55 protein-coding genes, 1 tRNA gene, 2 pseudogenes and 1 riboswitch (1 of these 59 cut by a window edge) are annotated in these 55,473 nt (G+C 69.2%); of the genes and pseudogenes, 28 read left to right on the top strand and 30 right to left on the bottom strand.

Annotated features, from left to right (window positions below; translation table 11 throughout):
• Position 1 precedes the first annotated feature (1 nt).
• A complete protein-coding gene (locus ACFWJW_RS20905; protein WP_018089727.1) occupies positions 2-280 on the bottom strand; it encodes a MoaD/ThiS family protein in 279 nt (92 codons plus the stop codon).
• 82 nt (positions 281-362) lie between these two features.
• Positions 363-1,646: a threonine synthase gene (gene thrC / locus ACFWJW_RS20900; RefSeq protein WP_387243248.1), complete on the bottom strand. Its 1,284-nt coding sequence runs from the start codon at positions 1,644-1,646 to the stop codon at positions 363-365.
• A 17-nt stretch (positions 1,647-1,663) separates the two neighbouring features.
• A riboswitch (SAM riboswitch) is annotated at positions 1,664-1,824 on the bottom strand.
• A 172-nt stretch (positions 1,825-1,996) separates the two neighbouring features.
• On the opposite strand from thrC, the gene ACFWJW_RS20895 reads away from it, so the two are divergent.
• Positions 1,997-2,959, top strand: coding sequence for a glucosyl-3-phosphoglycerate synthase (locus ACFWJW_RS20895; RefSeq protein ID WP_387243245.1), 963 nt, complete (start codon positions 1,997-1,999; stop codon positions 2,957-2,959).
• A 40-nt stretch (positions 2,960-2,999) separates the two neighbouring features.
• Here ACFWJW_RS20895 and ACFWJW_RS20890 read toward each other — a convergent pair whose 3' ends face one another.
• Positions 3,000-3,755, bottom strand: a complete 756-nt coding sequence (locus tag ACFWJW_RS20890) for a GntR family transcriptional regulator (protein ID WP_387243242.1) — start codon at positions 3,753-3,755, stop codon at positions 3,000-3,002.
• Between the two features lie 582 nt (positions 3,756-4,337).
• Here ACFWJW_RS20890 and ACFWJW_RS20885 point away from each other — a divergent pair.
• The gene (locus tag ACFWJW_RS20885) at positions 4,338-5,855 is read left to right on the top strand and encodes a trehalose-6-phosphate synthase (protein WP_387243239.1); all 1,518 of its coding nucleotides are present in this window, start codon (positions 4,338-4,340) and stop codon (positions 5,853-5,855) included.
• 42 nt (positions 5,856-5,897) lie between these two features.
• Here ACFWJW_RS20885 and ACFWJW_RS20880 read toward each other — a convergent pair whose 3' ends face one another.
• From ACFWJW_RS20880 to ACFWJW_RS20865, 4 genes are all read right to left on the bottom strand, one after another.
• The gene (locus tag ACFWJW_RS20880; RefSeq protein ID WP_387243236.1) at positions 5,898-6,434 is read right to left on the bottom strand and encodes a hypothetical protein; all 537 of its coding nucleotides are present in this window, start codon (positions 6,432-6,434) and stop codon (positions 5,898-5,900) included.
• Between the two features lie 308 nt (positions 6,435-6,742).
• Positions 6,743-7,654 carry a trehalose-phosphatase gene (gene otsB / locus ACFWJW_RS20875; protein ID WP_387243233.1) on the bottom strand — a complete coding sequence of 304 codons (912 nt, stop codon included), beginning with the start codon at positions 7,652-7,654 and terminating at the stop codon, positions 6,743-6,745.
• Between the two features lie 97 nt (positions 7,655-7,751).
• A complete protein-coding gene (locus ACFWJW_RS20870; RefSeq protein ID WP_387243279.1) occupies positions 7,752-8,039 on the bottom strand; it encodes a DUF3263 domain-containing protein in 288 nt (95 codons plus the stop codon).
• Positions 8,040-8,139: 100 nt separating this feature from the next.
• The gene (locus tag ACFWJW_RS20865) at positions 8,140-9,360 is read right to left on the bottom strand and encodes an ABC transporter substrate-binding protein (RefSeq protein ID WP_387243230.1); all 1,221 of its coding nucleotides are present in this window, start codon (positions 9,358-9,360) and stop codon (positions 8,140-8,142) included.
• Between the two features lie 268 nt (positions 9,361-9,628).
• Between ACFWJW_RS20865 and ACFWJW_RS20860 the strand changes: the two genes are divergently transcribed.
• The 3 genes from ACFWJW_RS20860 to ACFWJW_RS20850 all read left to right on the top strand — a co-directional run bounded on the left by ACFWJW_RS20860 (position 9,629) and on the right by ACFWJW_RS20850 (position 12,925).
• Positions 9,629-10,585 (top strand): ROK family protein, encoded by a 957-nt coding sequence (locus ACFWJW_RS20860; protein ID WP_387243228.1) that lies wholly within the window; start codon positions 9,629-9,631, stop codon positions 10,583-10,585.
• Positions 10,585-11,796, top strand: a complete 1,212-nt coding sequence (gene nagA, locus ACFWJW_RS20855; RefSeq protein WP_387243225.1) for an N-acetylglucosamine-6-phosphate deacetylase — start codon at positions 10,585-10,587, stop codon at positions 11,794-11,796. Before ACFWJW_RS20860 ends, nagA begins: the two co-directional genes overlap by 1 nt.
• A 193-nt stretch (positions 11,797-11,989) precedes the next feature.
• Positions 11,990-12,925 carry a 1-phosphofructokinase family hexose kinase gene (locus ACFWJW_RS20850; RefSeq protein ID WP_387243222.1) on the top strand — a complete coding sequence of 312 codons (936 nt, stop codon included), beginning with the start codon at positions 11,990-11,992 and terminating at the stop codon, positions 12,923-12,925.
• A 108-nt stretch (positions 12,926-13,033) separates the two neighbouring features.
• Here ACFWJW_RS20850 and ACFWJW_RS20845 read toward each other — a convergent pair whose 3' ends face one another.
• Positions 13,034-13,939: a CBM35 domain-containing protein gene (locus tag ACFWJW_RS20845; protein ID WP_387243219.1), complete on the bottom strand. Its 906-nt coding sequence runs from the start codon at positions 13,937-13,939 to the stop codon at positions 13,034-13,036.
• Positions 13,940-14,179: 240 nt separating this feature from the next.
• Positions 14,180-15,856 carry a diguanylate cyclase CdgB gene (gene cdgB, locus ACFWJW_RS20840; protein ID WP_387243216.1) on the bottom strand — a complete coding sequence of 559 codons (1,677 nt, stop codon included), beginning with the start codon at positions 15,854-15,856 and terminating at the stop codon, positions 14,180-14,182.
• A gap of 313 nt (positions 15,857-16,169) precedes the next feature.
• Here cdgB and ACFWJW_RS20835 point away from each other — a divergent pair, with 313 nt between their 5' ends.
• Positions 16,170-16,784: a flavin reductase family protein gene (locus ACFWJW_RS20835; protein ID WP_387243213.1), complete on the top strand. Its 615-nt coding sequence runs from the start codon at positions 16,170-16,172 to the stop codon at positions 16,782-16,784.
• A 130-nt stretch (positions 16,785-16,914) separates the two neighbouring features.
• Here ACFWJW_RS20835 and arfB read toward each other — a convergent pair whose 3' ends face one another.
• Complete coding sequence (arfB, locus tag ACFWJW_RS20830; protein WP_387243210.1) at positions 16,915-17,343, bottom strand: alternative ribosome rescue aminoacyl-tRNA hydrolase ArfB; 429 nt, start codon at positions 17,341-17,343, stop codon at positions 16,915-16,917.
• Positions 17,344-17,545: 202 nt separating this feature from the next.
• Here arfB and ACFWJW_RS20825 point away from each other — a divergent pair, with 202 nt between their 5' ends.
• A complete protein-coding gene (locus ACFWJW_RS20825; RefSeq protein WP_018089744.1) occupies positions 17,546-18,121 on the top strand; it encodes a TerD family protein in 576 nt (191 codons plus the stop codon).
• 228 nt (positions 18,122-18,349) lie between these two features.
• On the opposite strand, the gene ACFWJW_RS20820 is transcribed toward ACFWJW_RS20825, so the two are convergent.
• Positions 18,350-18,619, bottom strand: coding sequence for a helix-turn-helix domain-containing protein (locus ACFWJW_RS20820; protein ID WP_387243206.1), 270 nt, complete (start codon positions 18,617-18,619; stop codon positions 18,350-18,352).
• 102 nt (positions 18,620-18,721) lie between these two features.
• On the opposite strand from ACFWJW_RS20820, the gene map reads away from it, so the two are divergent.
• From map to ACFWJW_RS20805, 3 genes are all read left to right on the top strand, one after another.
• On the top strand, positions 18,722-19,489 hold the full coding sequence (map, locus tag ACFWJW_RS20815) for a type I methionyl aminopeptidase (protein ID WP_387243203.1): 768 nt from the start codon (positions 18,722-18,724) through the stop codon (positions 19,487-19,489).
• A 355-nt stretch (positions 19,490-19,844) separates the two neighbouring features.
• Complete coding sequence (locus tag ACFWJW_RS20810) at positions 19,845-20,507, top strand: response regulator transcription factor (RefSeq protein WP_387243201.1); 663 nt, start codon at positions 19,845-19,847, stop codon at positions 20,505-20,507.
• 48 nt (positions 20,508-20,555) lie between these two features.
• On the top strand, positions 20,556-21,053 hold the full coding sequence (locus ACFWJW_RS20805) for a hypothetical protein (protein WP_042147111.1): 498 nt from the start codon (positions 20,556-20,558) through the stop codon (positions 21,051-21,053).
• A 161-nt stretch (positions 21,054-21,214) separates the two neighbouring features.
• On the opposite strand, the gene ACFWJW_RS20800 is transcribed toward ACFWJW_RS20805, so the two are convergent.
• The 6 genes from ACFWJW_RS20800 to ACFWJW_RS20775 all read right to left on the bottom strand — a co-directional run bounded on the left by ACFWJW_RS20800 (position 21,215) and on the right by ACFWJW_RS20775 (position 26,962).
• On the bottom strand, positions 21,215-21,859 hold the full coding sequence (locus ACFWJW_RS20800) for a pentapeptide repeat-containing protein (protein ID WP_387243276.1): 645 nt from the start codon (positions 21,857-21,859) through the stop codon (positions 21,215-21,217).
• Between the two features lie 407 nt (positions 21,860-22,266).
• The gene (locus tag ACFWJW_RS20795; RefSeq protein ID WP_387243273.1) at positions 22,267-23,370 is read right to left on the bottom strand and encodes an aminopeptidase P family protein; all 1,104 of its coding nucleotides are present in this window, start codon (positions 23,368-23,370) and stop codon (positions 22,267-22,269) included.
• A gap of 208 nt (positions 23,371-23,578) precedes the next feature.
• Positions 23,579-24,778: an NAD(P)/FAD-dependent oxidoreductase gene (locus tag ACFWJW_RS20790; RefSeq protein ID WP_387243270.1), complete on the bottom strand. Its 1,200-nt coding sequence runs from the start codon at positions 24,776-24,778 to the stop codon at positions 23,579-23,581.
• Between the two features lie 8 nt (positions 24,779-24,786).
• The gene (locus ACFWJW_RS20785) at positions 24,787-24,981 is read right to left on the bottom strand and encodes a ferredoxin (RefSeq protein WP_042147102.1); all 195 of its coding nucleotides are present in this window, start codon (positions 24,979-24,981) and stop codon (positions 24,787-24,789) included.
• Positions 24,982-25,031: 50 nt separating this feature from the next.
• Positions 25,032-26,282 (bottom strand): cytochrome P450, encoded by a 1,251-nt coding sequence (locus ACFWJW_RS20780; RefSeq protein ID WP_387243196.1) that lies wholly within the window; start codon positions 26,280-26,282, stop codon positions 25,032-25,034.
• Positions 26,279-26,962: a DUF3159 domain-containing protein gene (locus ACFWJW_RS20775; protein ID WP_387243193.1), complete on the bottom strand. Its 684-nt coding sequence runs from the start codon at positions 26,960-26,962 to the stop codon at positions 26,279-26,281. The genes ACFWJW_RS20780 and ACFWJW_RS20775 overlap by 4 nt, the downstream gene beginning before the upstream one ends.
• Positions 26,963-27,167: 205 nt before the next feature.
• Here ACFWJW_RS20775 and ACFWJW_RS20770 point away from each other — a divergent pair, with 205 nt between their 5' ends.
• A complete protein-coding gene (locus ACFWJW_RS20770; protein ID WP_387243267.1) occupies positions 27,168-27,896 on the top strand; it encodes a response regulator transcription factor in 729 nt (242 codons plus the stop codon).
• Between the two features lies 1 nt (position 27,897).
• Positions 27,898-29,331, top strand: coding sequence for a sensor histidine kinase (locus ACFWJW_RS20765; protein ID WP_387243190.1), 1,434 nt, complete (start codon positions 27,898-27,900; stop codon positions 29,329-29,331).
• Here ACFWJW_RS20765 and ACFWJW_RS20760 read toward each other — a convergent pair.
• A complete protein-coding gene (locus ACFWJW_RS20760) occupies positions 29,309-30,469 on the bottom strand; it encodes a hypothetical protein (protein ID WP_387243264.1) in 1,161 nt (386 codons plus the stop codon). The genes ACFWJW_RS20765 and ACFWJW_RS20760 overlap by 23 nt on opposite strands.
• A gap of 62 nt (positions 30,470-30,531) precedes the next feature.
• Positions 30,532-31,095 carry a hypothetical protein gene (locus ACFWJW_RS20755; RefSeq protein ID WP_387243187.1) on the bottom strand — a complete coding sequence of 188 codons (564 nt, stop codon included), beginning with the start codon at positions 31,093-31,095 and terminating at the stop codon, positions 30,532-30,534.
• A gap of 735 nt (positions 31,096-31,830) precedes the next feature.
• Between ACFWJW_RS20755 and ACFWJW_RS20750 the strand changes: the two are divergent.
• Positions 31,831-32,049, top strand: a pseudogene (locus tag ACFWJW_RS20750) (MFS transporter); the annotation flags it as partial.
• Between the two features lie 121 nt (positions 32,050-32,170).
• On the opposite strand, the gene ACFWJW_RS20745 reads toward ACFWJW_RS20750, so the two are convergent.
• Positions 32,171-32,647, bottom strand: coding sequence for an ArsI/CadI family heavy metal resistance metalloenzyme (locus ACFWJW_RS20745; protein WP_387243184.1), 477 nt, complete (start codon positions 32,645-32,647; stop codon positions 32,171-32,173).
• A gap of 78 nt (positions 32,648-32,725) precedes the next feature.
• Here ACFWJW_RS20745 and ACFWJW_RS20740 point away from each other — a divergent pair, with 78 nt between their 5' ends.
• From ACFWJW_RS20740 to ACFWJW_RS20730, 3 genes are read left to right on the top strand one after another with little or no spacing between them, the layout of a single operon-like run.
• The gene (locus ACFWJW_RS20740; RefSeq protein ID WP_387243181.1) at positions 32,726-33,133 is read left to right on the top strand and encodes an ArsR/SmtB family transcription factor; all 408 of its coding nucleotides are present in this window, start codon (positions 32,726-32,728) and stop codon (positions 33,131-33,133) included.
• Positions 33,130-34,260 (top strand): ACR3 family arsenite efflux transporter, encoded by a 1,131-nt coding sequence (gene arsB, locus ACFWJW_RS20735; RefSeq protein WP_387243178.1) that lies wholly within the window; start codon positions 33,130-33,132, stop codon positions 34,258-34,260. Before ACFWJW_RS20740 ends, arsB begins: the two co-directional genes overlap by 4 nt.
• The gene (locus ACFWJW_RS20730) at positions 34,253-34,672 is read left to right on the top strand and encodes an arsenate reductase ArsC (protein WP_387243175.1); all 420 of its coding nucleotides are present in this window, start codon (positions 34,253-34,255) and stop codon (positions 34,670-34,672) included. Before arsB ends, ACFWJW_RS20730 begins: the two co-directional genes overlap by 8 nt.
• A gap of 192 nt (positions 34,673-34,864) precedes the next feature.
• Here ACFWJW_RS20730 and ACFWJW_RS20725 read toward each other — a convergent pair whose 3' ends face one another.
• Entirely contained in the window at positions 34,865-36,157 is a 1,293-nt protein-coding gene (locus ACFWJW_RS20725) for a serine/threonine-protein kinase (protein WP_387243172.1), read from the bottom strand.
• Positions 36,158-36,383: 226 nt separating this feature from the next.
• A complete protein-coding gene (locus tag ACFWJW_RS20720) occupies positions 36,384-36,719 on the bottom strand; it encodes a DUF6221 family protein (protein WP_387243169.1) in 336 nt (111 codons plus the stop codon).
• A gap of 1,474 nt (positions 36,720-38,193) precedes the next feature.
• On the opposite strand from ACFWJW_RS20720, the gene ACFWJW_RS20715 reads away from it, so the two are divergent.
• From ACFWJW_RS20715 to ACFWJW_RS20700, 4 genes are all read left to right on the top strand, one after another.
• On the top strand, positions 38,194-38,850 hold the full coding sequence (locus ACFWJW_RS20715; RefSeq protein ID WP_387243166.1) for a YeeE/YedE family protein: 657 nt from the start codon (positions 38,194-38,196) through the stop codon (positions 38,848-38,850).
• The gene (locus ACFWJW_RS20710) at positions 38,850-39,266 is read left to right on the top strand and encodes a YeeE/YedE thiosulfate transporter family protein (protein WP_387243163.1); all 417 of its coding nucleotides are present in this window, start codon (positions 38,850-38,852) and stop codon (positions 39,264-39,266) included. The genes ACFWJW_RS20715 and ACFWJW_RS20710 overlap by 1 nt, the downstream gene beginning before the upstream one ends.
• Positions 39,267-39,449: 183 nt before the next feature.
• Positions 39,450-39,662, top strand: a complete 213-nt coding sequence (locus tag ACFWJW_RS20705) for a hypothetical protein (protein ID WP_387243160.1) — start codon at positions 39,450-39,452, stop codon at positions 39,660-39,662.
• 142 nt (positions 39,663-39,804) lie between these two features.
• A complete protein-coding gene (locus ACFWJW_RS20700; RefSeq protein WP_387243157.1) occupies positions 39,805-40,578 on the top strand; it encodes a DUF5707 domain-containing protein in 774 nt (257 codons plus the stop codon).
• An 893-nt stretch (positions 40,579-41,471) separates the two neighbouring features.
• Here ACFWJW_RS20700 and ACFWJW_RS20695 read toward each other — a convergent pair.
• The 6 genes from ACFWJW_RS20695 to ACFWJW_RS20670 form a co-directional block, all read right to left on the bottom strand.
• Positions 41,472-43,157: a penicillin-binding transpeptidase domain-containing protein gene (locus tag ACFWJW_RS20695; protein WP_387243155.1), complete on the bottom strand. Its 1,686-nt coding sequence runs from the start codon at positions 43,155-43,157 to the stop codon at positions 41,472-41,474.
• Positions 43,158-44,052: 895 nt separating this feature from the next.
• On the bottom strand, positions 44,053-44,250 hold the full coding sequence (locus tag ACFWJW_RS20690) for a hypothetical protein (RefSeq protein WP_387243152.1): 198 nt from the start codon (positions 44,248-44,250) through the stop codon (positions 44,053-44,055).
• A gap of 82 nt (positions 44,251-44,332) precedes the next feature.
• Positions 44,333-44,409: transfer RNA gene (locus tag ACFWJW_RS20685), tRNA-Tyr, on the bottom strand.
• A gap of 333 nt (positions 44,410-44,742) precedes the next feature.
• On the bottom strand, positions 44,743-44,937 hold the full coding sequence (locus tag ACFWJW_RS20680; protein WP_387243149.1) for a hypothetical protein: 195 nt from the start codon (positions 44,935-44,937) through the stop codon (positions 44,743-44,745).
• Between the two features lie 103 nt (positions 44,938-45,040).
• A complete protein-coding gene (locus ACFWJW_RS20675; RefSeq protein ID WP_387243146.1) occupies positions 45,041-45,229 on the bottom strand; it encodes a hypothetical protein in 189 nt (62 codons plus the stop codon).
• 235 nt (positions 45,230-45,464) lie between these two features.
• Positions 45,465-46,220 carry a GntR family transcriptional regulator gene (locus ACFWJW_RS20670; RefSeq protein ID WP_387243143.1) on the bottom strand — a complete coding sequence of 252 codons (756 nt, stop codon included), beginning with the start codon at positions 46,218-46,220 and terminating at the stop codon, positions 45,465-45,467.
• Between the two features lie 78 nt (positions 46,221-46,298).
• On the opposite strand from ACFWJW_RS20670, the gene ACFWJW_RS20665 reads away from it, so the two are divergent.
• From ACFWJW_RS20665 to ACFWJW_RS20645, 5 genes and pseudogenes are all read left to right on the top strand, one after another.
• Positions 46,299-46,577 carry a hypothetical protein gene (locus ACFWJW_RS20665; protein ID WP_387243140.1) on the top strand — a complete coding sequence of 93 codons (279 nt, stop codon included), beginning with the start codon at positions 46,299-46,301 and terminating at the stop codon, positions 46,575-46,577.
• Between the two features lie 597 nt (positions 46,578-47,174).
• A complete protein-coding gene (locus ACFWJW_RS20660) occupies positions 47,175-47,906 on the top strand; it encodes a GntR family transcriptional regulator (protein ID WP_387243261.1) in 732 nt (243 codons plus the stop codon).
• On the top strand, positions 47,903-48,250 hold the full coding sequence (locus ACFWJW_RS20655) for a hypothetical protein (RefSeq protein WP_387243137.1): 348 nt from the start codon (positions 47,903-47,905) through the stop codon (positions 48,248-48,250). The genes ACFWJW_RS20660 and ACFWJW_RS20655 overlap by 4 nt, the downstream gene beginning before the upstream one ends.
• A gap of 1,230 nt (positions 48,251-49,480) precedes the next feature.
• Positions 49,481-49,604, top strand: a pseudogene (locus ACFWJW_RS20650) (IS5/IS1182 family transposase); the annotation flags it as partial.
• Between the two features lie 101 nt (positions 49,605-49,705).
• On the top strand, positions 49,706-50,452 hold the full coding sequence (locus tag ACFWJW_RS20645; protein ID WP_387243134.1) for a hypothetical protein: 747 nt from the start codon (positions 49,706-49,708) through the stop codon (positions 50,450-50,452).
• 844 nt (positions 50,453-51,296) lie between these two features.
• Here ACFWJW_RS20645 and ACFWJW_RS20640 read toward each other — a convergent pair.
• Both ACFWJW_RS20640 and ACFWJW_RS20635 read right to left on the bottom strand, forming a co-directional pair.
• A complete protein-coding gene (locus ACFWJW_RS20640) occupies positions 51,297-53,081 on the bottom strand; it encodes an AIPR family protein (RefSeq protein WP_387243131.1) in 1,785 nt (594 codons plus the stop codon).
• Positions 53,082-53,658: 577 nt separating this feature from the next.
• Positions 53,659-54,126, bottom strand: coding sequence for an NUDIX hydrolase (locus tag ACFWJW_RS20635; RefSeq protein ID WP_387243128.1), 468 nt, complete (start codon positions 54,124-54,126; stop codon positions 53,659-53,661).
• Positions 54,127-54,144: 18 nt separating this feature from the next.
• Between ACFWJW_RS20635 and ACFWJW_RS20630 the strand changes: the two genes are divergently transcribed.
• The 3 genes from ACFWJW_RS20630 to ACFWJW_RS20620 form a co-directional block, all read left to right on the top strand.
• On the top strand, positions 54,145-54,924 hold the full coding sequence (locus ACFWJW_RS20630; protein WP_387243125.1) for a GntR family transcriptional regulator: 780 nt from the start codon (positions 54,145-54,147) through the stop codon (positions 54,922-54,924).
• Positions 54,925-55,063: 139 nt separating this feature from the next.
• Positions 55,064-55,420 carry a hypothetical protein gene (locus tag ACFWJW_RS20625; RefSeq protein WP_030988949.1) on the top strand — a complete coding sequence of 119 codons (357 nt, stop codon included), beginning with the start codon at positions 55,064-55,066 and terminating at the stop codon, positions 55,418-55,420.
• 2 nt (positions 55,421-55,422) lie between these two features.
• Positions 55,423-55,473 carry the beginning of an FtsK/SpoIIIE domain-containing protein gene (locus ACFWJW_RS20620; protein ID WP_387243121.1) on the top strand. 1,305 nt of this gene lie beyond the right edge of the window, so the window shows 51 of its 1,356 coding nt (coding positions 1-51); its start codon is at positions 55,423-55,425; its stop codon lies off the right edge, out of view.

Here is a 55,473-nt window from a genome sequence, read left to right as displayed (position 1 = left end):
ATCAGCAGCCGCCGGCCACCGCCGGGATGATCGAGATACCCGCGCCGTCCGGGGTGGGCGTCTCCAGGCCCTGCTCGAAGCGCACATCGTCGTCGTTGACGTACACGTTCACGAAACGGCGCAGCTTGCCGGCGTCGTCCAGCACACGGGCCGCGATGCCCTGGTGGTTCTGCTCCAGGTCGGCGATCACCTCGGAGAGGGTCGCGCCCTCGGCGGGGACCTCGGCCTGGCCACCGGTGTACGTGCGGAGGATGGTGGGGATGCGGACCTTGACGCTCATGGTTCTGCCTTCCAGGGGTACGGAGTACGAGTTCGGGGGCCGGTCGCGGCCTCGTCCGCCGGATGCCGGACGGGCCGGCGGCTCAGCGGGCCAGGCCGGCCGCGCGGAACGCGTCCAGGTTCGGACGGATCGTGGCCGTGGGCCCGGAGGTGGGGGCGACCGCGTCGAGTGTCTTGAGGCCGTCACCGGTGTTCAGGACGACGGTGGTCAGGGACGGGTCGAGCACGCCGTCCTCGATCAGCTTCTTGGTCACGCCGACGGTCACGCCGCCCGCGGTCTCCGCGAAGATGCCTTCCGTCCTGGCCAGCAGCTTGATCGCGTCCACGACCTGCTCGTCGTTGACATCCTCCACGGCACCGCCCGTACGGCGCGCGATGTCGAGCACATACGGCCCGTCGGCCGGGTTGCCGATCGCCAGCGACTTGGCGATGGTGTTCGGCTTCTGGGGCCGGACCACGTCGTGCCCGGCCTTGAAGGCCGCCGACACCGGCGAGCAGCCCTCCGCCTGGGCGCCGAAGATCTTGTACGGCTTGTCCTCGACCAGGCCGAGGGCGATCAGCTCCTTGAGCCCCTTGTCGATCTTGGTGAGCTGCGAGCCGGACGCGATCGGGATGACGATCTGGTCCGGGAGCTGCCAGCCCAGCTGCTCGCAGATCTCGTACGCGAGGGTCTTGGAGCCCTCGCCGTAGTACGGCCGCAGATTGACGTTGACGAAGCCCCAGCCCTCGCCCAGCGGGTCGCCGATGAGCTCGGAGCAGAAGCGGTTGACGTCGTCGTAGTTGCCCTCGATGCCGACCAGGTCGCCGCCGTAGACCGCGGCCATGACGACCTTGCCGGCCTCCAGGTCGTGCGGGATGAACACGCAGGACTCGAATCCGGCGCGGCGCGCCGCGGCGCCGACCGCACCGGCGAGGTTGCCGGTGGAGGAGCAGGAGAGGGTGGTGAAGCCGAAGGCGCGGGCGGCCTCGACGGCGATCGCCACGACGCGGTCCTTGAAGGAGTGCGTCGGGTTGCCGGAGTCGTCCTTGACGTACAGACCACCGGTGACGCCCAGCTCACGGGCGAGGTTGTCGGCCTTGACGAGCTTGGTGAAGCCCGGGTTGAGATTGGGCTTGTCGGCCACGTCGGTGGGGACGGGCAGCAGCGGGGCGTAGCGCCAGATGTTGTCCGGACCGGCCTCGATCTGCTTCCGCAGGCCCTCGGGATCGCCGCTCGGCAGGTCGTAGGCGACTTCGAGCGGCCCGAAACATTCCTGGCACGCGAAGATCGGGCCGAGCGGGAAGCGCTGTCCGCACTCGCGGCAGGACAGGGCTGCGGCGGGGCCCAGAGCGACGGTGGGGGTGTTTTCGGTGACTTGCACAGCCATGGAGGCGAGGCCCTTTCTCCTCATCTTCCTCGCGGCGAATCTCGCCACGAGACGGATTTGGCACCTTCCCTAGCCGGGAGCCTCACGCGCGCGGGACGTCAGCGTCCTGGCGGCAAGACCGGCTGGAGGGTTGCCGGGGCTTCAACGGGCCGTATCCCTCTGCCCCTCTGGATGAGCGGTATGGCGCTGGGCCGAAACCCAGGCGTTTGTGGCGCGGCGACCCCGACATGCGACGGTCATCCGCGTTGTTCAAGACTGTAACCGAAGGCACTGACAGTTGAGATAGTCGTCCGAACCGCGAGATGGATCACACAGGCCGCCGTTCGGGCGGTGACCGAGGAGTCGTAGACGTGCTGGAAGAGGTCGAGAGCTGGCTGACCAGCCACTCCTGGTCCGCCGCTGACCGCCCGCTGGGGCAGCTGCTGGAGGCGAAGCGCCAGACGGGCCGTACGGTCAGTGTCGTACTGCCCGCGCTCGACGAGGAGGCCACGGTCGGGGCGATCGTGGCGGTGATCCGGGCCGAGCTGATGACCGAGGCCGTGCCCCTCGTCGACGAGCTGGTGGTGCTGGACTCCGGCTCCAGTGACCGCACCGCCGAGGTCGCGGCGGCGGCCGGCGCGCGGGTGGTGCCCCGCGACAGCATCCTGCCCCGGCTGCCCGCGCTGCCCGGCAAGGGCGAGGTGCTCTGGCGCTCCCTCCTGGCCACCACCGGCGACATCATCTGCTTCATCGACGCCGACCTGCGCGAATTCTCCGCCGCCTTCGTCTCCGGGATCGTCGGCCCGCTGCTGACGGACCCGGACATCCAGTTCGTGAAGGCGATGTACGACCGACCCCTGGAGACCGGCGCCGAAGGTGCCGGGGCCGGCCAGGGCGGCCGGGTCACCGAGCTGGTCGCCCGCCCCCTGCTCAACCTCCACTGGCCGCAGCTGGCCGGCTTCGTCCAGCCCCTGGGCGGCGAGTACGCCGCCCGCCGCTCCCTCCTGGAGCGGCTGCCGTTCCCGGTCGGCTACGGCGTGGAGCTCGGCCTGCTCGTCGACTCCCTGCACACCGTCGGCCTCGACGCCCTCGCCCAGGTGGACGTCGGCGTGCGCAAGCACCGTCATCAGGACGGCCAGGCGCTGGGCCGGATGGCCGCCGCCATCTACCGGACCGCACAACTACGCCTGACCCGCGGCCACTTGATCCGCCCGCGGCTCACCCAGTTCGACCGCGGGGAGCAAGGCTTCGTACCGCGCACGACGGAGGTGGACACCGAGGAGCGCCCCCCGATGGCCGAAATCCCGGAGTACGCGGCCCGCCGGGCGGCGTGAGCCGTGAGACCGACGCGAGCCGTCAGGCGTACGTGAGCCCTCAGGCGTCGAAGTCGTACTCCAGCACGTAGGCGGACGAATCGAGGATCATCTCGTTGACCTCGACCGTGCGGCCGTCCGCGGTGATGGCCGTGCGGCTGATGAGGATGACGGGCGTGCCCGCCGGGAGGCGCAGCCGGTCGGCCTCCTCCGGCGCCGGCATACGGGAGCGCACCTCTTCCCGGAAACGCGCGGGAGCCGCGCCCAGCTCGGCGAGCCGGGCATACGTGCCACCCGCCCCGGTGTCCGGCCGCGTGATCGCCGAGCCCGCGACCAGCGCGGCGGGGAGGTAGGAGGCGGACAGCAGCACCGGCTTGCCATCGAGCACGAAGCGGCGGCGCCGCACGATCACGGCATCTCCAGGAGCTATATCCAGTCGCGCCGCGACGGTTTCAGCGGCCGACTCCTCGTCCACCGTGACCTCGTCCACCACCAGGTCACGGTCCGGGACATCGGCCGACCAGACCGACCGCCCTTCACCCCACTGTTCCCGCGCCAGTCGCGGCACACCCCGGCGCCGGATCGGCTGGAAGTCCCGCACGAAAACTCCGGCGCCCTTGCGGGCCTCGGCAAGCCCCTCCGACGTGAGCACACCGAGCGCCTGTCGTGCCGTCATCCGCGCCACGCCATGCCGGTCCATCAGGTCGTTCTCGCCCGGCAGCCGGTCGCCGGGCCGGAACTCCCCCGCCGCGATCGCCTGCTTGAGCGCGTCGGCAATCCGGCGGTACTTGGGCGGCGAGCTCTCCTGTGCGGCCATGGCGACGCATCCCTCCTGGCGATCTCCAGACATCCTAGAGATCTGTTCGAGCGCCGGCGCCTCCCGGGGGACTCAACTTCTCTAGAGATCTCATTGACGCTACGTGCTCACTTCACTTCAATGGGTGGCGATCCAACTACTCTAGAGAACTGGAGTCGCCATGACGCCTCCTTCGCGTCCACGCCTACTTCCCTGGTCAAGTCCGGAGGGGAAGCCCTGCTATTTACTCTCCGACGGAGACGGCCCCGTCACCCGGCAGGCGGACGCCGTTGAACGAGCCCAGCTCGCATCCGGCGAGATCCTCTTGAGTCATGCCCGTGTCCTGCTCCGCAACATCCCACCCACGGCGCCCGAACTGCGCTTCCTGGCCCGTTGTTTGACGGATGCGCTCGACGACTCGCTGCGCATCAATCGCAGCCGGGGCGACCGTCTCGGGTGCGGACACCCGGAACCCGCCGAGGGTGAGCCGTGGGGGCCGGTCGATACCTTCCCGCCGAGAAACGACTGAGGAGCTCGCTCGGGCCCCGCTCCTTGACCGCTTCCGTACGTTTGCGCGGATCTGTGGCGGGTTAGTTTCGCGACATGGTCTCCGAGCGCAGTGCGGTGCAAGCGGGTGCTGAGGTTCTTGTCGCGTCGAATCGCGGGCCGGTGTCGTACGGCCTGGGGGAGGACGGGGCGCTGAGCGCCAAGCGGGGTGGTGGTGGGCTGGTGTCGGGGCTTTCCGCCATTGGGCCCGAGACCGATGCGGTGTGGGTGTGTGCGGCGCTCGGGGAAGGGGACCGGGAGGCCGTGCGGCGGACGGGTGGTGTGCTGGAGACGGGTGACACGGGTGGACAGCGTGTCCGGATGCTGGACATCCCGGCCGGGGTGTACGCCGACGCCTACAACGGCGTCGCGAACTCCGTGCTGTGGTTCGTGCACCACATGCTCTACCAGACGCCGCTGGAACCGGTCTTCGGCGCGGAGTTCCGGGCGCAGTGGGCGGCCTACGAGACGTACAACGCGGCCTTCGCCGATGCGCTGGCCGAGGGGGCGGCGCCCGGCGCGGCCGTGCTCGTGCAGGACTATCACCTGGCGCTGGTGCCCGGCATGCTCCGCGAGCGCCGCCCCGACCTGCGCATCGCGCACTTCTCCCACACCCCGTGGGCCCCGGCCGAGTACTTCGCGATGCTGCCCGACGACATCCAGCGGAAGCTGGCGCTGGGCATTCTCGGTGCCGACCGGGCGAACTTCCTCACCCGGAGGTGGGCCGAGAACTTCGTGGCCTGTGCCGAGACCGGGCTCGGCGGGCAGTGCGAGCGGGTACGGCCGGAGGACGGGGCGCCCGGCATCGTCGCGCTCGTCCCGGAGCGCAAGGCGCGCACGACCTGGATCGGTGTGTACGGCCTCGGTGCCGACGCCGCTTTCCTGCGCGAGCGCGCGCACCGCCCCGATGTCGAGGAGCGGATGGCGGCGCTGCGCACCGAGATCGGCGGGCCGGGGCGCCGGACCATCGTCCGGGTGGACCGCACCGAGCTCTCCAAGAACATCGTGCGGGGCCTGCTCGCCTACCGGCAGCTGCTCGCCGACCGCCCCGAGTGGCGCGAGCGGGTGGTGCACCTCGCCTTCGCCTACCCCTCGCGCCAGGACCTCGCCGTCTACCGCGACTACACGGCCGAGGTCCAGAGGGTGGCCGAGGCCATCAACGCCGAATACGGGACGGCGGGTTGGCAGCCGGTGCTGCTGCACGTCAAGGACGACTTCGCCCGCTCGCTGGCCGCCTACCGGCTCGCGGACGTGGCACTCGTCAACCCGATCAGGGACGGGATGAACCTGGTCGCCAAGGAGATCCCGGTGGTGTCGGACGCCGGCTGCGCGCTGGTGCTCTCGCGCGAGGCGGGCGCGCACGAGGAACTGGGCGAGCACGCCCTCACCGTCAATCCGTACGACGTCGTCGGCACGGCCGAGGCGCTGCACGAGGCGCTGTCGATGGCGGCCGGGGAACGCAGCGAGCGCACGGCTCGGCTGGCCGCTGCCGCCACGGCGCTGCCGCCGGCGCAGTGGTTCCTGGAGCAGTTGCGGGCGCTGAAGGAGGACACCCCGAAGCGGGATGCCCCCTGAGCCGTTCTCCGCGACGGCCGTTCCGGCCCGCGGACCGCGTGGTTACGTTCGCTCGGGGGAGCTACCGGCCGGGGCGGCGTCGAGGAGGCCGCGCAGGGTCTCGCGGTGCAGGTCGGCGATCGGGCCGACCAGGTCCGGGTGGCGCAGCAGCGGCGCCGCACGGTGATCGCGAGGGCTGGGAATCGTCAGCCGGCGGGCGGTGCCCACGTTGTCCGCGCCGTGATGGGTTGCGGCCAGGCAGGCCGCCGCCACCACGGCGAGATCGGCGTCGGCCAGCAGGCAGGCCGCCCAGCTGACGACGGTTTCGTCCACCCAGCTGCGCCAGGCGTCTGCGGCTCCCTCCGGCGGAGGGGCATCGACGCCGGTGACGGAGTCCAGCCGGGCGGAGCCGCCGGGGCCGAGCAGGATCACCAGTTCGGCGTCCAGCTCGGTGGGGTAGCGCAGGGCGGCGGCGATGGTCACCGCGTGACCTGCCTGGGCCTCGGCCAGGGCATCGTCCAGCGGGCCGCCCGCCGACGGGAATGCCGACAGCAGCCAGCGGGTGGAGGCAGCTATGACGGGCGAGAGAGCAGTGGGCATGGAGGAACCGTCCTTCGCATGTGCCCGCCGAGGCGCTGTCACCTGTGCGTGATCCGGTCGCGGGCACTCGGCGCGCCCAGGGCGCGCGTGGCAGGTAGGAGCGTAGAGCGGCGGCCCTGAGCGGTGACAGGACCTACATCACAGCCGGGGGCAGGTCGGCGCGCACGGCCGCGGCCTGCGGCGGCCGGCTGAGCGGCAACGGGACGCACATCACAGCCCGGGGCCGGTCGCCCACCACGGCCCGCGCAGCCGTGACCGTACGGCCACGGCGCTTCAGGCCGAGCATGCCGCGGCGCGCGAGGGCGCCCTCAGGGGCGCGCTCCCCGGCCCTCGTCCAGCCGGTCGGCCAGGGCGGTGAGCAGACCGACGACTCCGGTCGGGCCGTCGACCACCAGATCGGCGCGGTCGGCCAGTTCGGCGACCTCGGTGCTGCCGCTGCACACCAGGAGGCCGGTCAGGCCGTCGGAGCGGAGTTTTTCGACGGCGGCGAAGGCGGCCAGGTCGCCGAGGTCGTCGCCGGCGTAGAGGACGGTGGCGGCGCCGGTCTCGCGGACCCATTCGGCGAGGGCGACGCCCTTGTCCATGCCGGGCGGGCGGAGTTCCAGGACGAGGCGGCCCGGTTCGACGATCAGGCCGTGGCGTTCGGCGAGTGCGGTGAGCGGGCCGCGCAGCTGGTCGAAGGCGCCCTGGGGATCGGTGGCACGGCGGGTGTGCACGGCGATGGCGCGGCCGCCCTTGCGCTCGACGGCGGTCTCGATCCAGGTGCCGTGCCAGACCCCGGAGGCGTCCAGGACGCCGGGGAGTTCGGCCTGTATGGCGGCGACACCGGGGTGCGGGGCGGGCGCGTGGACGGTGCCGGTGGCGGCCTCCCAGCGTTCGGCGCCGTAGTGGCCGAGGACGGTGAGGTGGTCCAGGCCGGGTACGTCCGCGAAGCCGCCGAGGCGGACCGCGACGGTGGCCGGGCGGCCGGTGATCACCGCGGCGGCGCGCAGCCGGGGCACCAGGCGGCCGAGGGCGGCGACGGCGCCCTCATGGGCGCGGGCCTTCTCCGGGTCGGGCACGATCTCGGCGAGGGTGCCGTCGAAGTCGAGGGCGACGACGGTGCGTTCGGGGTGTGCCAGCAGTGCGGCGAGGCCGTCGCGGCCGGCGGGGGTGTGCGGGGTCGGCACGGATCCGGGGGCCGGCTGGGACGGCGACGCGGCGTTCGGGGGGCTGCCCATGGCGCCGACCCTACCGGCGCGGGGCGGGCGCCGGGGGCAGCTCCGGTGACAGCCGGGGGTGTACGGGCGCACGGGGGCGGCGGCCGGGGCGCCCGGGTCAGCGGCGGGCGCGGCGGGCGTCCCGTATGCGGCGCAGGCGGTTGACGGTGACGGGGTCGTGGGCGAGCGCGCGGGGGTCGTCCAGCAGGGCGTTGAGGAGCTGGTAGTAGCGGGTCGGGGAGATGCCGAGCTGTTCGCGGATGGCGCGCTCCTTGGGGCCGGGGCCCGGCCAGGAGCGGCGCTCGACGGCGAGCACCGCCTCGTCCCGGGCGGAGAGCCCCGCGGCGCGCTCGGCGGCCCCGGGCTCGCCGCCCGGACCGCCCGCACCCGCCGTCCCGTCCGTCATCACGCTTCCACGATAAGCGCACGGTCGGACAACGCCCGGCCCGTCACCCCGGCGGCCGCCCCGCTCCGGGGCGTCCGCCCGTACTCCCGCCCGCGCCGTGTCATTCGGCGGCGTTGTCCGACGCGTCCGCGATGTTCTGGATGTCGGTGAGCACTCCGGACGGGTTGCCTCGCGGGCCGACCGCGGCGCCCATCTTGGCCTTGACGGTCTTCGAGATCAGCGGCCAGGAGGTCTTGTTCGCCGGGTAGAACTCGGCGGCGGCGAGCTGCTTGAGGAAGCCGTGGAACTTGGCGTACTTGTCGTCGGCCAGCATCGCCTGGGAGGCGGCGGTGGTGACCGGCAGCAGGCCGTACTCACCGGAGAACTTCTCGACGTTCTTCTTGCTGTAGACGAAGTCGAGGAACTTGCCGACCTCGGCGCGGTGGCCGCCCTGCTTGAAGGCCATCATCCAGTCGGCGACGCCCATGGTGGCCTTGGCCTTGCCATGGGCACCGGGCAGCTCGACGGTGCCGTAGTCGATGCCCTTGGCCGCCGCCTGCTTCATCAGCGCGGGGTGGCCGTTGAGCATGCCGACCTCGCCGTCGGCGAAGCCCGCGAAGGCGTCCTCGCGGTTGAGCTTGGCGGGATCGACCCCGGTCAGGCCCTTGCCGACGAGGTCCTCCTTCAGCCACTTGAAGACCTTGACGTTCTCCGGCGAGTCGATCGTGTACTTGCCGATGCCGTCGGTGTAGCCGCCGCCGCTGCTGAGCATCCACTGCATCGTCTCGGCCTGGGTCTCCTCCGGGCCGAGTGGCAGCGCGAACGGCATCTTGACGCCCCGTGCCTTCAGCAGCTCGGCGTCGTGGGCGATGTCGTCCCAGCTCGCCGGCGGGCTGGTGATGCCGGCCTGGCTGAACAGCTTCTTGTTGTAGAAGAGCCGCCGGGTGCTGGCGCCGAACGGCATGCCGTACTGGACCCGCTTGTATTCGCCGGCCTCCGCCAGGGACGGGGTGAAGTCGGCCTGGGTGGGGATGGAGAGCAGCTGATCGGCGCTGTAGAGCTGGCCCTTGGCCGCGTAGTCGGCATAGGCGCCGATCTGGGCGAGGTCCGGGGCGTGGCCGTCCTTGACCAGGTCCTCGACCTTCTTGTCGACGTCGGTCCAGCTGTAGACCTCGACATCGACCTTGATGTCGGGGTTCTTCTCCTCGAAGGCGCGGGCGAGCTCGTCCCAGTAGTGCTGGGAGCCGTTGGCACGGCTGTCGCCGTAGTCCGCCGCGATCAGTTTGAGGGTGACCTCGTCGCTACCGGAGCCGCTGCCGCAGCCGGTAAGAGTCAGTGTCATGGTGGTGGCGATCGCCGCCGCCAGGCTCAAGTACCGCCGCTGCACTGCTGTTCCGCCCTTTGTTCTGAAAATCCGTGCTTGTCGGGAATCAACCCGGCCGCCTCAGGGGTCGCCCTCGAACGGCATGAACAGCAAGTTTCCCCCGCGGTCTTTACAAGGTCTACACCACCCCCCTCCAGCTCCGGCGCCGGCCTCCCTGCCCCAGCCCACCCGATCACCTCGGTGAGTGGACTAGACCTTTCCGGCCGGGTCGCGCGAAACTGTTCCGGTGAGACACGTCATCGCCCTGGATGTGGGCGGCACCGGGATGAAAGCCGCCCTCGTGGGGGTGGACACCGCGTCCTCCGGGGGCGCGCCCCCCGTGCTGCTGTACGAGGCACGGCGCCCCACCGGCCGCGAGCGCGGCCCCGAGGCGGTGGTCGAGGCCGTCCTCGGCTTCGCCGCGGAGCTCCGGGAGCTCGGCACCGCCCGCTACGGCGCTCCCGCCGCGGCGGCCGGTGTCGCGGTCCCCGGCATCGTCGACGAGCGGTCCGGCACCGCCGTCTACGCCGCGAACCTCGGCTGGCGGGACGTACCGATGCGGGCGCTGCTGTCCGAGCGGCTGGGCGGGGTGCCGGTCGCCCTCGGCCACGACGTACGCACCGGCGGCCTGGCCGAGGGCCGGATCGGCGCGGGCCGGGACGCCGACCGGTTCCTGTTCGTCCCCCTGGGCACCGGGATCGCGGGCGCCATCGGCATCGGCGGCCGGATCGAGGCCGGTGCGCACGGCAGCGCGGGCGAGATCGGCCACATCGTCGTCCGGCCCGGCGGGCGGGAGTGCGGCTGCGGGCAGCGGGGCTGTCTGGAGACGGTGGCCTCGGCCGCCGCGGTCGGCCGTGACTGGGCGGCGGTCTGCGGCGATCCGCGGGCCGGTGCGGCGGACGCGGCCAAGGCCGTGGCGTCCGGCGACGCACGGGCGCACACCGTGTGGCAACGCGCCGTGGACGCCCTCGCCGACGGCCTGGTCACCGGCCTCACCCTGCTCGATCCGCAGACGCTGATCATCGGCGGCGGGCTCGCCGAGGCGGGCGACACGCTCTTCACACCTCTGCGGGAAGCGGTCCGCCGGCGCGTTACGTTCCAGCGGCTCCCCTCGATCGTTCCGGCGGCCCTCGGGGACGCCGCCGGGTGCCTGGGCGCAGGACTGCTCGCCCGGGATCTTCTCTCCACGGAGGTAACCGCCTGATGGCACAGCAACAGTCCGCGCAGCGGCCCTCGCACCCTCCGCGCACCATCCTGGCCGGCGCCCGGATCGCCCGGCCGTCCGGCGTGGTCGAGCGCGGCCGGATCACCGTCGAAGGCGGCCGGATCGGCGATGTCCACAGCCGGGATCCCGATCTGGCCGAGGGGGCGGCCGGCAGCGTCGTGGACCTCTCGGGCCACCTCATCGTCCCCGGCTTCATCGATATGCATGTCCATGGCGGAGGCGGTGGCTCGTTCTCGTCCGCCGATCCCGAGGAGTGCATGACGGTGGTCGAGACCCACCGCCGGCACGGCACCACCTCGATGCTCGCCTCCACCGTCACCGGTGAGCTGACCGACCTCGCCCGGCAGGCCGCGGTGCTCGCCGAGTTGGTGCAGCAGGGCGAGCTGGCCGGCATCCACTTCGAGGGCCCGTTCATCTCCCCGCACCGCTGCGGCGCCCACCAGCCGGAGCTGCTGCGCGACCCGGACCCGGCCGATGTCCGCAAGCTCCTCGACGCCGCGCACGGCACCACGTCGATGATGACCGTCGCGCCCGAACTGCCCGGCGGCCTGGCGTCCGTACGGCTGCTCGCCGACGCCGGGGTGGTCGCCGCCATCGGCCACACCGACTCCTCCTACGACGCCACCCGCGAGGCCATCGACGCGGGCGCCACCGTCGCCACCCACCTCTTCAACGCGATGCCTGTACTGGGCCACCGTGCGCCCGGTCCGGTCGCCGCGCTCCTGGAGGACGAACGGATCACCGTCGAGCTCATCAACGACGGCACCCATCTGCACCCCGCGGTCCTCCAACTGGCGGTCCGCGAGGCCGGGGACGGGCGGGTCGCGTTCATCACCGACGCGATGGGCGCGGCCGGTATGAACGACGGGAGGTATCCGCTCGGCCCGATGCAGGTCGAGGTCAGGGACGGCATCGCGCGCATCAGCGAAGGCCCCACGGCCGGTTCGATCGCCGGCTCCACCCTCACCCTGGACCGCGCCTTCCAACGCGCCGTCACCGTCGACGGCCTGACGGTCGACCAGGCCGTACAGGCACTTTCGGCCACTCCGGCCCGCCTCCTGGGCATCGACGACCGGACCGGCGCCCTGAAGACCGGCAAGGACGCCGACCTGGTGGTGCTGGACGCGGCCTACGACGTGGTGGGGGTCATGCGCCGGGGCCAGTGGCTGGTGCGCCCGCCGGGCGCCTGAGGCGCCGCCCGCGCGCCGGGCAGGGACGCGGCCGCCCCTCCCCCGGGCCGTGGCTCCCCACGGCGGCCGGACCGGGTCTGGGCCAACCACCACCGACGATGGCATGATCGCTCGCGCACTTGTCCGCATGCCACCGCCGTACGCGGTTGCCCGACGCCCGGCCGCCCGGCCATGACTGCCCGGAGGGGCGACCATGATCCTTACGGTCACGCTGAACGCCGCCCTGGACATCACCTACCGCGTCCCCCGGCTCCAGCCGCACACCACGAACCGGATCACCGAGGTGTCCGAACGCCCCGGCGGCAAGGGCCTGAACGTCGCCCGGGTGCTGGCCGCGCTCGGTCACCGTACGGTCGCCACCGGCTTCGCGGGCGGCGGCACCGGCGAGGCCCTGCGCGCGCTGCTCGCGGAGACCGCGGTCACCGACGCGCTGGTCCCGGTCGGCGGCGCCACCCGCCGCACCGTCGCCGTCGTCGACGCGGCCACCGGAGACACCACCCAGCTCAACGAGCCGGGCCCGGTCGTCTCCCCCGCCGAGTGGGACACCTTCCTCGGCACCTACCGCGAACTCCTCGGCGAGGCACGGGCGGTGGCGCTCTGCGGCAGCCTCCCGCCGGGCGTCCCGGTCGATGTCTACGCCCGGCTGACCCGGGGCGCGCGCAGCGCCGGCGTCCCGGTCCTCCTCGACACCAGCGGCGAACCGCTGCGCCGCGGGCTGGCCGCCCGCCCCGACCTCGCCAAGCCCAACGCCGATGAACTCGCCGCCCTCACCGGCAGCACCGAACCGCTGCGCGCCGCCCGCGACGCCCGCCGCCGCGGCGCGCACGCGGTGGCCGCCTCGCTGGGCCCGGACGGCATGCTCGCGGTCACCGCCGACGGCATCTGGCAGGCCGCCCCGCCCCGCCGGATCGCCGGCAACCCGACCGGCGCCGGCGATTCCGCGGTGGCCGGCCTGCTGTCCGGCCTGGTCGAGGAGTTGCCCTGGCCGGACCGCCTGACCCGCGCGGTGGCCCTCTCCGCGGCGACCGTACGGGCCCCGGCTGCGGGCGAGTTCGACGCGGCGACCTATGAGGAACTGCTGCGGACGGTGCGGGTGGTGGCGCCTTCGCCGGAGGCACGCAGTCTGTGACGTGCCAGTCCTCTGGCGGTGGCCGGCGCGGGCCGGGCCCAACGGCCTTCCGCGGCGGGGCACTTCCCAGGGGCGCGGCCCCTCGGGGGCGCACCGCCCCCTCGCCTCTCAGCTCCGGGCCAGCCAGACCTTGTCGAGGTTCACTTCGCACTGATTCCCGCTCTCGCAGGACAGCTTGATGGTGTTGGTGCCCTTGTTGAGCTGCACATATTGCCAGCTCCGGGTCCAGCCCTTGTCCCAGGCGCCCTCCGGGGCGTGGGCGAAGTTCTTCAGCCTGATCGGCCGGCTGTCCGCTGTGCCGTTCACATTCAGGGTCAGGTTGGCGTCCTTGCCGGGCACGCCGTAACCGACCCAGAGCTTGTACTTGCCGGAAGCCTCGACATCGAGCGACCAAGTGGCCGCCGCGCCCTGCGTGTTCATGCCGGCCACATAGGCCCCGCCGGGCGAGCGCGCGCCCGGCACCTCCTTGGCCGTGGTCGCCCCGCCCTCCAGCCGCAGGCTGCCCGCGTCCTGCTTGGGCAGTTCGCCGGGGGCGGGCTTGGTGGTGGGCTTGTCGCCGGGCTCGACCTTGTTCCCGGCCGTCGGCCCCGGCTTGCCCGCGGAGACGTCCTTCGAGTCGTTGCCGTTGGTGAGCATCGCGACGCCGATGCCTATGCAGACCACCGCGACCACGGCGACGGCGCCGATCAGCAGGCCGTTGCGGCCGCGGCGCGGCTCCTGGCCGCCGTTGGCCGGGACGGAGCGGGTGCGGTCGCCGCCGGGCAGGGTCTCGGGGGCGGCGTAGTGGGCGTTCTGCTGCCCGTACGTCACCTGCTGCGGGGCCTGCTGGCCGTACTGGCGCTGGCCGACCGCGCGGACCTGGTTGTAGGACGTCCGCGGAACCCCCGGCTGCCGCGCCGCCGCGCCGTCGCCCGCCGAGCCCTGGGCGCCGCCCTCGCCGCCTTCCGAGCGGTAGAGATAGGCGAACGGGTCGTCGTTCTCCGGCGTGTCCGCGCCGTTGTTGCCGGCCGTCATTCCGTGTCACTCCCAAGCGATCTGTGCGCGTCTGTACGCGTCTCTACGCGTCCGCAGGCTTCATTGCGCGAACTGTCTTTCGGGCCCCCGGCGGCGCCGCGCCGCATCGGCGCAGCCTACCCCGTCGCGGCCTGCGCACACCGTGCCCGGAGGGCCACAAGATCGCTACGGATCGGTGAACTGCTGGTGCGCGGGCCGATGCGGGGCCGGTGTGAGATACGCGGCATCGCGCCCGGCCGTTCAGCCCGCCGCCCGCCGGTTCGCCTTCGAGCGGGAGCGCTTCTCGACGTACATCCGCTGGTCGGCCGACTCCAGCACCTCCTCGGCGGACATTCCGCAGCTCGCCCAGCCGATGCCGAAGCTGGCGCCCACCCGGACCGCGCGGCCCTCCACCCGGATCGGCGGGATGATCGCGTTCCGCAGCCGGACGGCCAGGTCCTGGGCGTCGGCGGTGCCGAGACCGTCGGCGAGCACCACGAACTCGTCGCCGCCGAGCCGGGCGACCGTGTCGCCGTCCCGGACGCCGCTGGTCAGCCGGCGGGCGACCTCTATCAGCACGGCGTCGCCGGTGTTGTGCCCGAAGCGGTCGTTGATCGACTTGAAGCCGTCGAGGTCGCAGAAGAGGACCGCGAGCCCCTTGGAGCCGTCGTCGGCCGGCCCGTCCGCGGGGGCGACGAGATGCACATGGTGGTCGAACGGGGGCGGGGGCCCGCCCTCGAACCCGTCGAGCCCGTCGAAGGGCTCCTTGGCGTCCGGCCGGAAGCCGTGCGGAGCGCGGGGGTCGGTGCTGATCGTGGCCGAGGAGGCGTAGGCGTCCGCCATCGAGCCGGGCGGGCGGGAGCACAGCCGGGCGCCGAGCCGGGCCCGCAGCTCGGCGCTGTTGGGCAGCCCGGTCAGCGAGTCATGGCTGGCGCGGTGGGCGAGCTGGAGCTCGTGCCGCTTGCGCTCCTCGATGTCCTCGACGTGGGTGAGCAGGAAGCGGGGGCCGTCGGCGGTGTCGGCGACGACGGAGTTGCGCAGCGAGACCCACACGTAGGTGCCGTCCCGGCGGGCCAGCCGCAGCTCGGCACGGCCGCCCTCGGCGGAGGTGCGCAGCAGCGTGCCGATGTCCTCGGGGTGGACGAGGTCGGAGAAGGAGTAGCGGCGCATCCCGGAGGCCGGGCGGCCCAGCAGCCGGCACAGCGCATCGTTGGTGCGGAGCAGCCGTCCGTGCTGGTCACCGCCCATCTCGGCGACGGCCATCCCGCTCGGCGCGTACTCGAACGCCTGCCGGAAGCTCTCCTCGCTGGCGCGCAGCGCCTGCTGCTCGCGCTCCAGCCGGACCAGGGCGCGCTGCATGTTGGCCCGCAGCCGGGCGTTGCTGATCGCGATGGCGGACTGGAAGGCGTACATCTGGAGCGCTTCCTGGCCCCAGGGGCCGGGCCGCCGGCCGTTGCGCGGCCGGTCGACGGAGATCACTCCGAGCAGCTCGCCGCCCCCGTTGGCCGCGGTGTACATGGGCGCGAAGAGGCGGTCCATGGGGTGCCACTCGTCGGGGAACCGGGGCGTGGGTCCGGCCGTGTGCCACTGCGGTACGTCGTCGTCATCGAGCACCCAGCCCTCGGTGTGCGAGATGAAGTGCAGATCGCCCCAGCGCTCGCCCATGGACAGCCGGCGCTCCCAGGAGGCGCGGGAGCCGACCCGTCCGGCCATGAGCGCCTCGGCGCCCGCGCTGCCGGCCACCGCGGCGACGACGAGATCGCCGTCGGGCCGCACGAGATTGACCGCGGACAGCTCATAGCCCAGCCCGGTGATCACGCCGTCGGCGACGGTCTGCAAGGTGTCCGCAAGGCTACGTGCGGTATTCAGCTCGGCGACCACTTGGTGCAGCTGCCGCAGGGTCGCAAGACGGACGTATGGCTCCGACTCGGTCTCCATCGCTCGCTCTCCCTGAGACCTCGACAGCAAACTCCACGATTTCTTGTCGTCCGATTCCCCGCTCACTGAATCACAGTGAGCTGTTCACTCGGTACACAGGGTCAACAATTAGCGCCTGCTGTGACTCAAGTCACAAACAATGAAGGACGGTTGGCGATCTTCCATAAAACCGCCACGGGAGCGCGCCTTCACTCTTTCTACACTTACTGAACGCAAATTCCGAGCGATTCGGGAACTCCGCCGTCAGACCTAGGACGCGAGTGGTCCGGAGGCCCGATGCGCGCCACGGCCGGCCGAAGTTAGCGTTTATGGCGTGTTCACGAAGACTCCCGCCGACGCGGCGGCCGCCGGGCCCGTCGCCCACCCCGTACCCGCCGTCACCCTCGCCTCCGTGCCGGGCGGCGCGCCGATCCCGCATTCTGTTGGGGTGAGTGACGACGAGTTCCGTGCTGCCCTGTCCCGCCTGGCCTCCGGCGTGGTGCTGATCACCGCCCACGACCCGGACGGCGGGCCGCACGGCGAGGACGTCGGCATGACCGCCACGGCGTTCCTCTCCGTGTCCCTCGATCCGCCGCTGGTGATGGTGAGCGTTCGCAACGACTCACGGATGGACGACCTGCTGGAGGTGCAGCCCTACTGGGCCGTCTCGGTGCTGTCGGGACATCAGCGGCAGATCGCCGGACGATTCGCCATGAAGGGCCGCATCAGCGACCGGCTGCTCTTCGAGGACATTGCGCACGTACGGGGCGAAGCGTCCGGCGCGCCCCTCATCGGGGGCGCCCTGGCGACGCTGGAGTGCCGTACCGAGCAGCGGGTCGTGGCCGGCGATCACACGCTGGTCATCGCACGCGTCCTGGCCACGACACTCCCGAACGAGGAGGACGGGCCGCTGACGTACTTCCGGGGGAAGTACCGGCAGTTGGGGTGAGGCCCGGGGACGGCGTGGGCGGACGGGACGGCCGGGGCGGTCAGGACGGCTGCGGCGGTCACGACGGCCGGGGCGGTCACGACGGCCGGGGCGGTCACGACGGCCGGGGCGGTCACGACGGCCGGGGCGGTCAGTCCCAGCCGCGGCCCGAGCGGCCGCGCTTGGTGTCGCCGCGCTGCTTCTTCTCGCGCAGCCGCCGCTCATTGATGCCCCGTGGGATCCGCGACTTACGGCGTGGCTTGGGCGGCGGAGCGGTGGCCTCGGCGAGCAGCGCGGCCAGCCGGACGGCGGCGGTCTCGCGGTTGCGCCACTGCGAGCGGTGCTCGGAGGCCCGTACGGACAGCACGCCGCCGACCAGCCGGCCCGCCAGCCGCTCCAGGGCGCGCGCTTTCCACACCGGCGGCAGTGCCTCGGTTTTGTCGAGGTCGAAACGCAGCTCGACCTGGCTGTCGCTGGTGTTGACGTGCTGGCCGCCCGGACCTGAGGAACGCGAGAAACGCCAGACGAGCTCGGCCTCGGGAAGGACGACCGAACCGCGGATGACATAGGGCCCGGACATGAGTCCTATGATCCCGCGCCGCGCATGGGCCCGTCACCCGCTTTTCGGGTCCCGCGCAGAGCGTTCACATCAGAATTCGGCAAAGAGAGTAAAGACTCCTGGAACCTGGCGGTCCCCTCATGGCGTTGTGGTGGGTAACGGTAGCTTCGTGCGCAGCACGGAGCCCGATGCTTCGACGAGTCGACAAGGAAAGGGACTTCCCATGGCTGTAAGCCTGTCCAAGGGCGGCAACGTCTCCCTCACCAAGGAGGCACCGGGCCTGACCGCCGTCACGGTGGGCCTCGGCTGGGACGTCCGCACCACCACCGGCACGGACTTCGACCTCGACGCCAGCGCGATCGCGGTCAACCCGAGCGGCAAGGTCTTCTCCGACCAGCACTTCGTCTTCTTCAACAACAAGGCGACGCCCGACCAGTCGATCGTGCACACCGGTGACAACGTGACCGGCCAGGGCGAGGGCGACGACGAGCAGATCAACGTCAACCTCGCGGCGCTGCCGGCCGACATCGACAAGATCGTCTTCCCGGTCTCGATCTACGACGCCGAGAACCGCAGCCAGAACTTCGGCCAGGTGCGGAACGCCTTCATCCGCATCATCAACCAGGCCGGCGGCACCGAGATCGCCCGCTACGACCTCAGCGAGGACGCCGCCACGGAGACCGCCATGGTCTTCGGCGAGCTGTACCGCAACGGTGCCGAGTGGAAGTTCCGCGCGGTCGGCCAGGGCTACGCCTCGGGCCTCGTCGGCATCGCGCAGGACTTCGGCGTCAACGTCTGACGGGAAACATCTGACGGTCAATGTCCGACGTCTGATGCGGTCCGGGTCTGAGCCAGATCCGGGGCTGAGCCAGGTGCGGGTCCGAGCCCGATGCAGACCTTCTGAGACTGGTGCAGGTCTTCTGAACCTGATGCAGGTCTGAGCCTGGCGCGGGCGGCGCGTTATGGAGGGCCGGTTCCCCAGTGGGGGAGCCGGCCCTTGGCGTGTTTTTGGGGCGGGCGGGGGCGGTCAGGCGACCGCGTCCGCGACCGTTTCGGGGGGTGCGGACAGTTGCGCCACCTCGTCCAGTGAGAGGCCGAGGGCGCCGGAGAGCGCGGCGATCGTGAAGAAGGCCGGGGTCGGCGCCCGGCCGGTCTCGATCTTCCGCAGCGTCTCGGCGGACAGCCCCGCCGCCGCCGCGACCTCGACCATGCTCCGCTCGCCGCGGGCCGCCCGCAGCAGCGCACCGAGCCGCTCGCCGCGTGCACGTTCCTGAGGGGTCAGAGGAGTTCGCACCATGCCCGTGATACTAATACCGGTAAAGAAATACCGGTAAACAAATACCGCCTGCGCGCCGTTGTTGTGGCGCGGCACGGGCGGCGGTGAGCGGAGGTCGGGCAGATGGTGGAGATCAAGACGGACGCGGCGATGGACGCGATGCGGGTGGCCGGCCGGGTCGTCGGCCAGGCGCTGGCGGCGGTGCGGGCGGCGGCCACCCCTGGGATGCGGCTGCGGGAGCTGGACGAGGTCGCCCGTACGGTCCTGCGCGAGGCCGGGGCCGACTCGCCGTTCCTCGGCTACCGCCCGAGCTTCGCGCCCACCCCGTTCCCCGCCGTCCTCTGCGTCTCCGTCAATGACGCGATCGTGCACGGCGTCCCGGACGGGACCCGGCTGCGCGACGGCGACCTGGTGAGCATCGACTGCGGCGCCCTGGTGGACGGCTGGGCCGGCGACGCGGCCCTCAGCTTCACGGTCGGCGCCGCCCGCCCCGAGGACCAGCGGCTCATGGACACCACCCGGCGGGCCCTGGAGGCGGGCATCGCGGCGGCCGTGGTGGGCGCCCGGATCGGCGATATCTCCCATGCCATCGGCAGCATCGGGCGCGCCGCCGGCTACGGCATTCCCGAGGACTTCGGCGGACACGGCATCGGCCAGCAGATGCACGAGGATCCGGCGGTCCCCAACGACGGCCGCCCGCGCCGCGGCATGGTCCTCCGCCACGGCCTGGTCCTCGCCATCGAGCCGATGTTCCTGGCCGGCGGCAGGAACGACTACTACGCGGCCGGCGACGGCTGGACCCTGCGCACCACGGACGCCTCCCGCGCCGCCCACTTCGAGCACACGGTGGCGGTGACGGACGCGGGACCGCGGGTGCTGACCGCGGCGTAGGGAGCGTGGGCAAGGGGGCGAGGCGGGGAGAAGCCGTGGCGGGGGGCGTGGCAGGGGCGTGGCGGGGAGGCGTGGCGGGGGACGTGGCGAGCCGGGTGCTTGCGGGGGCCGCGGCCAGGGGCGGAGGGGCCGTCGCGGGGGGCGTGGCGGGATGCGTGGCAAGCCGGGTGCTTGCGGGGGCCGCGGCCAGGGGCGGAGGGGCCGTCATGGGGCAGCCCGCGAGGGGCGCGGCTCGGTGGTCGCTCGGTGGCCGTAGGGGTGCCGGTCTGCGGGAACGGCTTGGTGAGGGCACCATGGAAGCGGCGCCGGGCGAGGGCACCGTCCCGTCCGTCGCTGTCCTCCTGGAGCGCAGCCCATGAGCCGATCCGCCGCCGAATCCGCGCACCCGCCCGTGAGCGTGCTGCTCTGCGACGACCATGACGTCGTACGCGCCGGGCTGCTCGCGCTGCTCAGCAGTGCCCCGGGCATCGAAGTCATCGGTGAGGCCGGGAACGGTGCGGAGGCCGTGGCCCTGGCCGCCGCGCTCCGCCCCGATGTCGTCCTGATGGATCTCCGGCTCGGCTCCGGTGTCGACGGCGTCGAGGCCACCCGGCGTATCGCCCGCGCCGATGCCCCCGGCACCTCCCCCCGGGTGCTCGTGCTGACCGACTACGACACCGACGCCGACATCGCGCGGGCCTTTGCGGCCGGGGCCGCCGGACATCTGCTCAAGGCCGAGCCGCCGGAGGAGCTGTTCGCCGCGATCCGGGCCGCGGCCGCGGGCCGGAGCTCGCTCGCCGCGCCGGTCGCCCATCACGTGCTGGCCCAGATGCGCAGCCCGCGCCCCACGCTCACCGACCGCGAGCTCACCATCCTCGGCCGGCTGGCCCGCGGACTGAGCATCCGCGAGATCGCCCGTGCGCTGTCGACCAGCGAGGTCACGATCAAGGCGGACCTGGCCCGGATCTACGACAAGCTCGGGGTGTCCGGCCGGACCGCCGCGGTCTCCGTGGCCAGGGACCAGCGGCTGCTGCCCTGAACGGACGGCACCGGCCGGCCGCCGCGCACCGCGTGACACCATCAAGCTGTGATCGACCTCGGCTACTCCCTCTCCCGCCGCTTCCCGGATCCGCCGCAGACGGACTACCGGACCGCGGACGTGCGCACGCTGCGCCATGACCTCTTCTGCGGTGACGTCTACCTCGCCGACACGAAGACGGACCGCGAGCTGTCCACGGCCTGGGGCTGGGTGCCGGTCCTCGACTTCGCCTGGGCGCTGTGCGACATCGTCGAGCAGCTCGACACCGACCCCCGGGGCAACCGTTCCGCCCGCCCGGTCCACGCCGAGCTGGACTTCACCGAGTCGGCCGACCGGATCTTCTTCGAGCGCCGCTTCGGGTGGGTGGACGTCGACGCCGACTGGATGGCGGCCGACGAGGCCCCGCTCACCTTCAACCACTCCGCGCTGCGCCGCGAGGCCCGCGACTTTCTGCACGATCTGATCGCCGACCTCACCGATATGCACGACGGCCTCGGCGACAACCCCGCCATCTGGGACCTCCAGGCCCGTTTCCCCCGCGTCTGAACCTCAGGCCGACGCCCGCGCCACGCTCCAGCGGGTACGCCGGCGGGTGGGGCCGGACCGGGACGGGACGGGACGTACGCGCGGTTCCCCCGCACCCGCCGCACCCGCCGTAAGCCGCCCCGGGTGCCGGCCCGCCCGGCACGTCCACCCCCGGCGCCCCCTCACTCCACCCGCACGCCTATCTGCGCAGCGAACACCGGGGCCAGATCCAGTAGTTGGGCCGGGCTGATCACCGCGCCCGACAGGCGGTCGATTCCCCGGGCGATGTCCAGCGCGGCGGCGCCCCGCAGATCGACGTCCGTCATCCGCGCCTCGGAGAAATCCACCCGGGTCAGGGTGCAGTCGTCGAACGTCACCCGATCCAGCACCGCACCCGCGAAGTCCGCCTCGACCAGCACGCACCCCTCGAAGGCGACATCCCGCAGCTTCGCCTGCCGCAGATTCGGGAAGTCGATCTTTCCGCCGCGCACCACGACCCGCTCCAGCACCGCCCCGTGCAGCTGCGTCCCGCCGAGCCGGGCGTCGGTCACCTCCACATCGCGCAGGGACGCCCGGGACAGATCCGTGCCGACCCCGCGGACTCCGCTCAGCACGCTGTCGATGATCCGGGCCCGGCCGAGCACGGTCTCGTCCAGCGCGCAGCGTCGTACGGCGCAGTCCATGAAGCGGGCGCCGCGCGCCGACCGGCCGGCCCAGTCGGCGTCCGCGAACTCCAGCCCGTCGTAGTCCCCTTCCGGCTCCAGCTCGCCGCCCTCGTACGCCGTCAGCTCCGGAAGCCGCACCTGCGGCCGCCGCACCGCCCGCACCGTCTCCTTGCCGCGCCCTGCCACGCGATCACCGCCTTCCCTGCCGTCCGTGCCCGCTCGCACCTGCCCACCCATCGTGAACCACACCACTGACAATGAGCTCTGACCTGCGGAAACGCTCGGATGCCGGTCGTCGTGCGGCGGCTCCCGCCATGCGGCGGCTCCCGCCGTGCCGCGCCGCACGAAGCCCCTTGACCTCAACTGAACTTGAGGTACCAGAGTGGCGGGCGCTCGCCCACCCACCGAGGCCCCCGCTCCCCAAGGAGCCCCTGGCGCCGTAGGGGTCAACCCCTCTGGAGCGGGGCGGGGTTGGCCGGGGCCGGGATCGGCCGGGGCCCGGCGCGCCCCGTCTCGGATCCCCCGGCTTACCTGGCCGCCCCGCTCACCCCAACTCCCCCGCCACCCGCCTACCGCACCACCGCCATCTCCCGCGCCGTCTGGTTCAGCCGGCGCCCGCCGGACTCCGTGCACGTCACGATGTCCTCGATCCGCACCCCGAAGCGGCCCGGCAGATAGATCCCCGGCTCGATCGAGAAGCACATCCCCGGGACCAGCGGCAGATGCTCGCCCTCGACCATGTACGGCGGCTCATGGGTGGTCACCCCGATGCCGTGCCCGGTCCGGTGGATGAAGTACTCGCCGTAGCCCGCTGCCTTGATCACCTTCCTGGCCACCCGGTCGACGTCCTGGCACGCGATGCCGGGCCGCACCGCCTCGAAGGCCGCCTGCTGCGCCTCCCGCACGATGTCGTGCACCTTGCGCTCCTCGGCACCCGGCTCCCCGACGTGCACGGTCCGCGTGGTGTCCGAGCCGTAGCCGTCCTTGAGGCCGCCGAAGTCGAGCACGACCATGTCGCCTTCCTCGATCACCCGATCCCCGGCCTCGTGGTGCGGATTGGCGCCGTTGGGGCCCGACCCCACGATCGTGAAGTCGACCTGGCTGTGCCCGTGCTCGGTCAGCAGCCGCACCAGGTCCGCCGCCACCTCGGACTCCCGCCGCCCGCCGAAGCGGACGGTCAGGATCTCCTCGTAGGTCGCATCGGCGGCGGCCCCGGCCGCGGCCAGCAGCTCCACCTCGTGGGCGTCCTTGACGGCGCGCAGCATCGGCAGCACCTCGGTCAGCGCGGCGTACGCACTCCCCGGCACCGAGCGCTGGAGTCCCAGCAGATGCATCGCCCAGGTCGAGTCGGACATCCCGTAACGCCCCTGTGGGGCCATCCACTTGGCGACCTCGGCATACGGGTCCGACCCATCGGTCCAGCCCGACACCTCCATCGCCCAGGCCCCCGGGGAGTACTCCGCATCCGGGTACTCCAATACGGGCACCAGCAGCCGCGGGCGCCGCTCCGGCTCGATCACCAGGGCGGTCAGCCGTTCGGTGACCGCGGTCGGCCGGTAGCCGCACAGCCACGTCAGATCCGGTCCCGGCGTCACGATCAGCCCGGCCAGCCCGGCATCGGCGGCGGCCCGGCCCGCCCGCGCCATCCGGCGCCCGTAGTCCACCTGTGTCATCGAAGTCACCATGGCGGCGAACTTACGCCGGTCCGGCCTCTTCGGCCCGCCGAATTCGCGCCCCCATAGGGCTCTTCACTCCTCCAGTTCACGTCCGTCCTGGTGCATGCCTCCCGTTTTTGCCGCCGGGGGGCGCGCTCGGGGGACCCGGTCTCGTCCCCAGGGGGCCGGCTCGGACGGCAGCCACCCCCGCGCGCCCGCATACGCGTCAGGCCGAGCCGACGCCCTGACCGGCCGTCACCACACCGGTCGTGCCGATGTGGGCGCGGTATCGGCGCAGGGCGCGGGCGCTGTTCCAGCCGAGCGCGCCGACCACCCGGCCGCCCTGGTGGTAGAGCGCGACGAAGCGGCGGTCCCGCGGGTCGCCGTCGACACACTCCACCCGGGCGTCGGCGGGGCACCGGCCATGGAACTGGATCTTGGCGTCGTACTGGTCGGTCCAGCCGAACGGGACCGGTGTGTAGAGCGTGGAGCCCCCGGGGCCGGCGAGGAGGTTCCGGACGGCGGCGCGGGACTGCTCGGTGGCGTTCATGCGCTGTTCGAGACGGACCCGGCCCCCGGTGTCCGGGTCCGGCCAGTTGGCCACGTCGCCGGCCGCGTACACCCCGGGCGCGGCCCGGCAGTGGCTGTCGCAGCGCACCCCGTCGCCCAGGGGGAGGCCGGAGCCGGCCAGCCAGTCGACGGCCGGCACCGAACCGATCGCGACCACCACCACATCGGCGGGGAGCCGGGTGCCGTCGTCGAGGTCCACGGCGGTGACCCGGCCGTGCGCAGCGGTCACGCCGGTGACCCCGCGCCCCAGGTGCAGCCGGACCCCGTGGTCCCGGTGCAGGTCCGCCACCAGCCGGCCCACCCAGGTGCCGACCTGCCGGGCCAGCGGGGTGGGCTCGGTGTCGACGAGGGCGACGTCCAGGCCGAGGCCCCGCGCGGTGGCGGCGATCTCGCTGCCGAGGAAGCCGGCGCCGATCACCACGACCCGGGGGCCGGCGCACAGTTGCGTCCGCAGCGTCAGGGCGTCGTCGAGCGTGCGCAGCACATGCACCCCGGCCAGGTCATGGCCGAAGGGCAGCCGGCGGGGCCGCAGCCCGGTGGCGAGGAGCAGGCCGTCGTAGCGCAGCCGCTCGCCGTCGGCCAGGGTGACGGTGCGCGCCGCCGGGTCCAGCCCGGTGGCCCGGCAACCCAGCCGGAGGTCCAGGTTCAGCCGCCGGATATCGGCCTCCTGGCGCAGCACGGCCCGTTCCGGCTCCCAGGCCCCGGCCAGCACCTGTTTGGACAGCGGGGGCCGGTCGTACGGGGCCCACAGTTCCTCCCCGACCAGCGTCAGCGATCCGTTGAAGCCCTCGCGCCGGAGGGCGTCGGCCGCGGTGAGCCCCGCGGCCGACGCGCCCACCAGGACGATCCGGTCCATGGCGGGCACTACGGCAGCACCTCGATGGCCAGCGCGGGGCAGCGGGCGGCGGCTTCCTCGACCGGGGCGCGCCGGGCGTCCGGCGGGGTGGCGTCGAGCAGGACGACGATGCCGTCCTCGTCGCGCTGGTCGAAGACCTCGGCGGCGGACAGGACGCACTGCCCGGCGCCGACGCACTTGTCCTCGTCGATGATGACCTTCATCGGAATTTCCTTTCTCCGGTGGCTTGGTGGACGTGCGGCAGCCGGGCCGGCTACCAGGTCACGGGCAGCTTGTGGACGCCGTAGATGAGCATGTCGTGGCGCATCGGCACCTGGTCCGCCGGTACCGCCAGCCGCAGGGTGGGGAACCGCTCGATCAGGGCGGACAGCGCCGCCTTCATCTCCACCCGGGCCAGCTGTTGCCCGATGCACTGGTGGACGCCGTGCCCGAACGCGAGGTGCGGGCTGTAGGGACGGCGGACGTCCAGCGCCTCGGGGTCGCCGGAGAACTGCGTCGCGTCCCGGTTCCCCGAGGTCAGGGAGGCGACGACGGTGGCGCCCGCCTCGATGCGGTGGCCGCCCAGCTCCACGTCCTCCAGGGCGACCCGGCGCAGCCCGTACTGAACGATCGTCAGGTAGCGCAGCAGTTCCTCGACGGCGCCGTCCATGAGGGCGGGCTCGGCGCGCAGTGCCGCCAGCTGCCCCGGGTTGCCCAGCAGGCACATGGTCCCCAGCGCGATCATGTTCGCGGTGGTCTCGTGCCCGGCGAGCAGCAGCAACGCGCCGACACCGGCCACCTCTTCGTCGGTGAGCTGTTCGGACCGCACCAGGCCGCTGATGATGTCGTCGGTGGGGTGGGCGCGCTTGGTGACGGCCAGTTGGTGGATGTGCTGGTTCATCGCCATATGGGCCTGGAGGGCTTCCTCCTGGCTCGCGTCGATCCGGAGCATCCGGCCGGCGTTCTCCTGGAACTGCTCCCGGTCCGCGTACGGCACCCCGAGGAGCTCGCAGATCACCAGCGAGGGAATGGGCAGCGCGAATGCCTGGAGGAGGTCGACGGGCCCCTCGGCGGCCGCCATCGCGTCCAGGTGCTCGGCGACGATCCGCTCCACCGCGGGAGCCAGCTTCTGCATCCGGCGCACCGTGAACTGGCCGGTGAGCAGCCGCCGGAACCGAGTGTGCTCCGGGGGGTCCATCATGATGAACATGCCCGGCCGGGGCGGCGGCAGCGGAGCGTCGTCCGGCGCGGCGTCGCCGGTCCGGAGCGGTCGGCGGTTGGCGCCGAACCGCGGGTCGGTGAGCACCGCCCGTACGTCCGCGTACCGGCTGACCAGCCAGCCCTTCGCGCCGTCCGGGAAAGTCACGGGCGCGACCGGGGCCTCCTCCCGCAGCGTCCGGAAGCCCTCCGGGGCGCTGAAGGGGCAGGCCCGTTCCATGGGCATGGGCCTGGCGGCGGGCCGCGTACCGGCGAGGGGCTCGGTCCCGGTGGTGGGCTCGGTGGTGGTGGGCTGCGTACTGGTCATCGAACGGTCCTTTCCAAAGGGGGCGACAGATCAGGGCTCGGGCCGACGGGGGCGTCGCAGCGGTGCGTACCGACGGAGCGCAGGTAGACGCGCCACCCCAGGAGTGCGCCGACCGCGAGGACGAGCGGGCCGAAGACATCGACCGTGCCGAGGGCGACGGCCTGGCCGGACAGGAACAACGGGAGCTGGACCGACAGCGTCAGGAGAGAGCCGGCGTAGATCACCAGATGGCCTTTGACGAAGGCCCGGCGGCGCACCGCACAGCGGCGCCAGCCGGTCCGCTCCCCCGTGACCAGCGCCACCAGTACGCCCAGCGGCGGCCAGCCCAGCAACAGCAGCACCGGCGTCACCACCACCATCACCGTGTGCAGCACGAGATGCGGAAGGAAGAAGTTGACGGCGTCCCCGGTGCGCCCGGCCAACAGGCCCTGGACACAGACGATGCCGAGGAAGAAGAGCGCCTGCCGCACGGGCTCCCTGCGCACCAGCCGGAGTAGGAAGACCCCGGCGCCGACGGACAGGGCGAGCGTCAGCGCGACGCCGAGCCGGTGGGTGAGGGCGAAGGTCAGGGTGAACCCGATGACGGGCGTGACATCGGTCAGGGTGCTGCGCAGCCGTTTCCGGACAGCGGTACGGACGGCGTCCGCACCGCCGGGTGCAAGGTCTGCGGCAGGATCCACGGGGTCTCCAGATGTCGCGGCGGACGTGGTCGTCCGGTGTCGTGACTCCAGAGAAACGGGCCCCGTTGACCGGTCCCGGTCGGCAACCTGACCATTGCCTGACAGCCGGAGCGGGGTGCGCCCGTGCCGTTCGGACCGCCGGGGGAACCAGCGGACGCGTGCGCACGTTGTCCTCGCAGACTCCATGACGTGATGGGTGACTGCCATGCTTTCCGCCTCGCCGACGAGCGACGCACCGCTGCCCCGAGGAAGCGGGCAGCGGCTGCTCGTCGTGGATGACGACCCGCGGATGACGGAGCTGCTCCAGACCACGCTGAGCCTCGCGGGGTACGAGGTCGCGACCGCCGGCTGCGGCGGTGAGGCCCTGCGCGCCTACGCGGACCTGCCCCCGGATCTGCTGGTGCTGGACGTCCTGCTGCCCGACCTGGACGGGTTCACGGTCTGCCGGCGGCTGGTGGCGAACGGGGCGCGGCAGCCGGTGCTGTTCCTGACCGCGCGGGACTCCGTCGAGGACCGGGTGACGGGCTTCGCGATGGGCGCGGACGACTACCTCACCAAGCCGTTCAGCCTGCCCGAACTCCTCGCCCGGGTCCATGCGTTGTTACGGCGGGCCGGGCGCTCCGCGGAGACCGGCCCGCTGCTGTGCTTCGCCGATCTGACCGTGGACGAGCGCAGCCGCCGGGTCCGGCGCGGGGACCGGCTGATCGCGCTGTCGCCGACCGAGTACAAGCTGCTGCGCTACTTGCTGCTCAACGCCGACCAGGTGATGTCGAAGGAACAGATCATGGACCACGTCTGGCAGCACCACTTCGGCGACGGCGTCGTCGAGAAGCTGGTCTCCCGGCTCCGCGCGAAGGTGGACGCCCATGCGCCGGCCCTGATCCACACGATGCGCGGCTTCGGCTACAGCCTGCGGCTCCCCGAAGGCGGGTGAGATGGCGGGCGCCTGGCACGGCTCCCTGCGGGCCCGGCTGATGGTGGGCGTCGTCCTGCTGGCGGCCGTGGGCATGGTGGCCGTCAATGTGGTCTCGCTGATCGGACTGCGGCTCAACCTCGTCGACGTCGCCGATGCCACCCTCACCAAGACCCGGGAGACCGTGCAGCATCGGGTGCGCAGCCGGCCCGCCCCGATCGACCAGGACAACCTCAACTCCCTGGTACCCGACGGCCTCTACGTCGCCCTGCTCGACGACCGGGGCCGGGTGGTCGCCCAGACCCCGGCCCGGGACCCCGACGGGAAGGCCGGCTCCCGTCCCGAGCTGCCCGACCCGGTCCCCGACGGCTTCGCCGCGCACATCGTCACCGTCTCCGCCGAGGAGACCCCCGTCCCCCGATTCCGCGCCCTGAGCTTCCCCTACGGCCACTCCGCCACGGTCCGGCCCGCCCCCGGCGCACCGCCCCAGCGGTTCAGCCGGGTGGTCGTCGCCAAGAGCCTCCAGCCGGCCGAGGACGTCGTGTACTGGCTGGTCGGCGCGGACTCCGCCGCCACGCTCGCCGTGCTCGGGGGCATCGTGCTGCTCAGCCGCGGGGTGCTGAACGTCGGCCTGCGGCCGCTGCGGGACATGGCCGCCACCGCGACCGCGATCGCCGACGGCGACCTCGACCAGCGCATCGACGTCGCCGGGCGGCACTCCGAGGTGGGAGAGGTGGGCACCGCCCTCAACCGGGCCTTCGACGAACGGCAGCGGTCCGAGGAGCAGCTCCGGCAGTTCGTGGCCAACGCCTCCCATGAGCTGCGCACCCCGCTGACCACGATCCGCGGCTGGGCCCAGCTCCAGCTGCACGGCCTGGCCCAGGACCCCGCGCTCATCGAGCGCGCGATGCTGCGCATCGAGGGCGAGGCCGCCCGGATGCACACCATGGTCGAGGAGTTGCTGCTGCTCGCCCGGCTCGACCAGGGCCGCCCGGTCGCGCACGCACCGGTGGATCTCGGCGCCCTCGCCGACGACGCCGTCACCGATGCCCGGGTCGTCGAACCCGGCCGGCCGCTGACCGCCGAGGTGCCCGGCGCGGTGTTCGCCCGCGGCGACGAGGACCGGCTGCGCCAGGTGCTCCAGAACCTCCTGAGCAACGCGCTGCGCCACACCCCGCCGGACACCCCGGTGTCCGTGACGGCGCGCGCCCTGCCCGACGGCACCGCGCAGCTGACGGTCACGGACCAGGGCCCCGGGATGCCCCCCGCGACGGCCGAGCGGATCTTCGAGCGCTTCTACCGCGGCGACGAGTCCCGCACCCCGACCAGCGGCGGCACCGGCCTCGGCCTGAGCATCGTGCGCTCCATCGCCGAGGCCCACGGCGGCACCGCCACCGTCCGCACCGCCCCCGGCGAGGGCAGCGCCTTCACGGTCACGCTGCCTGCGGCACGCTGAACAACCGGCGGGACGGGCCCTGGTTGCCCTGGCCGCCCGCCCCGGCGCTGTCCCTCATGGGCCGGGCTCCCGGCCGGAGCACCGTGTGCGCTGTGAGCACCGGAAGCCGAGTGTCAGATCGCTGGGGGCTTCTTCTCGTTGAAGAGCCAGGTGTCGAAGACCTGGGACAGGTCCTTTCCTGATTTCCTCTCGCACAGCGTGATGAACCGCTGGGTATCGGCATTCTTGTGACGGTGCTGCGCGGTCCAGGTCCGGAGGATGCCGAAGAAGGTCTCGTCACCGAATCGGGGAGGTGGTCGACGATGGCGCCCGTGGACGAGAAGGGATACGGCCCGAAGCGCTTGCTCGCCCAGTCAGTGACCTCGGGGGCCAAGTCCGCTACGCCTTCGGCGCTTTCCGTCTCGTCCGGATCCACGGCGAGGTAGACAGGCAGGCCGTCATCGGTCCGGCCCTGGGTGATCTCGAAGTAGCCAACGGTCACGTTGGCGAGGTAGCTCGCCATGGGCTCCTTGCTGCGCCAGTGCCGGGTGACGCGGTCCCCCTTGTCCACCTCCTTCGTCAACTCGCCATTGCCGATCACGTCGTACGGGTCGCCGTCCTCGTCCTTCGGGACGGTGACCGTCATGTCGTACGTGGCCTTGTCCGAGGGGTGGTGGTTGCCCGGGAACCAGGCCATGGAGCCGGTCGGCTGGCCCAGCGCGGCCGAGCCGTCGTCGGTCTCGATCCAGCCCTCCACGGCCCCGTCGGCATCCTCGATCATTCTGGGCGTGCCGTCGTACGTGATGCCGGCCTTGAAGGTCTCGCCGTCCTTGATCGCCTTCGTGGGTGTCAGCGTCAGCTCGTTCTTCTTGCGCGCAAAGCGGGCGTCCGTACCGTTCACCGTGGCACTGCGCACCTTCAGCCCAGCGAAGTCGAGGTTGAAGCGGCTCAGGTCCTGGGTGGCGCGCGCGGTGATGACCGCGGTGCCCTTGAGGTGGTTGGTCTCGAGGACGTAGTCCATGGTCAGGCTGTAGTGCGCTACGTCGTAGCCGCCATTGCCGAGCGAGGGGAAGAGACGGTCACCCACTCCGGCCGCGCCGGGCTTCGCGGCCGGAGCACCCGCGGGGTGTGGCGTGGAGCTGGTGCAGGCGGTACTCATTGCCACGAGGAGTACCGCGACCGGAGCCCAGAGCCCCCGGCGGGGAACGATGACGCCCTCCTTCACAGTCGCCTGGTGGCGATGCGCCGGCCGTGCGGGTCAAGAATGACGAGGTTCCTCGCCACCCCGGGCCCGTCGTCTCCGTCCCACCACACCACGAAGGTTCCGGCGAACTTCTCGGCCTCAGCCCGCGAGCTGTAGTCGGTGGACACCTCGATGTCGTAGTCGCGACGCGTGAGTTCGACGGTGAAGACCCGGCCGGCATGGCGGGCGGCCGCCGTATCACCCTGAGCGCGCGCCCACGCGCGGAAGCCCTTGAGGAGCTTCTGGTTCGACTCCCGCTTGGTAAGGGGGTGGGCCGGAGGGTGCCGCGGGGCGTCGCCGACTCCGTCCTGGCAGCCTTTCACCCAGGCCCCGCGGTCCTGGTCGGCCCCGGCTCCTGCGGCAAGGGCACGACGGGCACAGCCGCCCCCTACCACCTCGCGCACCGCGGCGCCCTTGCCGCCTGCGTCGTAGAGCTTCTCGCCTTCTTCGTATCCCGCCGCATAAGCCTTCGTGAAGTCGGGCGAGGCGGTAGGACGCTCCTTGGCCGGCCTGGAAGCGCGCGCCGTCGGAGCTCGGTGCACCGTCGGTACCGCACGCCGATACTGCCCAGAACCCCGTGACCACCGCCGCGGCCACCGCCGCGTGCCGCAGTGCACGGCCGTTCCTCGTCCCTAAGATCATTTCGTGGTCTCCAATCGATCCCGCAACTCGAGGGGGTAGAACTCGCAAACCGCCCCTTGGTTCCGATGCGAGAAAAGATCATTAACGCACTTTCCCGCTGACGGGTAGCTACCATGGCCTGTGATCAATGGCGGTGCGTGCCGAAATGATCAAGGCTCGCGCCTCTACAAATGGGGGAAGTTGAGTTGAGGCTGAGACATAGCTTTTTAGCCATGGCGGCAGTGACCGCCACCATCATGATTCAAGCGCCGGCGTGGGCCGATTCCACACCGGGCGAAGCATATTCCGCGCCGACGACCGGCACTCCGCAGCCCTCACCGAGCCCCACTTCCGGGGCCACGCCTTCCGGCACTCCGAGCCCCGCACCACCGACGGGTGCGCCGCGCGACCTTCATCGAGACCACGGCTCTGCGGTGGCTCCGGGAACTGGTCGGCTTCACCAACCCGCGAGTTGAGGACCTCTCGACAGTTTTCGATGTCGGGGGAGTCATCACCCACGGCGGGACGAAGAGCAACTCACTCGCCATGATGCTGGCGCGGGAACACGAGGCGCCGCACACCATGGAGGACGGGGTACAGGATCCCGGTCGGTCCCATCGCCTCCATCGGTCTGTCCATTACATGGTTTGGTTTGCGGGAATACCGCCATGGCGGTATCCGCGGTCCCGCTTCTCCTCGCCAATAGCCTTTACGTGCTGGCAGCCCTGCTCTTTATCGCTGGGCTCTGTATCGCACCAACCATGGTGACCGCCATGGCCCTCCTGGAACGGCATGCGCCCCGCAGTCAATTCACTGAAGGCATGACATGGACGGGCACTGGGCTCGCAGTTGGTCTGGCGCTTGGCTCCGCAGCCGTGCGGACGTGATTGCGCACGCAAGGTTGGCGCAAAGGGCCGGGCCCCCGCATCGTCATGCCGGGTCCTTCTCGTCCGGTGCCTCCTGTGTCCAGCCGGCGCTGTGGGCGAGTGCCGGGTATCAGCTTCCGCAGGCGCAACTCGCGACAGGCTCTGCGTCGGCTGTCTTGCTCGCACAGCAGGCGTCACTGCCGGTGCCCGCGGACGGATCGGCGCTCGTGCCGAGTGTGTCGGCGTCGGCCTTGACCACGTAGACCTCCCACGGCTCCTTGCCGGGGCCGTGCACCCACACCTTGTCCTGGAGGGCGTAGCAGCACGAGGTGTCGTTCTCCTCGAACGTGGCGAGTCCGGCGTCCTTGAGGCGGGTCGTCGCGGTCGTCACCTGGTCCGTGGAATCGACCTCTACGCCGAGGTGGTCGAGGCGGGTCTCCTGTCCGGGCCCGCCCTCGATCAGTACGAGCTTCAGGGGTGGGTCCGCGATGGCGAAATTGGCGTAGCCGTCGCGTCGCTTGGCCGGTTCGGTGCCGAACAGCTTCGAGTAGAAGGTGATCGACGCTTCGAGGTCGCTGACGCGGAGGGCGAGCTGTGCGCGGGACATGGCGGTCTCCCATCGGCCTGCATTGATACCTTTCGATACAAGCTTGCGCCCTGGATCGAAAAACGTCAACATAGAAGAATGTCGAAACAAAAGCTTGTGGTGCTCGGTCAGGCCGATGAGGCGGGCGCGTGCTGCCCGGGGCTGCTGACAGCTCCCCTCGATGAGGGGCAGGCTGAAGAGCTGGCGAAGGTGTTCAAGGCCCTGGGCGACCCGGTGCGGCTGCGCCTGCTGTCGATGATCGCCTCGCGTGCCGGCGGCGAGGTCTGTGTCTGTGACCTGACTCCCGCGTTCGACCTGTCCCAGCCGACGATCTCGCACCACCTCAAGCTGCTGAGGCAGGCCGGTCTCATTGACTGTGAGCGCCGCGGCACATGGGTCTACTACTGGCTGCTGCCCGAGATGACGGACCGCCTCGCAGGCGTCCTCACCCGCCCCGCCGGAGAGCCCCTGCCGGCTCCCGCCGAGGCCGCCGGAGCGACCGCATGAGCGCCGTGCCCGAGAAGGCTGTCGCCGGCCGGCTCTCGTTCCTCGACCGGTACCTCGCCGTGTGGATTCTCGCCGCGATGGCCCTTGGTCTCGGCCTCGGCCGCGTCGTCCCCGGTCTCGGGGACGCGCTCGCCGAAGTCACCGTCGCCGGGGTGTCCTTGCCCATCGCGCTCGGCCTGCTCGTGATGATGTACCCGGTCCTCGCCAAGGTGCGTTACGACCGGCTCGACACCGTCACCCGCGATCGCCGGATGCTGTTGCCCTCTCTGCTGCTGAACTGGCTCGTCGGTCCGGCGCTGATGTTCGCGCTGGCGTGGCTGTTCCTTCCCGATCTGCCCGAGTACCGCACGGGCCTGATCATCGTGGGGCTGGCCCGTTGTATCGCCATGGTCATCATTTGGAACGACCTCGCGTGCGGCGACCGTGAGGCGGCAGCCGTCCTGGTCGCGCTGAACTCGGTGTTCCAGGTGATCGCGTTCTCGGCGCTCGGCTGGTTCTACCTGTCCGTGCTGCCCGGGTGGCTCGGCCTTGAGCAGTCCGGCGGGTTGGGGTCTCCCCTGCTCGAGCGGAGCCGAGAGCTTGGGGACGTGTCCGTGTGGGAGATCGCACGGAGCGTGCTGATCTTCCTCGGCATTCCGCTCGCCGCCGGCTACTTCACCCGCCGAATCGGGGAGAAGGCGAAGGGACGCAGCTGGTACGAGGCGAAGCTGCTGCCGCGCCTCGGTCCGTTCGCGCTGTACGGCTTGCTGTTCACGATCGTCACCCTCTTCGCCCTGCAAGGCGGTGCGATCACCTCGCAGCCGCTCGACGTCGCCAGGATCGCGCTGCCGCTGCTCGTGTACTTCGCCCTGATGTGGGCGGGCTCCATGGCGCTCGGACGCTCTGTCGGCCTCGACTACCCGCGGGCGACCACGCTTGCGTTCACGGCCGCCGGCAACAACTTCGAGCTGGCCATTGCAGTGGCCATCGGCACGTTCGGCGCCTCTTCCGGCCAGGCGCTCGCCGGTGTGGTCGGCCCCCTCATCGAGGTGCCTGTACTGATCGGCCTCGTTTACGTAGCGCTGTATGCCCGCCGCTTCTTCACCTCCCCTGCACCTCTGGCCGAGGAAGGCACCGCCCGTGTCTGAAGTCGCCCTGCCTTCCGTGCTGTTCGTCTGTGTCCACAACGCGGGCCGTTCACAGATGGCCGCCGCGTTCCTGACGCACCGTGCAAGCGAACGCGTACAGGTGAGGTCTGCCGGGTCCGCCCCGGCGGATGCCGTGAACCCGGCCGTTGTCGCGGCAATGGCCGAGGTGGGTATCGACATCTCGGCCGAGGCGCCCAAGGTGCTCACCGTCGAGGCCGTGCAGGCATCCGACGTCGTGATCACGATGGGCTGCGGCGACGCCTGCCCGGTCTTTCCCGGGAAGCGCTACCTCGACTGGCAGTTGCCCGATCCCGCCGGGCAGGGTGTCGAGGCCGTACGGCCCATCCGCGACGACATCGAGCAGCGGGTTCGCGGACTGCTCGACGAGATCGCCCCCGAGGGACAGGCGTGAGCATGCCGCCAGGCCGCCGACAGCGGTCAAGAACCTGGCCGGCGGCCTGCTCCGGCATGACCAGCCCCTATCGGGGGTCCGCGAGTTCGCCGGCCGCGCGGGCGTGGCCGGCGAACTGACCCACCCGCAACATGAAGGCGGCCCCGGGTGCCCGACTACTTCACGGCGACCTTCTCGGATCCCGGACTCCGGTCAGTGCTTGTCCTTGCCGTGCTTGTCGTCCTGCTTGGGTGCCGGCTTGATGTCGGGCGACCTCTCCGGCTTCTGCTTGGCAGGCTGTGCCGGGGATGAGGAGGCTGTCGAGGGGGGCGGCGTGGCCGCGGACGAGGAGGACGTTGCGGGGCTCGCGCTCGCGGACGGCATGGTCTGCGGCCCCTGCGCTGAGCCGGTGTCCGGCGAGAACCACACCAGGCCCACCAGCAAAGCCCCGAGGAAGAGACCGGCGCCGCCCAGCACGGCCACCAACCGGGAACGGCGGAGGAACGGCAGCTGCGGGCGGCGGGTCGCGACCCGGTGCACGCTCGTCTGCCACTCGGTGTCCGCCACCGTGCCGACGGCACCCTCGGATTGGGCCGCGGACACGGAGCTTGCAGGGGTGGCGGCCCTCGGTCCGGTGGCGTGCGGCCGGTCCGGGCGGCTGTGATTCTGGTGTTCGTTCGGCAGCGGCTCCGGCGCGCCGCGCCAGGCTCCGCGCCCGAACCAGTCCGCCACCTCCTCGGCCGGGGGTCGGCTCTCGGGCTCCTTGGCCAGCAGACCGAGTAGGTAGTTCTCGAAGGCGGGCGGGAGATCGGCGCCGAGTTGCCGGGGTGGGACCGGGATGGAGTCGAGGTGCTGGCGAAGCACCCCGAGAGCGCTGTCCGCCTGGAACGGCGGGATGCCGGTGAGGAGTTGGTAGAGCAGGCAGCCCAGGGAGTACACGTCGGACGCCGGACCGGCGGTGCGGCCCAGGGCCCGCTCGGGCGCGAGGTAGAGGCTGGTTCCGACGATGTGCCCGGTGGCGGTGAGCGCGGCGCCTGGATCGTCGAGGAAGCGGGCGATGCCGAAGTCGCCGATCTTCAGGCTGCCGTCGGCGTCCAGCAGGAGGTTGGCCGGCTTGATGTCCCGGTGCACGATGCCCTGCCGGTGCGCGGCGGCCAGCCCATCGGCGGCCTGCGCTGCGATATGGGCCACCCGCTCGGCGGGCAGCGGTCCGGATTGGGTGAGCACCCGGGCGAGGCTGTCCCCCTCGATGAGCTCCATGACCAGGAACAGGCGGCCTTCGTACTCGCCGAAGTCCAGGACGCCGACCACGTTCGGGTGGCCGAGACGGCCGGCGGTCTGCGCCTCCAGCCGGAAGCGGGAGGACGCCGTGGGGTCGGAGTCGTGGGGGAGCAGGAGCTTCATGGCAACCGGTCTGCCGAGCGTCTCGTCGAAGGCCCGCCAGACCTCCCCCATCGCGCCCCGTCCGATGGCATCCCGAAGCCGGTACCGGCCCGCTATGAACACTTGTTCTTCACCCTCATACCCAAAGACGTCTTGATCGCCATCGGCCGTCACGCGCCGCGGGAGGCGCGAATCAAGGTGGGGGTGCCGCAGCGGCCCCAGCGTACCGGCACTGCGACCTGGTCTTTCCGGGCAACGCAGTCATCCTCGGTGCGCCTTGGGCCGGGTTGCAGCGGGAGCGCCCGAGCCGCGGGCCCGCGCCAAGAAGCCGACTGTCAGCAGCTCCCCTTCATCGTGGACGCCACTCCTGCTGGTAGTCAGGATGTCGCGCGTACGGCTGCGCGAGCAGTGCCAGGGCGTGGCTCAACGCAGTGGCCTGGCCCTCCAGCCGGGCGGCATCGACGAGGTCATCCGTCTGCACCGGAATACCTTCCGCCGTCATTTCCGTGACCCGCCGTGTGGCGCCGGCGGCCAGGATGGTCGCCCTCTCGCAGGCGTCCACGACGGCCTGCCTGGAATTCACTTCGGCGACGACCGACTGCCAGTTCTGCATCCGAAGCGCCATCGCGCTCTGGCGTTCTTCGGTGCAGCGGGCCCGCAGAAAGTGGATGAGGTCATCGATCAAGGCAGTCCTTCGGAGCAGGAAGGGCCGCTGTTCGGGACGGCCCCCTTAACTCAGCGCGCGGAGGAGGGAACGTGTCACATCAGGAAATTAGGTACCACAGCACCCCGTCGACACCGCACCAGCATTCGCGCATGAGCGAGTCAGCCAAGGTGCAGCACGTCTAAGGCGTCGCCAGGATTCTGAAGTGCACAGTCGACCGATTACCTCATGCCGGGTGTTTCGCCCAATCGACGAGCCGTGCCCACCAGCCACCCGTCGATCGTTTTGATGAACCCTCTGAGCGCCGAGGGGCCGGTGCGTGTCGCGGCGACGCACCCTGCCCGGCCGGCGCCGATTCCGATCGAGTCGTCGCCGTCACCGCGCGCGCACCGCTGCGTTCCGCAGACTCACACGTGCACCGCTGAGCCGCCGGCACATCCATGAGCACTTGGTCTACATGCCTCCCGCAGCCCTCATAGGTCACCTTCTGGCACGACCGACAGACAGCACGCTGGCACATGACTCTTCTCCATTAGCTCTTCATTCGAGATCCATGACATTCACGCCACCACCACAAGGCACTCCAGCACTTTCACCTTTTCCGCAGACAGCTGCCTCATATCAGCGCAGCCGCGACCATGGGGTCGAATAGCGGTCCAAGCGACCTTGTTGTCGGTTACGAATATCCGGACATGAGGGGTAGACGCCGCATATCCGTCGCGTGGAATATCTCACCAAGTAGCGCCAAGTGGTCTGATTGAAAAAATACCCTGAAGTTGCTCGGGACATCGAAACAGTGATTGCATCCCGCACGGTCGCGGAATGGAGACACAGAGCTTGATTGTCGCTGCCCCTCACCGCGTTGCCTTGCAGATCGTCGACCGGGCGTGGCGAGGGCAAGAATCGAGAACGGCAACCGCTCTTGCCAAACGGGTGGTGTGTGCCGATCAGGAAGGAGCAACGTGAGTTGCTCACACGCCGTAGGATGCCCCCTTTTCCCCCTGCTTAGGGCGAGCTTGCAAGGTTGGCGCGAATACTACTGCGACAGCAACGATCGGTGGCTCGACTGTGCGCGCTACCAGATGTCACTCACCGGCGAGCGCGTGCCGATCAGCCTGCTGCCCAACGGAGCCAGCGCGCGACACCTCGAAGCCCCGGCCGAGGCGGGCCGATCCAGCACCACCAGCGCGACGGCCGCCCCTCGACAGTCCCCGCCGCCACGACCCGCTCCGGGGTCACCGGCGCCCGCGTCCTGGCCCCAGCCGGCACCGACCCAGCCATATGAGCAGTCACAGCCGTGGCCTGGAACCGTGCCACCGGAAGCCATGGCTCAGTACGGAGCCACAGCTCCACCAGCAGATGTCTGGCATCCCCAACCGTCACCACCCCCACAGCCCGAGCGACCTTCAGACAGCCTCGCTCGACAATCACGGCACGCGCCCGCCCCGAAGCGCGGCTGGCTGGCGCGGTTTGCCGATTGGATGAGAGGACCCGCATGAGTACCTACTGGCCCTGGTGGGCGGGCGCTATCGGGCTCGCTCTGGTCACCATCAACCACACCCTCATCACCGATCGGTCTCTCGGGGTGTCGTCCGCATGGGATCGCGTGTTGCACTGGCGCCGCGAACGCCGCCTCGAGCAGATCGACGAGGAGTTCACCGACGATCAAGCTCTCGCCGAGGCGCTCGCCGCAGCTACAGCGGAGCACTTCGGCACCGGCGCCGGCGCGTCCACCATGACGCAGGCTCCGTACGAGGAGTCGCCACCGCTCGACGCGGACATCGAAGCGGCGGCGGATGACACTTCCTCAGCCACAAACCGGCGCCCGGCCCCGCTGGTAACCCAGGCTGCCCTGCTGATATCGGTCTTCCTCGGCGGGCTCATCGCCGCGGTCACCTCCGGGCGGTTCCACCTCCGTTACGACATGGGTCCGGGTTTTCGGGACCTGGTCACCGCCAATCCGACCGCCATGATCGCCGTGATGTTCGTGGGAGGCGTGCTGGTCGGCTTCGGCACTCGGCTGGCCGGTGGGTGCAGCTCCGGCCACGGACTCAGCGGCTGCGGCCGGCTGCGCCCGGTCAGTCTTGTCGCGACCGCTGTGTTCTTCGGCACCGCCGTCGTGGTGTCGTTCCTCCTGTGGAAGGTGATCTGATGCGTACCCGGGGCGCGATTCTGCTGGCCAGCATCATCACCGGACTGGCCCTCGGCTATACCGTCACCAACATCGGCTTCGGCGATTACGCGGAGCTGAACCGCATGTTCACCTTCCAGGACCTGCGCATGCTGCTCTCCTTCGCCGGCGCTGTGGTGATCATCGTGTGCGCGTTCGCTCTGCTGCGGGTCCGCCGCATCCCAGGGCGGATCCACGCCGGCGTGATCCCCGGCGCGGTGTTGTTCGGTACGGGCTGGGCGATCTCAGGTGGGTGCCCGGCAATCCCGATCATCCAGCTCGCCAGCGGATACCTGCCCGCCCTGGTCAGCATCGTCGGCGTCATCGTCGGTATGCGGCTGTGCCGCTGGGCCAACGCCCGGTACTTCCACCTCGACCGCGGCTCCTGCGGGCTGTAACCAAGGACGCCCACCCACAGGAGCCGTGGAGGCAGGGGCTCTCGCTTTGACGATCCCCCGACGCCTGCGGCACCCGTCCTGATGTATCGGATGTATCGCACGGCCGAGTAACGTGACAGCGCCCTGCGACGCAGAACGGCATGCGGGCGCGCATGGTCGTCCCCGTACGCGATGACGGCCAGGGTGACTCCTGTGGGGGGTGGCCACCCTGGCCGTACTCGTGCCGCACGCAGCGCCGAGACGCTGCGTGCGTCCCGCGCCCACCAGGCGAGCGAGTCCGCCACGCCCTTCATCATGGACACCGAAGGGCTGCGCGTCGCCCTCAACCACGGTCTGCCTGCCGCGATCTATCTGCTGGTCGGACACCTGATCGCCGGGCGGGTGCGCCGCCTCTGACCAGCGATGCGGCGGAGGTGGCCCGCAAGTCGGGTGCCCCGTCAGGCGCCGTTGTGAGGGTGCGGCCGTCTGCATACAGTTGGCGCCTCATTCTTCGCCCGCCCGTGCAACCGGCGGGCTCTTCTGCACACTGGGGAGATTCATGCGCAAGCGCGCAATCTTCGCTGTACTCGGCGCTGCCGTCGCGTTGGGCGGGTCCACCGCCGTCGCATACGGGGACGAGACCGTCGGTGACGTCCAGATCACCGCTGTCGCCGTCAGTGGCGGCAAGGACATCGCGATCGGCCTCGTTGACAAGACGGTCACGGTGTCGGTGACCGCCACCGACCCCTCGGGCATCTGGGACGCCGACTTCCATCTCTGGCGCGGCACCGACCCGGACAACCCGGACGGCCACCTCAAGCCGAACGAGGACACCACCCCGGCGGACTGCGTCGCCTCCTCGGCGACCACCTCCACCTGCTCGAAGACCTTCACCTTCGAACCGGACTCGTGGCTGACCAATGCCGACGCCGGAACCTGGAAGGTCGGCGTCGAGGTGTGGGCGAACGACGACAGCCGGGCGGTGCGGGACGCCTACACCACCGTCCGGCTCCAGCGCTTCTCCAAGCTGACCGTCAACGCGGGCCCGGAGCCGATAGCCGCCGGCAAGTCCCTTACAGTCACCGGGAAGCTGACCCGGGCCAACTGGGACACCGACACCTACGCGGGCTACACCGCCCAGCCGGTCAAGCTCCAGTTCCGCAAGGCGGGCACCAGCACCTACAACACCCTTCAGACGGTGAACACTTCCGGCACCGGTGACCTCAAGGCCACGGCCACCGCGTCCGTGGACGGCTACTGGCGCTGGAACTTCGCCGGCACCTCGACCACTCCGGCCGTCAAGGCGACCGGCGACTACGTCGACGTGCAGTAGCGCCCGGCAGTCGTGGCGCCGGGTGCCGTGGAGGCCCCGGCGCCCTGCCTCTTGCGGCACTTCCCCGGACCGGCGAAGCCGCCCATTTGACCTACCGGTCCTCCACCAACCATCAGGTCGCCATCGTCGCCGGTACCCAGCTGGTCGTTGCCCGCGGCTCCTGAGAGCGCAGTCAAGCCGCGTCGGTCCCCGTCCGTCAGCCGCACCATCGCCCACATTCTTCTGGCGTGAAAGCAGCCCGCGGTCAGGACTGTTGCTGAACCGCCTTCATTTCTTCACAGGTTGGGATTGACGCACCAGGGTGAAATATGGGTTCGGCATTGTCGCTGAAGTCCACAACTGATGCGGATCTCGCCTTGGCGGTATGGGTGAGAGACCACAATCGGAGTGAAGGGTACCGTTGCGTCACCCGGCGAGGGCAATTCATCCGATACGGGTGCGCAGCAGAATTCGGCCGCCCTGCGGGTGTGACACTTAATGAGCCGACGGCGCAGAATTGAGTGTGCCGATTTGATCGTCGGCACACGACGGATCCAAGGTCCCCCCCGGCTTCAGGATCCGTGCCCGACGCGGGCGGGGAGGGACCCCCCGCCCGGCCCCGCCCGCGTCCGGCATCTACCTCTTGATATCGGTGCGCCCCCGCTTCGCCGAAGCCGGAGCCCGGCGTTCGGAGCCTCCCGGGCGGCCGGGACCGGTAGGGAGAGGTGGCGTTCAGGCGGCGCTCAGGGAGGACCAGGTGGCGGACCAGATGTCCATGGCAGGCCGGATGCCCACGGTGGATCCCATGCCCGCTACAGGCTGCCGGGTCCGGCCCGGCGGCGACGGCGAGCACGAGTCGACCCCGTGCCCGGGCGCCGGGCCCCGCTGTGAGTTCCCTGCCTCGCCCCGCGCGCTCAGTCCGCCGAGCGCAGGATCTGCGCGACGATCGGGCCCGCCGACGATCCGCCGTGCCCGCCCTCGGGGGCGATCGCTGCCGCCACCAGGTCGTTTCGGTAGGCGGTGAACCAGCCGTTCGGCTTCTTCTGCCCGTCGACCTCCGCCGAGCCGGTCTTCGCACCGATCTTCCCGTCGAGGCCCGCCATCGCTTCGGCCGCGGTGCCCGAGGTCGCGGTCAGCCGCATCAGGGAGCGCAGCTGCTTCGCGGTGTCCGCGGACAGCGGGCGGGACGACTTGGCGAGCTGCCGACTGTCGACCGAAGGGTCGACCATGTACGGCTGGTGGAAGGCTCCCGAACGGACGGTGGAAGCCACCGACGCCATGGTGAGCGGGTTCATCCGGACGCCGCCCTGGCCGATCAGCGAGGCAGCCTTCGGGGCGCCGGTCTGCGCCGGAACCGCACCGTCGAAACTTGGCACGCCGGTCGCCCAGGTCAGCCCGATCCCGAAGACGTCCCGCGCCTCCTTGGTCAGGTCGTCATCGCCGAGCTTCTCGGCCTGGCTGACGAAGGCGGTATTGCAGGAACGGGCGAAGCTCTGCTCGAAGGTGCCGTTCTTGATCTCGAACTTGTCGTCGTTCTGGAACTTCCAGCCGCCGTATGTCACGTACTTGGGGCAGGGGTGCGGCTTGCCGTAAGCCGCGAGACCCTTGTCGATCAGCAGCGCCGACGAGATGACCTTCATCGTGGAACCGGGGGCGAAGGAGCCCTGGAAGGCCGTGTTGAAGCCGCGAGCAGGGGAGTTGGCGGCCGCGAGGATCTCGCCCGTGCCGGGATCGAGGACGACCGCCGCGGCTTTCGGGCGCTTGCCCGCCGCCTTCTCGGTGACCGTCTGGAGCTTCGAGTCGAGTGTCGTACGGAGCGTGCCGGGCCTGCCCCTGGAAAGCACCTTGAGGGTCTCGTCGGGGCGTTCGGCGTCCTTGCCGTCCGCTTGCGCACGCGAACCGGAATCGGCCTTCGCCTTGTCGGCCCGCGCGATCCACAGCTCCACACCCGCTGTGCCGCCGGCCTCGTCCCCGTACCGCTCGCGCAGGCTCGAAAGCACCTCGCGCAGTGCCGGATGTTCCTTCTCGGTCAGCGCGGCGCCATGGCGGTCCACGGCCTTGATGGGCGGAGCCTCCGCCCGGCCGGTCTTCGGGGTGTCGCCGCTGCGCAGGTCCGGGTGGACAACGGTGGGCCGCCAGCCGACCAGCGCCTTGCCCGTCTTCTTCGCACGGACCACACCGAGCTCGGATGCGTACGTCCAGGTGGCGCGCTTTCCCTCATACGAAATCTCGGCGCTGACGCTGAACGGCACGGTTGCGCCAGTGGGCGCGCCCGGCCGCAGAGACACCTTTGCGACGTGGGCGTCCTTGCGGTAGCCGGTCAGCGCGGTCGCCGCGGCCTCACGGTCGTCGGTCAGAGCCGCGGCGCGGTCCGGTGCGCCCGCCGCCCAGGCATCGAGGAAGTCCCGCGCGGTCGTGCGGACCTCCGCCGCGCTGGGCGGGCCGGTCTTCACCGGCGTGGGTTCCTTCTCGCCGGAGGTGTCGCCCGTGCTCATGAGGCTGTACGCGCCGTACCCGCCGGCCCCCACCGTCGCGGCGAACGCCCCGGCGATGACGGCGACCTGCGCGCCGCTGCGCTTCGGCTTGCCGCGACTTCCCATGGGGAAACTCCCGAAGTATCTCGATTCCCTCTTAAGCAACCGGTTAAGAGCTTCTGCGCGGCGCACTCTAAACACGCTGAGATCCAGGTGTCGAACCAGGTAGGGACCCTCCGGCCTCCCCTTGGGTGGACAATCAGCACAAGCCGAGAAGAAGTAGGTGAACTCCTACTGCCGGGCGCCCGGCGGGCTCCCATCAGGGAATTCGCTTCTGGGCTGAGTCAATTTATGCCACTCAGGCTCCGTGGTCGTGATGTAGGCCACCAAGTGAAAATGATCTATCGAGCTTACCCTGTAGCCCCCTTTTTTCAGAGGTCCATCAGGTGCCGTGCACCCCAAGGTTGTGGCCCGAATTGCTGAGCTATTGACTGCGGGTTTCGCTCCCCGCCATCTGATGACCGACGTCATGGCCAGGAAGCCGAAAACCACAAGGCCAACTGAGTACCTGCCGGGATACGTTCTGTATGTGATCTGCCTGACCGGCGGGCCTCCAAGGGTGGGCAAGAGCGCCCTCGCTCACATGCTCCTGGAACGACCCGGCATCCCGGGCTCCCCAACGCGAGCTGAGGGCAGGCCACGAGCAAGGACTTCAGCGGACTTACTCGGCACTCATGGAACATGCCTGACCGTCGTTGGGCGCTGGCAGAAGACTGCTCGGGGAGCCTTGCCGGCACAAGAGAGGTGAGGGCCGAACGGCTTGACCATGCCTCGCAGTTGTCGGCCTACGACGAGCGCCCTGGTGGGCCATGCCTTCGGCGCGTGCTTCGAGGGACTCGGGTGCCTGGCGGCCGTAGCCGACGAGGAGGGTGGGGTCCTGTTCCCAGCGCCAGTACGTCTCGACGAGGTCGGCGCGGTAGGGGCCGAGTGCCCAGGTGTCGGTGCCATCCACAGGATCGGGTCAGAGCTGGTGCTGATGACGGGCTCCAATGGTGAGGGCGGCGGTGTCGGTCTCCGGCAGATACAGGCCGCCGAGGCCAAGGCGGACGAGGGATCCGGAGCCGAAGCGGACGGTGCCGGTGCCGAGGCCGGGGCCGGGGCCGGGGCCGGGGCCGGGGAATCCGCACCTGAGCGCGGCCCTGGTGCCCCATCCGCTCACGCAAACGGCCCCGGACCAGGAGTCCGAGGCCGAAGAAGACGCCTCCCCGGGGAGAAACCCCAGGTCAGCGCGGCAAGCTAAGAGCCCCCTGTCGGATTCGAACCGACGACCTTCGCTTTACAAGTTCGATCCGGGTGCAGTCGCTGCCTCTGCCCGGGCGACCAGTAGGGCCACCCAGGCTCGCTCAGCACCACCACTGTCCGCCGACGTTGATGTCAGCTGCGGATGTCAGCGGCCCTCCCCGACTGGCTCGATGACATCGGCCCACACACGCGTCGACCAGGGGTTTCCGGGCACCCCAAGCCGCGCAGCCACTACGTCATCAAGGAAGCGTGGGTTGGGGCTCTCCAGGGCCTCATGCGGCCACCAGAAGGAGTCACATTCAGTGCACAGGGAGAACGGAGACCCGTCGTCCTTGAACCGGTAGGGATGAACCCAGTCCTGCTCGCAGCGCGGACACAGAGGAAGTTGTGCGGGCATACCCGTCGCCATTCAGATCGAGCGGAAGGCGCTCGTGTCGGTTCCCGGCGGAAGACTCCTGGTCATGTTCACGTAGACCGGACCGTACGGAGTGGCGGTCTGCCACGCCTCCCACTGATCCAGATCATGGGCGCAGAACCTCTTCAAGAAGCCGAGGAACTCCTTGAACTCATTGTCCGACAGCCGGCCGCTCTCCACCTGGTCCATGCACCGAGGCTAGATGACCGTCCCAGGACAGGAGCAGACCCCCAAGCTGCTTGATCTGGTGCGTTTGTGGTGCATGCTCTCGCCATCCGCTACCCGGCGGCACCTACCGCTTCTGAGCTCTGCAGCGCCCCATCAGAGCAATGATCCGGGCCTGGTTCGCCTGGCCGTTGAGCTCGGCAAGGAGATCGTCAGGGCACAACTCGTAGAAGTCGCCCCACCAACGACGTCCTCGGTTGTCCCAGATCCGGTAGCCACCGGGTACACCCCTGGCAACGTAGCGTCTCCTGCCCACCCTCCCCCTACTTTCCGGTACGGCCCTTGCCGTTCTCCCGCTCCGTCGTCCCCCAAGGGGTGACCGTACGCAGGCTGGGGCCGTCCGGCGAGGCAATAATGCAGTTGCCCGCCCACATGCCTTCCAAGTCTGTTGTTGGGCATGGATGAGCTGCCGGGGGTCATCACCAGCGTTCGTGGCCGGCAGAACCATGGGGTGGGCCACGCTTTGGAACCCGTCGGAACGCCCGGCCGCACTATTGGCTGATGGGGATCTCGTAGACGATCTCGCACAGAGCGGCGGGGACGACGATGTCCGCGGTCTCCACGGGCCGCCCCTGGTCGCTGTAGTACGTCCGCCGGATGTGCGTGACCAAGCTGCCCTTCTGGACACCGAGGAGCGACGCCTCCTCGGTATTCGCTTGCCGCGGCTCCGGCTGCTCCACAGCGTGGCTGACCGTGATGCCGATCTCGGCCATGCGGTTCACCACGCCCGCCCCGGCATGCGGCCCACCCTCTGGGAGGACAACGACGGTGCCGGCCGTGAGGTCGTACGGTTCCCAGCTCGTCGACAGCTGCACGGGCTTCCCGTCGGCGAGGAACTCGTACACAGTGCGGACGCACAGGTCACCCTGGGCGATACCAAGGCGCGACGCGATCTCGGCCGGTGCCGGCACCTTCGCCTCAGTCCGGCTTTCCCAATCCCCCAGCTTGCCCACGGCCTTCATGTCCGCGCGAAACGGGGAACCGTCAGGCTGCTCGCGCGCCGAGGAGCGCACCATGCGTACACGCTGACGAGGGGCGGCAACGTACGTGCCGGATCCGGCACGACCTTCCAGCACTCCCTGGGAGATCAGCAGCTCTTGAGCACGACGAACCACGTTCTCGCCGACGCCGCACTCCTGGGCGATCTGGGCCCGTGACGGGAGCCGGTCTCCCGGCGTCCACTCATGCTCCGCGATCCGTCGCCGGAGCTCGTCAGCGATGCGGAGATACGGCGGCTGCTCAGGCATATGGAAAATCTAGTCCACTAGCTCTAATCTAGTTAACTAGCTTTACTCCAAGTGACTGCCAGTGACGGAGGCTGCCCTGTGCCTGCTTCGGAATTAAGAGCCGAAGACATCGCAGCGCGGTTGTCCGCCGCCGGCCTCACCCCGCGCGTGGAGCAGCACCGCCAAGTCACGTCGATCGAAGCGGAGGTACCGGAATCGCTCTCCGCCGAGTTGTGGCGGGAGGTCTTGGAAGCCGTAGCGGAGGCCGATCGATTCGGACTCCTCGCCAACAGCTTGAACGGCCGCACCTTATGGGCCGCTGTAAGCACAACGGCCCCCGCGACGGGCGATGTCCGGGGGCCTGGCCGTCAGCAATAGGAGCTGATCAGCATGTTCAACCGTATCCGTCATACCGTCTCGCACACCGATGAGCGGTGCGTCCGGATGAGCCGGCGCCACCGGTTCTCAGTACCTGTAAGGCTGGCTGGCGCACCTCGCGTTCGCCTTGCGCACCACCGATTCGTGCTGGCGGAGGCGCTCTGATGCCTGCCCACCAGCCGGTTCGCGCGACCCGCACGAAGGCCGTTCCCTACCAGTCGAGTTCCTGCCTGATCGGTAGGCACTGTGAGTGCGCGCATTCCTCTCCCGCTACCGCACCGATCGGCATCCCCGTGGTCTACGAGGCGTGCAGCTGCTCCTGCCACACAGTGGCCGACCCCGGTAACCGAACGAACGGCCTCCGGTGAGGGGCTGGCCCCCAGGCGGCGCACTGGCCGCCCCTGTCGAGATCGCCTCTGCCAGCGTGCAACGCGGCGACGTTATTCAGATCGGCGGACATCCGTGCCGTGTCACCGACCTGCTCAACCTTCCCGGCGGAGCGAAGCGACTGTGCTTCGACTCGGGCGAACTGCTCACCGTCCACGCCCGGTCTCGCCTCGTAGCCCTACGCGCGCTGAGAAGGTGGTGATGCAGTCCATGCCTTCTCGCCGTCATGTCGTCGCTGATGACATCCGCGACAAGATCTCGACCGGCCAGTTCAAGGCCGACGAATGCCTGCCTTCTGAGGCGCAGCTCGCTTCTCGCTACGCAGTCAGCACGGCGACGCTGCGGAGTGCCCTCGCAGTCCTCCAGGGCGAAGGGCTCGTCGAGAAGATTCACGGCAAGGGCAACTTCGCCCGCTACCCCCGTCGCAGAGTCATGTACGTCGGCGGCGCCTGCACACTCCGGACGGAGTCCTCGCCCGAGTCAGCGTTACGCGTCAGCGTCCAAACCACCAACCTCCAGGCGCGCGGTCAACTGACCAGCCTGCTGAGGGTGCCGGAAAGCAGCCCACTCACCGAATTCCTCTGCCTCAGCCATGAGGGCGAGTCACCGCACAGCCTCGCTCGTCTCTACGTACCTCGCGACCTGTCGCCGACCGACGTCCCCACCGAATCGCACTGCTGCAAGAGCATTGAGGCGAAGCTGGCAGAACTCCGCCCGCCACTGGCCGAGGTCCGAGAAAGAGTCAGCGCTCGTCCTCCGACACCAGAGGAAGCCGCGACTCTTCGCATCAGCTCGACTCTGTCAGTGCTGGCGATCACGCGCGTGGCGGCCGACCGCACGGGACGCGTGGTCGAGGCGGCGCTCCTGGTGCTCCCAAGCGACCGCGCCGACGCATTCTTCACCACCCACCACATGACCGACGAGAGGACAAGCGGAGAATGACGACCCACAGCGAGCTGCGGCTCCTCCCGTGGTCAGGGCCCGAGGGCAACCCCTGCTACTTGAGCACCGAGAGCAGAGGCGGCTACCTGTCCCGCCTGGCTGACCACACCGAAGCGGTGCAACTGGAAATGGCAGCGGAACTGCTGGAGCACGCGGTCGAAGTACTCGACGACGAGGAGCCGGAGCTGAACGAGCTGCGACTCCTGACCATGGACATGACTGAAGCCCTACGCGACGTGCGTCGTGTAGCGATCAGCCGCGGTCACCGCCTCCCGGTAACGGATCCTTCCGCTTGCGAAGGAGGCGACGAGGGCCCTCGACTGCCGGCGGCTGCCTTCGGCTAACAGCGACACGTCGAATGGTAGGGGAGTCCCAGATTGGGTGTGGACTCCCCTACCGTTCGATCTGCCTCTCTATAGCAGCCGCTGCCTTTTGCGAGCGATCCTGAGGTCGCGCGGTGGTTCACGGCAAGCTTCTATTGACGAGGGCAGTTGAGGGTGCCGCCAGCCTTGGACGGTCACCTCGACGGCACGCCAGCAATAGCCAGCACGTGGAGTAACAGGCGGCATCACACCAAACCGTTGACGGCAGATGAGAATTTTTGCCCACATCAGGCACCATAGGAATGAAATTGGATAACACAATCACGGTTGCGATCATTGCAGCTTCCGCGTCGGCCATCGGTTGGCTCGTTAATCACGTCCTGTCCGAAAGAGCAGAACGGAACAGAGGAAAGCGTCAGGCGCGCCTGATACACATCGAAAAGCAGCTCGAAGAGCTATATGGCCCACTATTTTTCCTGATACATGAGGGCAGCTCATCATTTAAAGACTTCAATGAAACAGTCGGGCGCGGGTTCGTTTTCACGAACGATGGAATTAGCCAGGGAGATCTTGACGCGTGGCTATTCTGGGTCGACAACGACCTAATGCCAAGGAATTGTGCAATCCAAATCTTGCTATCCAGCAAGGCGCATCTAATTGATTCGCCACGAATGCCTCGATCTTACTTGGACTTCCTCGATCACCATAACTCTTGGCGCGTAAGTCATCTTCGCTGGAAGGAAGAGGGGGTTCCCTATCGATGGCATTCGAGGACGAACTGGCCTGACGAGTTTGAGCGTGACATCGTGAAAACTTACGAGAAGTTGAAGTGGCACCAGGAGGAACTTGCTGGAATCCTAGCGGGCACTTAAGGGCCTCATTATTGGTTTGTCGCCGTAGCGTTGCTTCCCCGAAGGTTCCGGCCACGCCCTGCATTTCACACCTGCGCAGCCACCCCCTTGGCTACCGCCCTAGGAACGAGGTTGCGCGGATCGACGGGCGTGATCCGCGAGTTCCTCGCCACAGACGGAGTCCGGCCGCGACACTTCTGCGCTCCCAGATGCCCCGTGAGTCCCCGTCCGTTCTGGCGCGAGAGTGACACGTCTCTGAGGGAGTGACCTCATCGTCCCGAACCCTCGACTGGGGGGCATCGGGGTCAGCAACCACCACGACCGCAGCCACCGCCAGCACCTATCAATGGCCGACCTGGATGGCTGCCGCGTCCGCTGCCGACTGCCTCCGCGGTGCAGTACGGGCCTGTCGCCGGTCGACCGGGGCCGGGTCGGCTCGGAACACCACTTGATCACCCACGGGCACGTTCCCGCTCGCCATCCTGCTGACCGGCGGCAACCGTAACGACGTCACCCGGCTCATGTGGTCCACTTTTCAGAGAACATATTCCGTCTGCGGCGTCGAACGAGGAGGCTCTGCCCGGTCACGCGTTCGGCCGATGCCCTGAGGCGATACCTAGGAGTCATGCCTACGATCAAGGCGGGACTGCAACTCAATGATGCATTCGCGCAGGAGGTCCGCGAGATGTCCAATAAAATCACGGTCACAGAACAGCTCCGCGCAGTAGATGTATCCAATCGATGCACGCGACTACTTTCCTTGGACATGATCTGGACTGGTCGAATGACTAGGGTCGATCACGATGACTTCAGCTTCGAGGAGTTGGCCCACGTTGCCCGGGAAATGGCGACAGAAATCATGGGCATCCGGGATGAGTTGCCCTTCGTGCGCGAGTTCGCCAAGAATGTCTCTCAGGAGATGGACAGCATCAGTACCGACCTTGTGAAGTCGCTGGGGCGCATCGCAGACGACATGGCTGACTACATCACCACATACGGCCCGAAGGAAGCCGATGAGCTTCTCCTGAAGGCAGACATCCTGGTCAAGGGCGAAGTTCCGGATGGAGATCTTCCGAGGCGCTTTTGGGGCGCCGTGTCCGCCGTCGGAGGGGTCCTGACCATCGCGGGGGGCGCTGCCTGCGTAGTTGTACTGGGCCCTGCTGGACTTCCGATCCTCACGGCTGCGGGGATGGTTGGTGGCCCCCTCTTGGGAGCCGGAGTCGGCGTGCTTCTCGAAGATAAGGAACAGAAGAAGCGGGTGGACGAGGAAGAGAGGAGGATGGCGAAAGAAGCGGAGGAAAGGGAAGAAAGGGTGAGGAAGGAACTAGAGAAGTCTAAGAAGAAGGCGCGCAAGAAGAAAGACGACGAGTAAGTCGGGGTTCTTAAGGATCTTGGTTTGCAGTTCAGGGCGGCGCCACGCATGCGTGTCTCAGCGGTCGTCACTGGTCGTCGTTGATCCCTGTTTAGCGACCTCGGACGGCCCAGGGAGACGGCCCAACCGTGGCACTCCGTGGTTCAGCAGCCGTTGCACATTGGAGAGCGCGACCATGGGGAAGCGCTCGATGCCCTCCCAGTCGACGCCGAGTTGCTGAAACGCATGGATTACGCTCTGCCGTGCGGCTCCAGAGCCGCCGTCACCCAGCACGATGAGGCGCAGTCTTCGAACGACAAACCACCTTGGCCGGCCCGTCGCCCATCCTCCTCGTCACAGGCTTCCCACCGGCGCTGGGGGGACATTTGTCTTTGGTCTCAAGCCGGAAGTGCACCTTCACGTACGGGCCGCAGTCGGGATTCGTCATGCTGCCAAGGATGCCCAGTTTCACAATGCTGTCCGCAGGAAGGTCACCGGGCGCATCTGCGCAGAGTTGGAGGCGGGTTCGCCTGTGCCTCAGCCGACGACAGCCAGCCACGACGGCGAGTGCGCCGACCGATCAGGCGCGCGTGTGTCTCGCTGCGCCCCCACCGGCCTCAGCCGCGCTGCCGGGGTGTGCTGTTGACCAGGGCATGCCGCGACCAGACCTTCGGACCCTCAACTTGGGAAGCTCAAGGGAACATTCGTGCCTACAGTGCTGCGCTGAGGCGGAGTCAGGGCAACGTACCCACTCGTTGCATCCGTTGGTCCGCTTTCCCCGCAGGACCTGGCACGCCCACAGCCGCATGCCAACCGTGGGCGGGTCCCCAATCCATCTCATTGCGATAGCCGTTACTGCTACCCTTTAGGCGCGCCTACCCCTTCTGCGGCTTTCGGAGTTAGGCTGTGGGGTGCGAGTGTGAGAGAAGTTCATACTCGCAATCAGGTGTTTCGTGAAGGGTTGCCGCTTCGTGGCATCTGAGGCCGAGCTATTCGACTGATCAGTGTATTTATCGAGCTCTCGCTTGACCTTGATCCCCGATGCCTCAAGTTCCGCCTCGGAAAATTCTCTATCCTGCTCGGCGAGTTGCGCAATATCCCGCCAATGCGAGGGATTTTTCCCAATCGTCTTCATGATCAACGTGAAGGCAACGAAGGGAGCCAAGTATCGCCGCTCTGGGTACTTGGTTTGAGACTTTCCCGACTGGAGATACTCGTCGACTTGACGCAAGACGCGGGCAGACCAATAAAAGAGCTGCGGGCTGGCCTTAGGGTCGAACGTCTGCCGATAGCGAGCATCCTCGGCCAGCAGCGAGTTCGGCTTACCGCGGGCAACTTCTGGTCGCCCATAGGCAATCGCGTACATCGCTTGGCCAAGGTATGGGATGCTTACAATCTTGCTGGGATCCTTCCCGAGGTTGCGGTAGTACCCTTTGCGTCGATCATAAAACAGCCCTTTTGCGCTAAAGTAGGCTTCAATCCTGCGTTGAATCTCATCTGTGGCGCGCAGTGATGCATCTGGGACCGGTGTTTGGCGATTGGTGGCCCGAATAATCTTGTCACGCACTGCATCGTCGCTTGCTTTAATCACGCGCACAAGAATCTTGCGGTCATCGGAAGGAAGGTCCTCACCCTTCTCTGTGCGTTCTTTATGCCAGTTGAAGATAGTGTGCGAGGTCTGAAGGCCGTTAACGATCTGAATGTTCTTCAGCGCGAAAGTCTTCCCTACACTATGCGCCTCTTCGCAAACAATAGTTACGCCATTATTCAGCCACCAGAAGTCGGGACTGTGACTTTCGTTGAGGGAATTCAAAATCTCTTTATTGACTGCGACTTGCCCTTGATAGTCTCGAACATTAGCTTCAAAAATGTGCCTCCTAAGCGCTAGGTTCTCGTCGGTGATTAGCCCAACGAAGCTCGATAGGCGAGCCAAGGCGACGTACGATTCACCACTTGTCAACACCTCATCGCATTCAAGAGTAAGGGTTTCGGCTTTACGCGTGTCATACATGCGCCAGAGTTCGTCAGCCCCAAGTAGGTCCACACTGACGTCGGCAGACGGAAGCTTTAGGAGAATTTCTTCTCGGAGGCGATCAGCTCGGCTGGTCACGTTAACATTGGCTCGATTTGCGAGACCACGGCTTCCAAGCACCACCTTCACGGATACCTTGGGCCTCCTAACCAGTAGGTTCTTGTAGGCGGACCGAAAGATGGAAATCTTTTCGATTACCGGCTCGTTCAGTTCGTCGGACAGCTCATTAAGCTCGGTCCCTAGATCAAGGGCCGTTGGCAGAATGGACTGAAGAGCCGATACGGATGTCTGGGTGAAGCTTTGACTGAACTTCGACTGAACGACGTAAAGAGCTAGCTCAAGCCCCTCTGGTAGCTCTCGCGCAGCCTGCTCATCTTCGACCACCTGATGGTCGATTGGAAGGATGCTTCCTTCCAGGAAGGTGTAGATGGCATCGACACCTCCATCATTTGACCCATCAACGATTCCATCACTGATGGCATCGAGGGTCACTTCTTTATCGCGCAAAAGCAGCCAAGCGAGAAAGATTTCCCATGCGTCAGCATCCGACATATGGGCGGCGTTCTGCCCTTTCCACTGCTCGTAGACGGTCGTAATCAGCGTTTGCGCTCCGGACACTGTCTACTCTCCCCATCAAGCCTAATCGGGCGGTAAGCAACTCGTAGTGTACGGACGACATCTGACGATGTCTCCGTATTCAATCGTTTGGGCGAGGCTTAACTGGGTGCACACCTGACGTGAGGTCAGTGGGGCGGCTTCGGCTGGTGTCCTGCCTGGTTAGGGGTCGAACATGATCAGGAGGGCATACGCTTGCCAGCAACTCGGGCAGGCTTGTGAGCTGCCCGGAATTCGAACGAGTGGCCCCCTGGTCTTGCTCGACGTGGGACCCGAATCGGGGAGGTGGGTAAAGCCGTGGAGCCGACCGCCCCCACCCCCGGCCTGGTCTTTCGCCCCTTGTGGGCGCGGGCGTCGACGGCGCGCGGCCCCGGCGGCGAAGACGAGGAGGGAGCCGTGCGGCGGCGACGGCCGGCGCCGCCGCGCTGTGCGCGGCACCTCTGATCTCTGATCTGACTGCTTGCAGTTCCAGGAGGCCGGGAACGTCAGCGCTCCTGCGCCAACGTGTGGTGTGCTCCTGAGCTTCCCTACCTCGGGCCAGGTAGCGAGCGGAGCGAGCCTTGATGAAGTAGGGAAAGTTCTATCGCACCGGCGTCAGTCGCTTGCCGTCATGGCTTCGCACATGAGGGCCCGCCCCGTCCAAGGCATCCAGGAACCGGACCGCGTAGACCTCGGACATGGACTCCGCCACCTCGTTGGGCGTGAGCCAGGTGACCGCCGTCGACTCGCTGGAGGTGCGCTCCTCGCCGCCTACCGGCTTGCAGCGGAAGACCAGGGCCACGATGCCTCGTGTCGTGTTCTTGTAGACCCCGGTGAGCTCGTCGACCTCGACGTGGATGCCAGTCTCTTCCCAGACCTCGCGCCGTACGCCGGCCTCCGGGGCCTCTTCGAGTTCGAGCACGCCACCCGGGAGTTCCCAAGCGCCGTTGTCGGCCCGCCGGATCGTCAGGAGTTTGCCGTCCTCGCGGACCACGACCCCGGCCACCGACACGGAGTGCAGTGGCGTTGACTGGGCTTTCGCGGCGCTGTTACTCATGTACAGGAGCATAGGAGGATGGGAAGAATTATGGGAACCGCGGTAGGAGGGGGCAAGGCCGTACCTCGATACGTGCAGATCGCTGACGACCTCGTGCAGCAGATCAGGGCTGGGGTGCTCAAGCCCGGCGAGATGGTGCCGAGTGAATCGGAGCTGGTCGAGCGCTATGGCGTCTCAGGCGGCACGATCCGGAAGGCGATGGTGGAGGTCCGTGCGAGCGGCCTGGTGGAGACCCGCCATGGCAAGGGCTCGATCGTGAAGGACCGGCCGCCGGTACGGCACCGCTCTTCCGACCGCTTTCGACGCTCGCACCGGCAGGGTGGCAAGGCCGCGTATCTGGCGGAGTCCGCGCAGTCGGGAGCCACGGCCAAGGTCAGCGTTCTGTACATCGGTCCCATGGAAGTCCCGGAGGACGTGGCCGATCGCCTCGGGGTCGAGCCCGGCACTCAGGTCCTCGCCCGCCGGCGGTTGTACTTCCGTAACGGCACTCCAGTCGAGACGGCTAGCTCGTACCTGCCGTGGGACGTCGTGAAGGACATCCCCGAGCTCTTCGCTGAGAACCCCGGCGGTGGCGGCATCTACGCCCGACTCGAAGACCACGGGCACGAGTTCGCGGAGTTCGTCGAGACCTTGCAGGCCCGGTCGGCCTCCAAGGCCGAAGCGTCCGAGTTGGCGCTCAGCCCTGGTGCCCCCGTGGTGCATCTCGTCCGTGAGGCGCTGACGACGGAGGGCCGCGTGGTGGAGGTCTGCGACACCCTCATGGCCGCTGACCAGTTCGTTTTCAGCTACCGCATCCCCGCTACGGACTGACGCCCGCTCAACTCTCCTCAGCCCGCCCCGACTTCTCCATCGAGGCGGGTTGACTCATGTACAGGAGTCAGGCACTCTTCTTCATGTCACTCATGTACATGAGTGACAGAGTTCAGCATCTATAGAGGAGTGATCAGTAGTGCGTCAGATCCCCGTCGACACCTCCGCCGCGACCGTGATGGTCGCGAAGCAGCCGCAGATCAAGGTCAAGGACCGCCGTACCGGTGAAGTCGCCCTCGACGTCGAGACCGGGGCGAAGCTGATGACCGTGGACGTGATGTTTGCCGCCAACGACGCGGTGGAGATCCTGTCCGTCACCGTCCCTGAGAGCGGGGTCTCCGGTGAGCTGGGCATGGGTACGCCGGTGGCGCTGACCGGCCTGATCGCCCGTCCCTGGGAGAACGAGTTCAACGGGCAGAAGCGGCACGGAATCGCCTTCCGCGCCGTGGCCGTCACCTCGCTCGCCGCCGGCGGCTCGCAGGCTGAGGCGGCCTGATCATGGCCCGCCTCTCGGTCGTACTGCTGCTGGTCGTCGCCACCGCTCTCGTG

This window comes from Streptomyces sp. NPDC127097 (assembly GCF_042724075.1).
Classification (GTDB): Bacteria; Actinomycetota; Actinomycetes; order Streptomycetales; family Streptomycetaceae; genus Streptomyces.
Note: the sequence above shows the minus strand (reverse complement) of the source record. Positions and strands in the feature narration are given on the sequence as shown.

Coding starts and splice junctions, on each gene's coding strand:
- ACFWJW_RS20905 (WP_018089727.1), bottom strand. CDS start 280: ATGAGCGTCAAGGTCCGCATCCCCACCATCCTCCGCACGTACACCGGT.
- thrC (WP_387243248.1), bottom strand. CDS start 1,646: ATGGCTGTGCAAGTCACCGAAAACACCCCCACCGTCGCTCTGGGCCCC.
- ACFWJW_RS20890 (WP_387243242.1), bottom strand. CDS start 3,755: ATGGCCGCACAGGAGAGCTCGCCGCCCAAGTACCGCCGGATTGCCGAC.
- ACFWJW_RS20885 (WP_387243239.1), top strand. CDS start 4,338: ATGGTCTCCGAGCGCAGTGCGGTGCAAGCGGGTGCTGAGGTTCTTGTC.
- ACFWJW_RS20880 (WP_387243236.1), bottom strand. CDS start 6,434: ATGCCCACTGCTCTCTCGCCCGTCATAGCTGCCTCCACCCGCTGGCTG.
- otsB (WP_387243233.1), bottom strand. CDS start 7,654: ATGGGCAGCCCCCCGAACGCCGCGTCGCCGTCCCAGCCGGCCCCCGGA.
- ACFWJW_RS20870 (WP_387243279.1), bottom strand. CDS start 8,039: ATGACGGACGGGACGGCGGGTGCGGGCGGTCCGGGCGGCGAGCCCGGG.
- ACFWJW_RS20865 (WP_387243230.1), bottom strand. CDS start 9,360: ATGACACTGACTCTTACCGGCTGCGGCAGCGGCTCCGGTAGCGACGAG.
- nagA (WP_387243225.1), top strand. CDS start 10,585: ATGGCACAGCAACAGTCCGCGCAGCGGCCCTCGCACCCTCCGCGCACC.
- ACFWJW_RS20850 (WP_387243222.1), top strand. CDS start 11,990: ATGATCCTTACGGTCACGCTGAACGCCGCCCTGGACATCACCTACCGC.
- ACFWJW_RS20845 (WP_387243219.1), bottom strand. CDS start 13,939: ATGACGGCCGGCAACAACGGCGCGGACACGCCGGAGAACGACGACCCG.
- cdgB (WP_387243216.1), bottom strand. CDS start 15,856: ATGGAGACCGAGTCGGAGCCATACGTCCGTCTTGCGACCCTGCGGCAG.
- arfB (WP_387243210.1), bottom strand. CDS start 17,343: ATGTCCGGGCCCTATGTCATCCGCGGTTCGGTCGTCCTTCCCGAGGCC.
- ACFWJW_RS20825 (WP_018089744.1), top strand. CDS start 17,546: ATGGCTGTAAGCCTGTCCAAGGGCGGCAACGTCTCCCTCACCAAGGAG.
- ACFWJW_RS20820 (WP_387243206.1), bottom strand. CDS start 18,619: ATGGTGCGAACTCCTCTGACCCCTCAGGAACGTGCACGCGGCGAGCGG.
- map (WP_387243203.1), top strand. CDS start 18,722: ATGGTGGAGATCAAGACGGACGCGGCGATGGACGCGATGCGGGTGGCC.
- ACFWJW_RS20810 (WP_387243201.1), top strand. CDS start 19,845: ATGAGCCGATCCGCCGCCGAATCCGCGCACCCGCCCGTGAGCGTGCTG.
- ACFWJW_RS20795 (WP_387243273.1), bottom strand. CDS start 23,370: ATGACACAGGTGGACTACGGGCGCCGGATGGCGCGGGCGGGCCGGGCC.
- ACFWJW_RS20790 (WP_387243270.1), bottom strand. CDS start 24,778: ATGGACCGGATCGTCCTGGTGGGCGCGTCGGCCGCGGGGCTCACCGCG.
- ACFWJW_RS20785 (WP_042147102.1), bottom strand. CDS start 24,981: ATGAAGGTCATCATCGACGAGGACAAGTGCGTCGGCGCCGGGCAGTGC.
- ACFWJW_RS20780 (WP_387243196.1), bottom strand. CDS start 26,282: ATGACCAGTACGCAGCCCACCACCACCGAGCCCACCACCGGGACCGAG.
- ACFWJW_RS20770 (WP_387243267.1), top strand. CDS start 27,168: ATGCTTTCCGCCTCGCCGACGAGCGACGCACCGCTGCCCCGAGGAAGC.
- ACFWJW_RS20765 (WP_387243190.1), top strand. CDS start 27,898: ATGGCGGGCGCCTGGCACGGCTCCCTGCGGGCCCGGCTGATGGTGGGC.
- ACFWJW_RS20760 (WP_387243264.1), bottom strand. CDS start 30,469: ATGAGTACCGCCTGCACCAGCTCCACGCCACACCCCGCGGGTGCTCCG.
- ACFWJW_RS20745 (WP_387243184.1), bottom strand. CDS start 32,647: ATGTCCCGCGCACAGCTCGCCCTCCGCGTCAGCGACCTCGAAGCGTCG.
- ACFWJW_RS20740 (WP_387243181.1), top strand. CDS start 32,726: ATGTCGAAACAAAAGCTTGTGGTGCTCGGTCAGGCCGATGAGGCGGGC.
- arsB (WP_387243178.1), top strand. CDS start 33,130: ATGAGCGCCGTGCCCGAGAAGGCTGTCGCCGGCCGGCTCTCGTTCCTC.
- ACFWJW_RS20715 (WP_387243166.1), top strand. CDS start 38,194: ATGAGTACCTACTGGCCCTGGTGGGCGGGCGCTATCGGGCTCGCTCTG.
- ACFWJW_RS20710 (WP_387243163.1), top strand. CDS start 38,850: ATGCGTACCCGGGGCGCGATTCTGCTGGCCAGCATCATCACCGGACTG.
- ACFWJW_RS20700 (WP_387243157.1), top strand. CDS start 39,805: ATGCGCAAGCGCGCAATCTTCGCTGTACTCGGCGCTGCCGTCGCGTTG.
- ACFWJW_RS20695 (WP_387243155.1), bottom strand. CDS start 43,157: ATGGGAAGTCGCGGCAAGCCGAAGCGCAGCGGCGCGCAGGTCGCCGTC.
- ACFWJW_RS20680 (WP_387243149.1), bottom strand. CDS start 44,937: ATGGACCAGGTGGAGAGCGGCCGGCTGTCGGACAATGAGTTCAAGGAG.
- ACFWJW_RS20670 (WP_387243143.1), bottom strand. CDS start 46,220: ATGCCTGAGCAGCCGCCGTATCTCCGCATCGCTGACGAGCTCCGGCGA.
- ACFWJW_RS20660 (WP_387243261.1), top strand. CDS start 47,175: ATGCCTTCTCGCCGTCATGTCGTCGCTGATGACATCCGCGACAAGATC.
- ACFWJW_RS20655 (WP_387243137.1), top strand. CDS start 47,903: ATGACGACCCACAGCGAGCTGCGGCTCCTCCCGTGGTCAGGGCCCGAG.
- ACFWJW_RS20645 (WP_387243134.1), top strand. CDS start 49,706: ATGCCTACGATCAAGGCGGGACTGCAACTCAATGATGCATTCGCGCAG.
- ACFWJW_RS20635 (WP_387243128.1), bottom strand. CDS start 54,126: ATGCTCCTGTACATGAGTAACAGCGCCGCGAAAGCCCAGTCAACGCCA.
- ACFWJW_RS20630 (WP_387243125.1), top strand. CDS start 54,145: ATGGGAACCGCGGTAGGAGGGGGCAAGGCCGTACCTCGATACGTGCAG.